Here is a 57,671-nt window from a genome sequence, read left to right as displayed (position 1 = left end):
GCCAGACCATGGCACATCGCCTTGTGGGGCAATGCTCCAGGTGCGGTTTAAGGCCAGCTCACCATTCTTTTTAATCAGCACACGGCAGAGGTTCGGCTCTAATATATACAGACAAAATATATGATGGTCATCGACCAGTAATTCCACATGGTCAGGGTATTGATTTATTAACTGCCAGTTTTTTAATGTTTTCATCACAGCTCATCTTGTTTCTGGCAACAGCGCAGTTGCGCCGTTACCGGGTTAATAGCATCAGGCAGCCGGTTGTGTTTTATTGCGGCGCTCAGCAAACAGAGCAACCAGGAACACAGCACCAATCAAATCGAAGAAGCCCATGGCAATAAACAGCGGGTTAAAACCGATCGTGTCGGATACGGCCCCAATCAATAAAGTAAACAGGAAGCTGGCAATCCAAGCGGAAGAACCGCGCAGGCCATTAACGGTGGCTACTTGGTTTTTATCAAATGAATCAACGACTAATGCACTGAGCATGCAAGAGATAACCTGATGACCGAAGCCACCAATAGAGATTAAAGCAATAGCCAGATAAGGGTCTTTGGTGATGGCAACAAAGGCCAGTGAAACCATCATAAAGGCACCGGTTACGGAGCTGGCAACTACTGAGTTGATACGACTGCAACCGAACCATTTTTGGTAGAGTTTGGTTAAATAGCCACTGGCAACACTGCCGATATCTGCCGCCAGGAAGGGTAGCCAGGCGAACATGGCAATCTGTTTTAGGTCCATGCCCCGCTCGGTAGCCAAATAAAGTGGAACCCAGAAGCTAAATACCGCCCATGCGGGTTCCGCTAAAAATGCCGGGATAGCGATACCGTAAAATTTCTTATTTTTGCTCAGAATGGCTAATGACTTAAGAAAAGGCAGCCGAGGGAGTACCGGTTCATTGTCTTGGTGAATCAGTTCAAACTCTTCTTTACTCAAATTTGGATGGGTGTCGGGTGAATGATAAAAACGCCACCACAGCAGAACCCAAACCATGGCTAAAGCACCGGAGAATAAGAATGCACCTTGCCAACCGAGAGCGACATGAGCCAGTACGATAATCGGTGGTGCTAACATCGCACCGATAGAGAACCCCACCCCTGCCCAACCCGCGGCAATGGGGCGTTCCTTTTTCGGAAACCAGTCAGAAATCGCTTTGGCATTTGCCGGTGTTGCCGCAGCTTCGGCACTGCCCATAAAGAAGCGCAGCACCGCCAATTGAAACCAGGTTCCTGCCCCAGCGTGCATCATGCATACCACCGCCCAGACACTAGCGCAAATCAGGAACCCCATTTTTAAACCGATGACGTCAATCAGCCAACCACAGAGTGGCTGGAAAACGGTGTAAGCCAACTGAAAAGATGCCACAATCCATGAATATTGTTCAGTGGTCATATTCAGGCTGGTTTTTAACTCAGGGGCGAGGATACCCAGAGAGTTACGGGTAATATAGTTAACGGTGACCCCGAGTAGAAATAGCGCCAGCATCCACCAGCGTAATGATTTTATTTTTCGCCGCCCGACAACCTTAGCGGATTGATTAATCTCAACACTCATCCCAGCCTCCTGATGTTAGTCGGTAGTAAATTAACCGGACCAACTTATTGTTTTGGTATGATCTATATTCGGTTATTAAGATTATGCTGAGTTTTAATGTGACTCCGTTCACATTAAGCTCGTCTGGTAAAATTTAATCGATTGATAATATTAGTTTTTTGTATAATTAATCATAATTAACCGGACTGATAAGTTTTTAAAATTGGTTTACCAAAACAAGGTAACTAGCTTAAATTGGCTTTAATACGCATTTTTTTGAAAGAATTTTCATAAGCTGGATAATATTTCAGCATTTATATCGAATAGTGGCCTGAATAAGCCATTCACCGGCTATGAAAATTTTTTCATTTGCTAATTTGAGAGAGATCACAAAATGAATGGAAAGCTAAAAATACAAGAAATTGCTAATCAGACTGGCCTTTCAATTAGCACGGTATCGAGAGTATTAGCCGGTAAAGCCAATACCAGTGCGAAAGCAAAACAGCAGGTAATGGCGTATGCGCAATCGCAGGGGATATTGCAGAATTTGTCCAGCGGGCGGTTGATGCTAAATAACATTATGGTATTTGCCCCTCATCGTGCCTTTGATGTGCGTACCGATATTTTTTACTACAAAGTTATTCAGGGGATTACTGAGGCGGTTAGTCAACATGAAGTCATGATTCGCTACTGTGGGCTATCTGAAACTCACAGTGATATTGCGCTATTTTTGGAGAAAATGACCAATCCTCAAACCGAAGCGGCAATCATTATTGGTATCGACGATCCGCGGATTCATACATTAGCGGCTGGGGTGCATAAGCCGTCGGTGTTAATTAATTGCCGTGACAAAGAAATGTCATTGGATAGTGTGTCGCCAGACCACCAACTGATTGGTGAGTTTTCTGCCAATTACCTGATACAGCAAGGGCATAGGCGCATTCTGACTCTGCAATGTTTACGTCGCAACACGATGGAACTGCGCTTAGTGGGGATAAAAGAGGCTTTCGCTAATAATAATATGCGCTTTGATGATGGCCAACATCTGATTACCACGCATGGCTTTGGCGCGGAAGAGGCTGAGCAGGCGCTAACCGCTTTTATCACTGGTTGTGAAGATAAGAGCCAGCTGCCGACGGCCATTTTAGCCGGGGGGGACTATATGGCATTTGGTGCCGTTAATGCGTTGAATAAACTGAACATGAGCGTGCCTGATAACGTATCTGTTATGAGTATGGATGGTTTTAACCTGGCAGACATTCATGATGTCACACTGACCGCGGTGCACGTTCCCCGAGATGAGTTGGGGGCCGAAGCCATCCAGTTACTGCAACGGCGCTTATTACGCCCAGATGCGCCCTTCAGTAATACCTTACTGCAAGGGAAATTAGTGGCCTGTTCTTCGGTCAAACAGATCAATCAGAAAAGGGCGATGCCTGCGGCCAATAAACCATCGGATCAGTTATATGATTTGTAAGGCTTAGTATGGAAAATAATGAACCTATGCCTCATAAAAAAGTAATTACCGCTATAGTTTACAGTTAGTTTTGTACTGTTTACGGTGGGTAACGAGAGAAATATGTATAAATGAGTTTTATATAAGTCAGATGGGGATATCTTATATCTTACCCGTCATCTTTCAGAATGCAGGTGTGTTGGCTGGTCCCGTTACTTGGCCTATTTATGGGTCTTGCCTCAGTGAGGCCGCTACAAGCAGCATTCAACTCACTGACTTGCCGTTAATTTGTCTTATCGGGGTTCATTAGCATGATTGAGGCACACCCTGCGGGCTAGCATAAATGCTGTTCAAATCGGGTTACATTCGATTTGTCTCTTTTTTGCCACCTTCCTGCACCTTGAAATCTATTGGGTATAGCACATTGAATTTAAGGATATTGCCGCATGGAATTTAAAGACTATTATGCCGTGATGGGAGTAGAACCAACTGCTTCCCAGAAAGATATTAAAACAGCCTATCGCAAGCTGGCGCGCAAATATCACCCAGATGTCAGCGCGGAAGCCGATGCTGAAAGTAAGTTCAAAGAAGTTGCCGAGGCCTATGAAGTATTAAAAGATACTGAACGGCGTGCTGAATATGACGAGTTAAGATTGCATCGGAATGACCCTCGTTTTGCCCAACAACAAGCCGCCTATAATTCAGGTCATCAACAAAGGTACAGCAGTGCGGGGGCCGGTTCCCAAGACTTCTCTGATTTTTTTGAATCTTTCTTTGCTAACCGTGGGGCTTCAGCTCATCACACCTCTCAGCGACCACCTCGCGGTGTTCGCGGCCAAGATCTTGAGATGGAATTGCCCATCTTCTTAGAAGAAACCTTGGCAGAACAGACGCGTTCTATTTCTTACAAAATACCGACTGTTGATGCTTCGGGGTATCCGGGGGCGGAGACATCCAAAACGCTAAAAGTGAAAATTCCGGCTGGGGTGGGGGATGGCGAGCGTATCCGTCTTAAAGGGCAGGGGGCACCGGGTTTTGCCGGTGGAGCTAATGGCGATTTATTCCTGATTATTCGCATTGCACCGCATCCAATGTTTGATGTTGATGGACAAAATTTACAAATAGTGGTGCCGTTAGCCCCATGGGAAGCGGCATTAGGTGCCAATGTAGAGATGCCGACACTGACGGGCAAAATCACTTTAACGGTCCCGGCAGGTAGCCAAAGTGGTCAGAGATTGCGTATCAAAGGCAAAGGGCTAGTTAGCAAAAAGGGAACTGGCGATCTGTACGCGATCCTCAAGGTAGTGATGCCGCCAAAACCGGACGAGAAAATGCGCGCGCTGTGGCAACAACTGTCAGATCAGGCGTCATTTAATCCTCGCACTGGCTGGGAGTAACAGATTATGGCTGAAATAGAAATCACCTATACCGTGACTGAATTATGCCAGTCAACGGGAATAATGCAGGATGAATTGGTCGAGGTAGTCGGATTGGGTATGATTGTGCCACTTGAGCCTGCCGACACCGTCTGGATTTTTGACGCTGATGCACTGAGTTGCCTTCAACGCGCCCAGCGGCTACAAAATGAGTTGGATCTGGACTGGTCTGGTGTGGCAATGACCCTAACCCTGCTGGAAAGGGTTGAGCAGTTAAAGAAAGAAAATGACCAACTGCGCAGGCAGCTCGATCGTTTTTTGCAGATATCTTAATGCGATAGAACGGGTTGCGCCCATTTCGGCCAACCCGTATTTTGCTCTCTATCTCAGATGCTATCCAATGGATAACACGGAGCGGATATCACTATTTTTATTGATATCCCAGATTGCCGTGACATCATCCAGTAGATGAAGTTGAGTCTCAATGGCTAGCTTTTGTTGTGCCGCCAGACCGAAAATATCTGAAAAAATTCGTTTTAATTCAGGGATCGGTGGGAAATTACCTGTACCACTACCCAGTAAGTGACTAATTTTCTTGTTAGATAAGGTAGTTAAAGGCTGCTGACACCCCCGTCTACCCGTAATTCTGTTCCAACGACAAAACTGGATTCATCTGAGGCGAGAAAGACCGCAGCATGGGCAATCTCACTAGATGTTCCCATTCTTTTAATTGGTACCAGTTGGCGGATTTGTTCCGCCAGATGCTCTTGTTCGCTGCCGGATAATCCCAGTTTTTGCAGGGCTGGTGTTTGTGTCGGCCCTGGACTCAAGCCATTGACTCGGATTCCTCTGCTTGCCCATTCACCAGACAAGGTGCGCGCAAGAGAAAGTAACCCTGCCTTGCTGGCGGCATAAACGCTGCTTTGCGGTAAACCAATATGAACACTGGCGGAGCCACAAAGGATCACTGAGGCAGGATTAGCCAGCAGCGGCAACAGTGCTTGCAACAAAAAGAAAGGGCCTTTTAGGTTAGTTGATAATACTCGCTCAAAACTTTCTTCATCCCACTCTCCTATTGAACGATGAGTAACATCGCCTGCGTTGATATAGACGATATCAAGGCGTGGCCAAACGTGGGTGAGTTTTGCCGCTAGCTGATATTGATCGGCAATATCGCTGGCATCACTGTTTAACAGCAAAACTTGGCCTCCAAGTTCCTTATGTGCAGCTTGCAGGGCAGCATCGCTCCTACCGGTGATCGCCACCCTTGCACCCTCAGCAATAAATTGACGAGCAGTTTCCAGCCCGATACCACTGGTTCCACCTGTAATTAGTGCATATTTGTCATTTAAACGATTCATGGTAAGTCTTCTCATTGATAGCAGTGGAAGACCATTTTTAATACAAAAGTATCTAAAGTATAGTAGGTACCAATTAGATACTAATGATGCAATAGGAAAGCAATGACAGCCTATCAGCCGCTAACAGCAAAAAATAAATTAGAACCAGACCACTCAATTGTGAAAGAGAAGTGTCCGATGGTGCAATTTGTCGAACTTATTGCAGGGAAATGGGCTATTCCAATTCTCTATCGTTTAATCGTAACTGCTGTACCAATTCGATTTGGCGAGTTGCAACGGGCCATTGCACCCATTACCCAAAAAGAGCTTACCCGGCAATTACGTGCTTTCGAACAGCGCGGTTTGGTCTACCGCAAGGTCTATGCCGAAGTCCCTCCACGCGTTGAATATCAAATTACGGCATTGGGCAAAACATTGCAGCCAACATTGGATTCGTTAGCCCAATGGATGAGAGATCACCATAAGGCTCTCGCGGGCAACTCGTAACCTGAATGACTACCGCCCTGAGAATAGCCAGATATACCGCAATTTCGCTATTGGCAGTCGCGTAATGCGAACACTATGTACTACATTTAATTGACTGCTCACTAATCCAGCAGTAACAACAATGGCAACAATAGTTTCAAGGAGAGAGTATGAGTAAGATACCAGGTTGTTGTTCAGAAGATAGCCCTCCTAATAGCCGACGGAATATGCTAAAAGCCGCATTAGGCATCACTGCTGCGGGTGTCATCGGTGGGATTGGATTGGGGTTACCTCAAATATCGTATGCTGCGGCTTTGACCAAAGAAGAACGTGATAAGTTAACCCCAGATCAAATAGTTGAAAGTTTAAAGCAGGGCAATAAGCGGTTTGTTTCCGGTAAAATGCAACAACATGATTATCTTGCACAAAAACGCAGTAGTGCAGAAGGGCAGTTCCCTGCGGTGGTCATTTTGAGCTGTATTGATTCTCGAGCGCCAGCGGAAATTATTCTGGATACGGGTATCGGTGAAACCTTCAATGCCAGAATTGCCGGTAACATCTCTAATGATGATTTATTAGGTAGTCTGGAGTTTGCTTGTGCCGCTGCGGGAGCTAAAGTCATTTTAGTTATGGGGCACACAGCTTGTGGTGCAATCAAAGGGGCTATTGATAACGTTGAACTTGGCAATCTTACTGGCCTGCTCAATAAGATCAAGCCAGCCATTGCGGCCACCCAATTTGATGGTGAGAAAAGCAGTAAAAATGAGAAATACGTCGATGCTGTAGCGACGAATAATGTGAAACACACCATGGATGAAATACGCAAAAACAGCGAAATAATTAGAAACCTAGAACAAGAAGGGAAAGTAAAAATTGTCGGCAGTATGTACAACTTAAATGGTGGTGTTGTCGAATTCCTTAAGTAATACATTTGGTCTAACTCCTCCCTATTCCCTTTGCGAAAATTCAAGGGGAATAATAATGATACTCATGAGTTATTGCTAAATTAGATACCCTCTTCTTTTTTTTATTATCCATTCCTGCTTGGCGATAAATAGTATTTATGCTTATATGAATGAGGCGGTATCATCATCAAAGTCTGGTCGCGAACTGTATAGTGATGATGGGGTGTTTTAAATAAAATACATATGAATGTTATAATTTTGTTTTTTAGTAAACAAATTGAATATATATTGTTAAATGGTATTTATTTCTTGAACTTTTCCATCTTTATTGTATTTTAACCTCTGTGATTACCTGTTACTTTATTGGGTGAATAAAACGAGTTGTAAACATTCTTAATAATAATGATATCATCATGAATCTGTATTATTTCATTGTCATTAAATAATGAATTCACATGATTGATATATTTTATTTGATTATTATCCTGATCAATTATTATCAGGTGAGTTTGTTTTATACATATATATATGTATAAATTTATCACTTAACATGAAATATAATGATAATATATAATTTAATTTGTTTTATTCATTAAGCGAAAGTAATAATTATCACTTGTTTTCTTATCACACCAAAGTTGTATGTGATTGGCCTTTATTAACTGAGTGAATGTATTCAAGGGGTTATTTATGTATGTTGATACAGTCTCTGTTGTCTCTGGCAGTAAATTTATTGATGTCAATGGTAAAGGAGTGATTGATTATGAGAAAGAGATATCACTGGATTGCTGTATGAATAAGATCCATTTTCATACTAAAAAATTAACAATTGATATTAATGAAAAACAAAAGAGATTGGTCATGTGTTTGTTTAATGATGTTAACCGCAAGCAAGATATCATAAAAGTAGTATGGTATGAAAATCATAAAAGCATCTCTGATAATAATTATCATCAATTAATACATAAGTTTAGAGCACATTTAAAAAATGCGGGAATACCTGACGGAATTATTAAGACTATAAATAGATATGGTCTTAGGTTAGATTCTGGGATATTAAAAAATATGGTATCGAACAAAATGAATGACAGGTTTGTTGGTTACTAAAATAGACTTGTTCTCTGTATATTCTCCATTATAAAGGAGAGGTTAGGGTGTTATCATTTTTAAATAGGATAGTAATAACACCCTGCCAAATGCTTTTTAGTTATAAACAACATATCCTTGAAGTGTTGTTAACATTACTTATATTATATTATCTCAGTATATTTTTTAACGCTATATCAAGTAAAGAAGAACGGCCAATCCCTATATTATATAAAGGTCACGGCGTAGAGAGTAGTAAAATAAAAAATAGAGAGGGAATGATAAAGGAAATTATAAAACTAAAGCTATTTAGTAAGAGTGAAAAAAACAGTAAAAAGAATGAAAAAATCAATAGTATTGGAGAAATTGATAATGCTCCTTTGTACTATGGTGACTTGAAACTGGTTGGCGTGCTCAAACATACAGATGAGTCAAAGTCTATTGCAATAATAGATACTGGTATGGAGCAAAAAACTTATTTTATTGGTGATGTAATAGAAAATATAAATATTTTTCTTGTAAAGATATTTATCGATAAGATCACTATTAGTGATGGCACCACTTATTATTCATTAATTCTACTGGAGTAGGTACATTCCTGGGTTTCATGTAAGGGAAATATAAATGCATATCAAACATGTCCATCTGATATATGGCGATATATTTAATAATTTTATTAACTTTATGTTAGTGAAACTATCAAAAATAATAATAGTACTAATTTTATTACCGTTATCCGCGAATAGTGAAGGTTTTTCGGTGCATTTCAAAGATGCAGATATAAAAGAGTTTATTAATACAGTAAGTAAAAATATCAATAAAACTATAATAATAGATCCTAAAGTTAAAGGATTGATTAGTGTCCGTAGTTATGAGCTATTAGATCAAGAAAAATATTATCAATTTTTTCTTAATGTACTCGATGTCTATGGATATACCGTGGTGGAAATGCCTAATAATATATTAAAGGTGATCCCCTCAAAACGCGCTAAAGGTTCCGTCGTACCTATACTAAGAGAATCAGAGGAAACTCATGGCGATGAACTTATTAATAGAGTATTTCCCCTTAAGCATATATCAGCCAAGAGTATTTCACCTTTATTACGTCAGTTAAATGATAACTCCGAATCTGGTAGTATTATGCACTATGAACCATCCAATACTATATTAATTACGGGGCGAGCTGCGGTAGTAAACCGTTTGTACGCTATAATCAACACATTCGATCATGCAGGAGATACAGATATTGAACATTATAAACTAAACCATGCTAATGCCGCTGAAGTGACTAAACTGGTAAATGAAGTAATAAATCAAACAAATTCCAACAAGAAAGAATCATTCAGTGTAGGCAGAATGATTGCGGATGATAGGACTAACTCTGTATTAGTCAGCGGTGATAGCCATATCAGAAAAAGAGCCATTAAAATGATAAAAGAGCTTGACCATCAACAGGAGAGTTATGGAAATACAAAAGTTATATATATGAAATATGCTCAAGCATCAAAACTTTTAGAGGTGCTCACCGGTATCAGCCAAGATTTTCATAGTAACAAAAAAACAAACTCGGTAAGTAAAAATCACAATAAAAATATTGCCATTAAAGCCTATGATCAGACAAATGCTTTGGTTATTACAGCCGACGCTAAAATGATGAAAGAATTAGATTTGGTTATCGAAAAACTGGATGTAAGACGAGCGCAAGTATTGGTTGAGGCCATCATAGTTGAGACGCAAAATGGAGAAGGGCTAAATCTTGGTATTCAATGGGAAAATAAATTTTCTGGCGGAGTCAATTTTATTCCTAACTCAGGTAATACAAGAAACAATAGTGAACGTATGCCGCCGATGGCGATCGCAGGACTAACCGCGGGGTTTTATAAAGGCAACTGGAGTGGTTTATTTACTGCTCTGGCAACTAATTCAAATAATAATATTCTGGCAACACCAAGCATTGTTACATTAGATAATATGGAAGCTGAGTTCAATGTAGGCCAAGAGGTTCCTGTACTGACATCGACGCAAACAACATCAACAGATAGAGTATATAACTCAATTTCAAGGAAGAATGTAGGTGTCATGCTGAAAGTGAAACCACAGATAAACAAAGGTGATTCGGTTCTGCTTGAAATACGGCAGGAGGTATCAAGTATTGCTGATAGCTCTGACGCGAATGCTAATAATTTAGGCTCTATTTTTAACAAAAGAGTCGTTAATAATGCAGTTTTGGTAAAAAGTGGTGAGACGGTTGTTGTTGGCGGGTTATTAGATAAGAAGATATATAAAATAGTAAATAAAATCCCTATATTGGGTGATATTCCTTTTATTGGCGGGTTGTTTAGACAGAAAAAAGAAAAGGTAGAGAAGAGTAACCTTATCTTATTCATTAAACCTACCATACTCAGAGAAACAAGTGACTATAATCTGGTAACAGCAGAAAAGTACACTGAATATAATAATGGAAATATAAATGAAAAATTTATCAATGCGCCACTAAAACTATCCAAGAAGATGTCAGAATACACAAAAAAACATGATGACTTCAATATACTTAAAAGAGATATAAGGCGCTTTTACAGTGCGGTAGGAATAGAGCCATGAGCGACGATGAAAAGGAATTAGTACCATTAACATTTAATTGGTCTAAAGATAATGGTGTCATTTCAATTCCGGTAGATAAGGGCTGTCAACTTATTTGTCGTCATTCAGCTTCACTTGAGTCAATACTTGAAGGTAATAGAATCGCTAATCAACCAGTGGGGATTGATTTTGTTACTGACGATGAATTTAACAACATGTTAGCGACTGTGTATCAGCATGATTCAATGCAATCACATAAAACAATGAATGCGATAAGTGATGAGTTAGATACCTATTCGTTCGCCAGCGAGTTATCAGATAATGAAGAATTACTAGGCTCAGATAATGAAGCTCCAATAATAAGATTAATTAATACAATTTTAACCGAGGCAATTAAAAATTCAGCTTCAGATATTCATGTGGAATCTTTCGAAAAAAAATTGATAATAAGATTTCGTATTGATGGAGTGTTAAGAAATATATTGGAACTGAAACGGGGCGTGGCGCTATTACTGGTTTCTCGGATTAAAGTCATGGCGAAGCTGGATATTGCTGAGAAACGTATTCCTCAAGATGGGCGTATTGCATTGAACTTGGCCGGGCGAGTTTTAGATGTGCGCGTATCAGTTTTACCATCAAATCATGGTGAGCGTGTCGTCCTACGATTACTGGATAAAAGCAGTATTAAACTGGACTTACAATCTTTAGATATGTCAGCAGCCAACTATAGTTTAATGAAAAAGCTCGTACTCAAACCTCATGGCATTGTATTGATTGTTGGTCCCACCGGTGCGGGTAAAAGTACCACCCTCTACGCGGCGCTAATGGGAATAGACTCAGGTGAAAGAAATATTATGACTGTCGAAGATCCTATAGAGTTTGATATTGAAGGTATTTCCCAGACACAGGTCCATTCAAAAATTGGTATGACTTTTTCTCGCAGCCTAAGAGCAATACTGCGGCAAGACCCCGATGTCATCCTTATTGGTGAAATACGAGATGTGGAAACTGCACAAATAGCGGTACAAGCCTCTTTAACCGGTCATTTGGTTTTATCAACACTACATGCTAACAGCGCTGTTGGTGCGGTAACCAGGCTGAAAGACATGGGGATAGAGCCATTTATGCTATCAAGCTCATTATTGGCTGTTTTATCTCAACGACTGGTCCGTAGATTATGCATTGAGTGCCGGCAGGAATACGCATTTATATCGGATAAGCTTAAAGGTTTGGGTATCAATTATCAGATAAGTATTGAGGGAAATGCATATCGCGCGATAGGTTGCCAAAAATGCAATGCAGCAGGTTATCGCGGGCGCATAGCGCTACATGAACTCTTGGTGGTAGATAATCATCTGCGGGAAGGCATTTATAAAGGCTATAGTGAACATGAGCTTATTCAGTTGGCGCAGCAGAGCATACGCAGCATCGAACAAGATGGGGTGGATAAAGTTATGGCTGGTCTAACAACAATTGAAGAAGTTATCAGGATAAGCTTAGAGGACAAGCATGCCTGTATTTAAATATATCGCTATCAATAATAATGGCGTGAGAATAAAAGGTAATATTGAGGCCGATAACATTCTTATTGCCAGGGGAATTATCTACCAGAGAGAGTGGTGTTTATTAAAAATTAAAATAAGGAAAGTAGGTCATTTTCCCAATGTGATAAGATATTTCAAAAGTATTAATAACGATGACCTGGTATTGATTACTCGGCAAATGTCGACATTAGTAAATGCAGCAATACCTTTAGATGAAGTGTTGGAGGTTATTGAGAAGCAAAATAAAAAGAATATAATGAATGGTATAATACGTGATATAAGAAAGAAAGTTGTTGAAGGTTATTCACTTTCTGACTCACTCTCCCATCATTCAAATGTGTTCAATCCATTATATAGGTCAATGATCACTGCAGGTGAAGTATCAGGGCATTTGGGAATGATTCTATCTAGACTTTCTGACCATATTGAGCAAACGCAGAAAGTAAAAAGGAAACTTGGGCAAACACTCATATATCCTGCGATTCTAATTATTGTATCACTAGGTGTGATAATCATCCTATTATCTGTAGTAGTACCCAGTATAATAGAACAGTTCTCTTTCGAGAATAATGAATTACCTTTTTCGACTCAGACTCTCATGGCAATGAGTAATGGGGTTAAAAATAACATTTCATCTATATTAGCGTTGACTATCATTGTTGTAATCTCAATTAATAGAGCCTTAAAGGTAAGGAGGTTAAGCGAACTCTTTGAATATTATTGTTTAAAAATTCCTTTGGTGGGTGGATATATTATTAGATTGAATATATCACGCTATTTAAGAACGTTGACTATATTAAACTCCAATAGTGTTAATTTAATGCAGGCAATCAAAATAAGTAATTCTGTATTAACTAATGGATATATTAAAAAACAGCTGCTTAACTCAGCTAAATTAGTTAGTGAAGGGGCCAGCCTATCTTCTTCATTAGCCGTTAGTCGAGTATTTTCTCCTATGATTATACATATGATTGCATCAGGTGAACGTACGGGGGAGTTAGATCTCATGTTGGAGAAAGTGACTGATGTTCAAGAAAATGAATTGATGGATAAAATAAATATATTTGTCACATTACTAGAGCCAGCAATAATGATTTTTATGGCGGCATTTATTCTTTTTATCGTTTTGTCCATATTTCAACCGATATTAAAAATTAACAATTTGATTGCATAATATTTATCTAAGAGGGATTATGAAGGATACTAAATCGTATGGGTTTACATTACTCGAAATTATGGTTGTCATCATGATTTTGGGGATTTTAGCGAGTTTAACAATACCCAGTCTGATGTCCAATAAAAACCGTGCTGATCGGCAAAAGACATTAAGTGACATTGTTGCTTTAGAAAATGCCTTGGATATGTATAAGCTAGATAATGGCCGCTATCCAACAGAGTTACAGGGTATTAACTCATTGGTTGTCAAACCAACTGAGTTACCAATCCCTAGAGTCTATCCTCATAATGGTTATATTCGGCGGTTACCACAGGATCCGTGGGGAAGTGCTTACCAAATGAATAATCCAGGTAAGAATGGTGATATAGATATATTCTCTGCGGGGCCAGATAGAGAAATAGGCAATGACGATGATATTGGTAACTGGACTATATCTTCATAGTTATAAAATTGATAATACATTGTTATTTGAGTAAACATCAAAATAAATAGGTGATGACCTGCGACATTATACGGGGTTTACTTTATTAGAAGTTATGGTGTCACTGGCTATTTTTGCTATTGCTGGCGTCAGCATTATGAAAAATATTAGTTCACAACTAATCTGGACCAGATCCCTGCAAGATAAAATGGCATCTGCTTGGGTTGCAGAGAACGTTTTAGCAGAACTCAAAATAACTGGAGCTATGCAAACTGAGAATTGGTTGAAGGGAAGTGATTTTATGTTTGATCAGTTTTGGTATTGGCAAGTGAAAGAAATATATCATCAAAGTAAAGGCATTCGGGAAGTTATCGTTGAAATTCGTAGTCAGGAAAATAACGAGCATCCTGATTATGTACTGGAAAGATACCGGGCTATCAATGAGTGAAAATTTATCTCATGGTTTTACTCTGTTAGAGATATTACTTGCCGTCACTATTTTTACTATGATGAGTTTAACAATTTATCATGCTGCTATCGTTGTCGTGAAAGGAAGTGCTACAGTGACTACTAGAGTAAAGAAAATAAATGAAATTCAGCAAGTAATAAAAATGCTTGAGTTCGATATATCTCATGCAACAATATACCCACGAGTATTTTTAAATAATAATAAAAATATTTTTTTCCAGGTGGGAAGCGGTGTATTAGAAAGTGATGACTTCGGTATTTATTTCTTACTAAGTAACATACCAAAGTTAAACAATGGTTTTGATTACCATTCAGCAAGTATTGGCTATAGGTTAAAAAATAAGATACTAGAAAAATTATCTTATACTAAATTGGGTTGCATTGCCGATCAGGAATACCAGGTTTTACACGTCATTGAGGGGGTCATTGCATTTCGCATACGGTTATATCATGAAAAAAAATGGTTAACTGAATGGCAGCACAACCTTGCCTTACCACATGCCGTTGAAGTAACTATCGAATTGGAAGATATAGGTATAGTAAGGCGAACTATTATTTTATTGAATAGTGGGGGTTTATCATTGTGAATTATTTAGAGGCGCAGTATGGTATTGCACTGCTGCTCGTATTATCAATTATACTTTTAATGAGCGGGATGGCTTTCACATCCAATTATTATTGGTCAGATATGTATGCCTTGTTTGATATAAATGAAAGGAGAAGATCACAGCAATGGATATTGCTGGAGAATGAAAATGAAATGTCAAAAAAAATAATAAGTGAGGTGTTGAATTCTAAGGAGCGAAGTAATGATCTAGCGTGGATTTTTTCGTATCCTCGATCTATTAAAATAAATGAGAGTCATGTCTATTATAGAATGGTTGATAAAACTAACTGCTTCAATATTTACTCTTTTAACAATAATCTCTGTAAGAATAAAACTCAACCATATTCCTGGCGAGTGTTTAAAAGCTTGTTGATAGGCGCTGGGGGGGCCACGTCAGATGTAAATAATATCCTGAACGATATCACTTCCTTTCTTAAGAAAAATTGTTGTGAAGAGCTAAATGCTAATATAAAAGCCACATCAGTATCCTCTATAAAATTTGATGGTTTTAAAAATAATTTGGCTAATTATCTATCCAGTCATGATTATGAGTTGCTTTTAAAAATAGTCCCATTGATCTGCACTAGAAATGATAACGCATTATTAATTAATGTAAATGCACTTGAAGTACAACAAAGTAAATTTATTCAGGCAATGTTCATGAATATTATTAGCGAGGAAGATATCATCAATACTATATTAGCTAAACCAGTCAATGGCTGGGGTAGCAAAGAGTCTTTCTTTGCATCGATATTAAGTAACTCAATGATAGCTATAGATGATATACAGAAGGTAAAAGAAGTTGTCATGTCAAGTTTTTCAACAGATGAATATTTTATTACACTAGACTTTTGGTTGGATGACAAAAATGAGTATTACCATTTGACTAATTACCTCCATGTTAAAGATGAAGAGATTACAGTATTGCAGCGTAGATATGGTATTGGTGAACCATATGATGAATAGAGTTGGTTCCTCACCTATACTTATTATTAGGCTAGGGGTCTATGCAAGCGATCCGGTCTACTGGTATATGAAAATGCATGACGGACAAAAAAATAAGTATGGTAAGTTAAATAGTTATGCTGAGATTAAAAATATTAAATTACAGTCTGGTTGCCGCGTTAAAGTATTGGTTTCAGCCAGTTGCATAATATTCAGACGAATTAATTTAAAAAATTTAATGATAAATAAAAACATGAAAGCGATTAGCTTCTTGCTTGAAAGAATAATTGTCGGTGATATAGATAAATTTCACACTATTAATTTAAAATGGGATAATGATTTCTGTTATGTAGCAGCCGTTGAGCATAAGTTAATGAATCAATGGTTGGGGTGGTTAAAAGAGGCAAATATATCGGCAAAAATTATAATGCCTGATGTATTGGCATTGCCATTTAGTCTTGGGAAGTTTTCCGCCGTCAAGCTGAGTAATGAATGGTTGATAAGAAATAGCCAATTATCGGGTTTTTCAATTAGTAGTGAAATATTAGCAAAGATACTAGATTCAAAATTTTCGTCAGCTCATATAAATACATTTTCATCTTCGGAGAATAAAGCTATAAATTGGCAATCCACACAATATTGCGATGTGCTTCGAATTATGGCTGAAAATATTTATTATTGTAATGCTAATTTCCTTTGCGGCAAGTATAATCATTTTCCTAGCATTGAAATGAACGGGTTAACTATTTTTAGAACTGTTTTATTATGTTTAATTCTATCTGCGGTTGTATGTTTGAATTACTGGTTTGATAGATATAAGATTGCGAGAGATATTGATGTCTTGAATATGGTATCACAAGATTTTTATGCTAATATTTTTCCAGTTGATAATGAAAATAGAAATAATACAGGGCACTTTAACGATTACATTGAACATTATAGGGACATAGAATCAAATGCTAATTTCATTGATCTTTTTTATATGACCAGCCCAGTTATAGATAGTATTGATTCGAATGTAAATAGTGTTAGTTTTAATAAGGATGCGGGAGTAATGTCTTACAATATTTCAGCGGACGAATCAAATACTGTTGAACTTAAATTAAAGGAAATAAATAATAAACTTAGTGGCGTTGTTTTAAATCAAGTGTCTAATGATAGTGATAGCCACGATATTATTTTTAAATATGCACCGTGAAAATAAGCATGCATTATATCCTTTATTATTTTGGTAAGCTAAAAACTATCCTGATGCTTTTGTTGCTAGTTATTGTTTCATCTTATGCTATTAAATTAGCATCGGAGTGTAATATTCTACGGAAGAAGTACTCTTTATTAAATGAGGAACTGCTCTATTATTCTTTTGCAGCTGAACGTCTAAATATTAGTTGGCAGAGTAATTCATGGCATAGTTACTCTTCAGGGGAGCTTTTTGATAAGAAAATTGCGAGTTTTATTAATGATTCAAATAGTGATTTAAATATATCCAGATCAGCAGATGGCATTATCTCTATAAGTTTTGACCATATTGAATTTTCCCTGGCGTTAGATATTATTCACTTTATTTATCATTATCATAATATTTATGTAAATAGTGTTGAAATATTTAGTAATGCCGACGGTGGGTATGTTATGGGAAATATTACTATTGTAAAAAGAGACTTTAAAGGAACGTGAGCTAATCATGATTGATATTTATAGTTTAGGCGGTTTTTTATTTTATACTGTTGCTGGGCTATGCGTCGGGAGTTTTTTAAATGTTATTATCTACCGGTTGCCAATTATGCTTTTCGCCACTGCAAACAAAAATAAAGTAACTAATATCTGGGATAAAGATAGCCGGTGTAAAGGTAACATTAATTTATGTTTACCAAAATCATTTTGCCCAAGTTGCAATAGTTCTCTACGGATAATGGACAATATTCCCGTTGTGAGTTGGCTATTATTACGCGGCAGGTCACGATGTTGTCATCAGAGAATTAGCTTCCGTTATTTAATTGTAGAACTACTAACTGCTATTTTAACCTTACTTATAGCTTTTTGGGCGAAAAGTGATTATTTAACCATGATTGGGTTACTGTTAATATGGGTGCTGATTACGTTGTCTTTTATCGATCTGGATTGTTACCTTCTCCCCGACTGTATTACATTACCATTATTATGGATGGGGCTTATTTTGAATATAGATAATGTTTTTTGCTCTTTATCATCTGCTGTTCTAGGTGCTGTGGTCGGTTATATTTTTTTGTGGTTACCCTATTGGCTATTCAAACTATTCAAGGGTATTGACGGGATGGGGTACGGTGATTTTAAGTTAATGGCAGCCATGGGCGCTTGGTTTGGTGTATCGACGATACCGATGTTGGTATTGTTATCATCTAGTTTAGGTATTATTGTTTCCATTGTAATTTCTTACCTTTCCAAAAAGAAAGGAGGGTACATTGCCTTTGGCCCCTATATTTGTCTGGCTGGAGGGATTAATCTATTTCTAGGGGATGCTATTGGTCTATTTTAATAATGAAGTTATTTAAAATTTCGCTCAACTCTTTACACTTGTAATTGTGATCTACACCATCATTTTTTAGTTTTTCATATCTTATGTCTGTTAGTTCTGACAGTGGACGACTACTCTGCTGCGAACTGAGGGGGTTATCAGATTTCATCATAGTTGTAGCACTATTTACTACCTTATCTTCACTTGGTAACCTTTCCATACCACAAACTTCTTTTAGATAACGAATTCCAGAAACTAATGCAGTTAATTGTTCTATCTTTCCCTTTTGAATTAAACTTTCATTTTTATGTGTCTGACATCCAAAAAAAATTGGTGTGAAAAATAAGACCACCTTGAGTTTCATTATTACTATATTCCTTATTTGTTTTTTATTGTCACTAAATAATATCTCAAAAAGGAATTGTAGTGGCGAATGTTTTTTGTTAGTTGTCAATATTTATTGATAGATTCCACTTCGACACAGCAATCCCTGCTTACTATCGTTTTTCTTTCAAAACTAACGAATTTAATTTTATTAAGGTTTGATGGTGACTGCCAAGTTGCACTATCTCTGATATTTTATACAGTAATAATTATCAGGTGGAAAAGAAAATGGATAAAATAATTATTGGAGATATTATCTTTACTCCACAAAAGAGAGTAATCAACAAAGGAGGTTCTACTATTAAGATAAGGAATAAAGAATCTGAAGTGTTAGCTTTATTATGCCACAATTATCCCATTTCTCTTTCACGCGAAGATATTGAGAAGGAAATATGGGGAGGAAGCTATGTAACAGATAACACATTAACACAAACAATTAGTAACTTGCGTAATGCACTGGACGATAAAGAACATGAATTAGTAACCACAATTCCCAAAAAAGGATACTGCATTGGTATCAAACCGACTTTTATTTCGGGTAAGGATACTGGTGGGGAAAAATTTTCTGAAACAGATTGTTTTAATGTTGTTAGAAATAGGTATGATATCTTATCTGGTATCGGTATTCGTTGCAAAATAGTTATTTTGTCGGTTTTTGTGTTTTTTTTCTTGCTTCATTTTATATCACATCGAGCTACTATAAAATTAAAGTTGTGCATCCTACCACCATGCCTATATTAATAGGTTTAGATAATACGCGGGATGAAACCTTCTTGTCTACTTATGGTAAAACGCCTTATGTTTATTTAAAGAAAACTAAACATGGTGAATATATTGCTTGTAAATATCATAATGGTGAATTGACATGCGAAAAAAAATAATACTTCTTATTGGATTTTGCATTTTTATATCAATAGGACTAGGGTATGGTTCGGGGCGTATATACACTTATATTCACCCAATGAAAGAAATTGAAGGCTATTGGGAGGTTAATTATTGTTTTAATTATTCTCCTAACACTTATCATGTTTATTCCAGAGTTAATGTTATGGGGAGAGAGATAAATTCATCTGCCGATGTGTATGGTGAAAACCATGTTCTTAAAGCGCGGCGTAATATTGTCTTTCGTATGATTGATGTGAGTAAAGGCATTTTTAGCGGTGAGGTGTCATCTCTCTCAATAACTAATAATAACGACCACTGTTTACATGATTTCCTTTATACTCCCTATTCAATAAGTTATCCTGTTTTCTATAAAATAGATAACAATACTATTTTGATGGAACAATCTCAGGGCCATCCTATTCATAATTTTAGGTTATTAACGCGCAGTGATACATGATGTGATTTCCTGAAATATATTTGTAATATTTGGCGAGTAATGTTGGTATATTACTTATTGAGAAGTGTAAAAATAATGTTATCTAATATTGGATTTCTTGTTGTGAAACTCACCTCTTATGTCAGAAGGTTAGGTTCAATATCTGATGGTAAATTCGGTATACTGTTTGGCCTGATATTAGTTATTAGCCTTTTCTCCTTATTACAGTTATTTTCCATAGGATATTTATCTCATATATTGGATAGTACCAAAGTTAATGTTGAGAAAACACACTATAGTCATCAGCAAGAAGTGTTGATGGATCGTGCCAGAATGGAATTATTAATTGCCAGTGATAAACTCAATCGTGCTGGCATCTATTATATGGAAGATAAAGAAATGGGCTCTGAGGGGAGTTGGCATAGCCTTTTGAATGAAGCATTGCAATCTATGCAGCAGTCGCAGCAAAATTATCGCGAGCTTTTGCTCCTTTCTGCCCACGATAACCGCCCAGAGTTTGTCGCATTAAAGGAAAGTTACCAGCAGTTATACCAAGGTTTAACTGAATTGGGGCAAGGGCTGTCAAAAAACAACAATATCGATCTGTTTTTTGAAGTTCCGATACAAGGCTTTCAAAGTGACTTTACCGAAAAGTATTACCACTATTTACAGCAAAGTGAGGATAATCGGGCTGTAATGGATACGCAGCTATTATCGTCCTTATCATCAGCAAAACAGGGCGTTATTACGGCATTGGCGATATTACTGTGCCTCGCTTTTTCGGTTTGGCTCGGCGTTACACGTTTAATTATCCGGCCACTTAATGACCTTATTTCCCATATTAACGTTATTGCCGCCGGTGATTTATCACGCCAGATGGCATATTCATCGTTTACCAGCCGGGAGGCTCGTCAATTGGCTGATAGCATATGCCGAATGCAACAAGGCTTAATTGCATTGGTGGGTCAGGTTCGCGTGGGCGCGGAAGTCATCTTGACGGGTGTTAATCAAATCGCCGCAGATAGTCATCGTCTTGCTGAGCAAACACAGTCGCAAGCTGAGTCGCTGGCTGCGACAACACAAAGCATGCATCAACTCACTAGCCGGGTAAAACAGAACTCGATGAGTGCAGATCAGGCCAATCTTTTGGCTAACGAAACCAGCGCTATCGCCAGTGAAGGGGGAGAGATGATGTCTAGCGTCGTGGTATCGATGGCGGATATCTCTGCTGGCTCGCAGGAAATAACGGCAATTATCACGTTGATCGAGTCGGTAGCTTTTCAAACCAATATTTTAGCGTTAAATGCTGCTATTGAAGCCGCGCATGCCGGTGAACACGGGCGCGGTTTCTCCGTTGTGGCACGAGAGGTTGGCTTATTGGCACATCAAAGTGGCAACTCTGCACTGAATATTAAGCGGCTTATTCATAATTCATCCAGCTCTATCTCCACGGGGCGCGGTTTGGTGGCACGGTCAGGTGATAACTTACGGGCTATTATTGATGCAGTTAAAAAAGTGACTGATTTGATGGCGGAAATATCTGCGGCATCACACGATCAGAGCCAAGGTATCGAGGGGATAACCACACAAGTGGGAATGATTAATGACGTGACAAAATTGAATGCTGAGTTAGCCCAGCAGTCCACATGTGCATCGGAAGTATTACAAAAACAAGCATCCCAGCTCAACGAATCTGTTGCCCGCTTTTGTTTGCCTACTACTGGGCGGCCGGCTCAGGGTTGTTATGAGGCGGCCTCTGCCAATTTCTAGTGGGCCAGCATGCTTTTTAGCATCTCAGCCCAACCAATTGGGTCACCGTAGTACTGACTTGTAGGTAGTGTGGTTGTTTTACCCTGTCTATCTTGTAGCACAAAGGTGGGGAAGCCGTGCCCATGTACTTTTGCCAGTAAGGCGCGGCTATCAGCAATATGTTGAGCCGATGCTACCTGGGCTAAGTTTAATGCGTTGATAAATGCTGTACGGCTTAATCCCATATCAGTGGCAAGTTCAGTTAACACCGAGGTGTCGGCGATACGGCGGCCCTCTACATAGTGAGCTTGCTGGATATGATGGAGCATATCCGCGCCTTGTCCGGCCAATTGTTCAGCCGCTAAAATGGCGGCAATAGGTGGAGTGGAATCCATAATTGCTGAAGTATCATTCAGCAAGTGATTAAAATAAGCCTCACCAAACGTTTGTCCGGTGAGTTCGGCAATACGTTTGTCATGAGGCATCACATAACCACGCCATTGGCTATCTATCTGGCGACGATTAGGCCCAGACATCATCCCACCACCGTGTAGTACCAGTGCCAGATCAGGAATGCTTTGTGCGGCGTGCAGCAGTGGCGCTGCGCCGTAGCACCAACCGCATAAGGGATCGAAAATGTAATGCAATGTTAGCGTGGTCATTATGTTTTCCTCTTGGTCCCGTCACCATCCAAGTTACCGCCTTCTGGTACTTTGGTTGATGACAGGGTAATGCTGTATTCATTAATTTTAGCGGCGCTTATTGCGGCCATTTCATTTCGTTTTTCAGTACCTTGGCGCTTAGCTCCAGGCTGGATTCATCTTTCAACTCTGGGTAGTGTTTTTTCATCGCCGCAATCAGTTCTGCTGAATCTTTTGCTTTAGGAATCTCTGTGTTCAGGGTCGTTAGATAGTTTTGAGTAAAGGTCACTGATGCTAATGTCTGTGGCGCGTTATCGAGATAATGCCCAGGAACCACGGTTACTGGTTTGAGTGCTTTAATCTTTTCCAATGTTGTTAACCAGTGCTGGCGTGATTCTGCGGTTTGAGTATCCGCGACCCATAAATGGATATTACCGGAGACGGCGACACCGCCAACAACCGCTTTCAAGGATGGGATCCAGACAAATGTCTTTTCTGGTGATGGGCCATCTAGCCCCTCAACATCAATTTGTTGCCCATCAATGGTGAAACTTTTGCCTTGTAGTGCTTGTGGAACAATGACTTTGCCAGGGGCATTTTCTTTTAGAATCGGTCCCCAATAGGCCATTTTGCCGTCTTTGGTTGCTTCGATTTCTTCAATGGTCTGCGGTGTGGCGAGTACCTTGGCTTGTGGGAATGCTTTAGTGATGACATCCAGACCGAAATAGAAATCAGGATCGGCCTGACTGATATATATGGTGGTCAGTTTTTTGCCGCTTTGCTTTATTTTCTTTACCAGTGCTTCGGCGTCATTGCGCTGAAATTGCGCATCAATTAGAGCAACTTCAGTTTTACCGCTGATAATCTCAGAAGAGACTGGGAAGATGCTCTTTTCGCCTGGATTATAGACTTCCATTTTAAGTTGTTCGGCAGCACTGGCGTTTGCTACGGCTGCGAAAGTTGCCAGACCGGCAAAGGTCATTTGTAATAGCGTTTTGTTAAACATATCGGTTTTCCTGAGGATGACTGGGGTATGGGTTAGATAATAGATTGCATCTTTCGATAGAAAAACCTGATAATGAGCAATTGTTTGTTGCTTAAATCGAGCTAATCATGGATAGGATCACTGCTGCTGAGGTTTTTGTCGCGATTGTAGAGCGCGGCAGTATGATTGCCGCCGCCGAAGCATTAGAGATGTCACGGGCGATGGTGACACGCTATCTGGCTGAGATGGAGCAGTGGGCTGGTGCGCGATTGTTGCATCGAACAACACGAAAACTAAGCCTGACGCATGCTGGCGAAACCACCCTTGAACGTTGTCGACGTATGCTTGAGTTTGCTCAGGATATGGATGTGATTGAAGGGCAAGGTAGTGATGAACTGCGCGGTTTATTGCGTATTAGTTGCTCTCAGTCTCTTGGGCAGAGCGCTTTGGTGATTGCTGTTACTGATTATTTGCGCCGTTATCCCCAGGTAGCGGTTGATTTACAGATCAATAATCGGGCAGTTAATCTGGTAGAAGAACGCATTGATTTGGCATTGCGTATTACCAATGAGCTAGACCCGAATTTGATTGCACGCCCACTTTCCACGTGCCATTCCGTCGTTTGCGCCTCACCGGCCTACTTGTCAGCCAAAGGAATACCTAAAACACCCTATGATCTGGCGGTACATAACTGTCTGACATACTCTTATTTTGGCAAAAGTTTGTGGCATTTTGATTTGCAGGGAGAGAAATCGGCAGTTGCGGTAAGTGGCAATCTAAGTGCCAATGAGTCGGTGGTTTTGCTAAGTGGCGCGCTGGAAGGGGCAGGTATTACTCTGCAACCCAGCTATTCTGCCGCCCCTTATATCGCCCGAGGTGATCTGGTCAGCTTATTACCGGGTTATCAACCACAGGCGATGGGCATTTATGGTATTTATACTTCGCGGCGGCAAATGCCAGCAACCTTAAGGACAATGTTAGATTTTCTTGTGGAGTGGTTTGCAACCAATCCCCATTGGCTTAACCCTACTTTCTTGGCGCTGTAGCGGCAGCTACTGTGCCTGTTTACCTTTTTCCGTGCGCGTGCCGGTAAGGTGAAGGATGCTTAGTCCAGTTGCGAAAACTTAATATTGTTGGGTGATCACCTGGGTTAGGCGCTGCTGGAAAGTGATGGCCTGCTGCTTTAAATGCTCGATAAACGTATCTACCAAGGTGGATGATGGGCGGTGTTTCGGTTGTATCAGGCTGATCGTAAAAGGGATGTCGACGCTGAATGGCCGCACACAAACACCTTCAGCACTTCCTTTGCTAATATAGTCTAGTGCCGTGAGCGGATTGACAATCGATACGCCCACCCCTTCCCGTACCATGGCACAGACCGATGCTGCACTGTGGGTTTCCAGCACTAACCTTCTGCTAATACCTTGTTCAATAAATAGTTTATCCAATAATTGGCGATAACTGTCGGTAACGGACAAGCTGATAAAGTTTTCACCTTGGAAGTCTTGTGGTGTCAGTACCGATTTATCCCGCAACGGATGATCGCTGGGCAATACGCAAATCTCATTAACAGTCATGAGGGGATGGCGCAACGTACCGGCAGGAGTCTGGGTGTTTTCTGTCAGGCCAAGGTCATGGCGCTGAGCTGAAAGCCACTCTTCCAGTAGGGGCGATTCCTGCGGGATAATATTCAGGCTGACTTCCGGGTAGCGGTCAATAAAGGGTTTGCACACGGCGGGTAGCAGCGATTGAGAAAAGACTGGTAAGCAGGCAATTGAAAGCTGTGCCTGTTGGAATTGACGAATTCCCTCAGCAGCTTGTCGGATGCGATCAAGACCGTAATAAGAGCGTTGCACCTCTTCAAATAGCCGCAAGCCTTGTACTGTGGGGTAAAGGCGGCCACGCACGCGATCAAAGAGCGTTAATTGGACTAATTGCTCAAAGCGGGCCAGTTCACGGCTGACGGTGGGTTGGGATGTCTGAAGTAATAAGGCGGCTTCAGTCAGGTTACCGGTAGTCATGACACCATGAAAAATCTCGATTTGTCGTAGGGAAATGGTGGGCATCACAACACTCCTGAAGTGGCGATTGTTTAATCTAAGCCATATCATAAATGAATAGACTCACGGTAAATAGATATTTTCCTAACAGGTATTCAGTTGCTAATAATGAGGTATCAGCGAAATCATTTTTTTCGCCCAACATATTGATGATCAATTATTAGGAAAGACCTATGCCGCGCACACTTTATGACACCACTTCGGCGCTGACTGCCCAAAACCTGATGGCTTTACCTGAGCGATTTGGCTGCCCGGTGTGGGCATATGATGGTGAGATCATTGCTCAACGAATCAATCAATTACGGAACTTTGATGTTATTCGTTTTGCCCAGAAAGCCTGTTCGAATATTCATATTCTCCGCTTGATGCGTGAGCAGGGGGTCAAAGTCGATTCAGTATCGTTGGGTGAGATAGAACGCGCGATACATGCTGGCTTCCAGCCGGGGCAGGAACCGGCAGAGATCGTATTTACCGCAGATCTGCTGGATCAGGCCACGTTATTACGGGTGACGGAATTAAATATACCGGTCAATGCCGGTTCAATCGACATGCTGGATCAATTGGGGCAACACGCCCCAGGGCACCCCGTTTGGTTGCGGATAAATCCAGGTTTTGGTCATGGTCATAGCCAAAAAACCAATACTGGCGGTGAGAACAGCAAACACGGCATCTGGCATCAAGATTTACCACAAGCTATTGATAAAGTTAAAAAATATGGTTTAACGCTGGTGGGTGTTCATATGCACATTGGCTCTGGTGTTGACTATCAGCATCTGGAGCAAGTTTGTGATGCTATGGTTCAGCAGGTGATTGCACTGGGGCAGGATATCAGCGCTATTTCTGCCGGTGGTGGGCTATCGATCCCATACCAATTTGGTGATGATGAGATTGATACCGAACATTATTATGGCTTATGGAATAAAGCCAGAGAGCAAATTGCCGCCCATCTCGGCCATCCGGTCAGTCTGGAAATTGAACCGGGCCGTTTCTTGGTGGCCGAGTCTGGTGTTCTGGTGGCGCAGGTGCGGGCTGTTAAAGATATGGGCCGTCGCCACTATGTATTGGTGGATGCCGGTTTTAACGATTTGATGCGGCCAGCAATGTACGGCAGTTATCACCATATTTCGTTACTGCCTGCTGATGGGCGCGACCTCACATCGGCACCGTTGATTGATACGGTGGTTGGCGGCCCGCTGTGCGAGTCAGGTGATGTATTCACCCAGGAAGCGGGTGGCGGATTGGAAACCCGCACATTGCCTGCCGCTAAAATTGGTGATTATTTGGTATTTCACGATACCGGGGCTTATGGTGCGTCGATGTCTTCGAACTACAACAGCCGCCCATTATTGCCGGAAGTGCTGTTTGAGCAGGGGCAGCCACGCTTAATTCGCCGTCGGCAAACCATTGAAGAACTTATTGCACTAGAGCAGATTTAACGATTTTGTTATCAAAAGGATAGGCTGAATTAGCTTATCCAAAAAAGTCCTCAGCCGATAGCCAGAGACATAACTCAAGGCTATCGGTTACTTGCATTTGATACTGCCCGCAATCAGCTTCAGCGCCTGACATCCTTGATAGCCATCAGGTACGCCACTGTCACCATGGATAATCAGATCTTCATTCAGCGCGATTCTGTGCGTTGCCAGCGCTTGCTGATAACCCGCAAGGCGGGATTGTGCCGTGGAGGTGGTGGGGCAGTTTTTGTGGCATAACTGCCGGATATCGCGGCAGTTATGCATAGCGCAGGCGGGTTGCAGCTCTTGGTTAGCGACAGTTCTCAGTCATCTGCGGGCGTTTGCGGGCTGGCAACAGAATGGCGGCGGACCAGCGTTGGGCTGAACATATTGGTGATTTCTGGCAACGGGGTATGATTGGCCAGCGCCAGCGCCAATTCTGCGGCCTGTGTCGCCATCGCAACGACCGGATAGCGGATGGTGGTTAGGCGGGGGCGCAGATAACGAGAAATTAATACATCATCAAAACCAATCAGTGAGATCTCTTGCGGCACTTCGATGCTGTTGTCGCTAAGAACAGACAGTGCGCCAGCGGCCATAGAGTCGTTATAACAGGTGACTGCCGTGAAGTGTCTACCACGCCCGAGTAGGTCGGTCATGGCCTGTTCGCCACCAATCTCATCTGGTGTACCGTAGGAGATTAAGCGGTCATCAACTGTAATATCAAACTCTTTTAGTGCGTCCAGATAGCCTTGTAGGCGATCAATGGCATCGGAAATTTGGTGATTGGAGCAAATAATGGCGATACGTTTATGCCCTTGCTGAATCAGATGGCGGGTTGCCAACCAGGCACCATAACGGTCATCTAATGCGACACAGCGGGTTTCGAAACCCGGTAGTGTGCGGTTAATCAACACCATGCCGGGGATCTGCTCCATTAATGATGTCAATTCTTCATCGGACAGTTTTTTGGCATGGACTACCAGAGCGGCACAACGGTGGCGAATTAGTTGTTCGATGGCCTGACGCTCTTTCTCTTCGTCATGGTAACCGTTACCAATCAGCAAGAAATTTCCGGTGGCATAGGCCACTTGTTCGACAGCTTTGACCATCGAACCAAAAAACGGATCTGACACATCAGAAACAATCATGCCGACTGTTTCAGTGGATTGCTGGGCCAGCGCCCGCGCATTGGCATTTGGGTGATATTGCAGTTGCTCCATGGCGTTACAGACCGCCATGCGTGATGTCTCACTGGCCTTGGGAGAATTATTGATAACACGAGATACCGTCGCGACGGAAACACCCGCCAGCTTGGCAACATCCTTAATAGTGGCCATTTTTCTTCCAGAGATTTTCAGGGTAATCGCTTACATCCCTCAGTTTTGCGGAAAACAGTGTTGCCCGCAAGGGGGGAAGATCGCAACTTGGTGAGAAAAAATTAGAGAAACAACAATTAGCACGATTACCTGTGGTTTTCGCAAGCCACAGGTTCCGATTAGGCCTGCCTTGGTTAGCCCCGCGGCATTAGATGAAACGGTTAGCACGAATCGATTATATTTAGTCTAAATTGTGCTTTGGTTTTACTGCCTGCTGAATGTTATTTTTATGATCTATTTAATTGTCTGAGATAGCCATGTCCATCATCCGTTACCCCCAGCTTGCCCACTGGGGCGCTTTTACCGCTGTTGTTGAAGATGGCAAACTGATCCGTTGTGAACCATTTGCCAATGACCCCAACCCTTCTCCGTTGTTGGAATCCATCACCCCCATGGTTTATTCCGATAAACGTATTCGCAAACCGGCGATACGCCGCTCGTGGTTACAACAGCGAGAGAAAAGTGATCGAACTTTGCGTGGTCGGGAAGACTTTGTTGAAGTGGAATGGGATGTCGCGCTGGATTTAGTGGCGCAAGAGAACCGCCGAGTCAGGGATCGTTACGGCCCTTCCGGGTTATTCACCGGTTCCTATGGTTGGTCTTCTGCCGGGCGTTTACATCACGCGCGTTCATTAGTCCGGCGTTTCTATTTCAGCGGGGGCGGGGGGGTTGATCAACTGGGCAATTACAGTTGGGGCTCGGCACAGTTTTTTCTGCCTTATGTGATTGGTACTTTTAGCCCGCTGACCGGCAGGGTGACATCATGGCCGAGTGTGGTTGAGCATTGTGAATTGTTTATTGCGTTCGGTGGGTTGGCGCTGAAAAACGCCCAGGTCTCTTCCGGTGGATCGGCGGAGCATTCATTAAAATCCTGGTTGGAGAAACTGGCACAAAAAGGCACGCCAGTGATTAACATCAGCCCGATGCGGGATGATTGCCCGGCATTTGTTAATGCTGAATGGATACCGATTCGGCCCAATACTGATGTTGCGCTAATGCTGGCGCTGGCTTATGAAATCCAACGTGTTGACGGGCAGGACCAGGCTTTCCTGGCTACCCATTGTGTGGGCTATGAGCAATTAGCTGATTACATTCGTGGGGTGAATGACGGTATTGCTAAAACCCCGGAGTGGGCCAGCGAGATTACCGGTATTCCTGCGCCAAGAATTAGCCAGTTAGCACAGCAACTTATCGGTGTTCGCAGCTTTATGACCTGCTCCTATTCAGTACAGCGCGCACACCGTGGTGAGCAACCTTACTGGATGGTGATTGCCTTATCAGCCATGTTGGGGCAAGTGGGGCTGCCCGGTGGCGGCTTCTCATTTGGTCATGGCTCCATGAACGGTGTGGGTAACCCACGGATAGACACGCCGGGGCCAAGTATGCCGGTGGGTAAAAATCCTGCTGGGTTGGCTATTCCAGTGGCACGCATTTGTGACATGCTGCTGCAACCGGGGCAACCGTATCAGTTCCAAGGGGAAACCCATACCTATCCCGATATTCATTTAGTGCATTGGGCTGGCGGCAATCCATTCCACCATCACCAGCAATTGAATCGGCTGGTGGAGGGGTGGCAAAAACCGGACACCGTGATTGTGCAGGATATCTGGTGGACACCTGCGGCTAAAATGGCCGATATCGTGCTGCCAGTGACCAGTTCGCTGGAACGTAATGATATCGGTGGCTCGTCACGGGATCGCTATGTATTGGCGATGCATCAGGCGATTGCGCCGCAACATCAGGCTCGTAACGATTTTGATATTTTCGCTGATCTGGCCGAACGGCTGGGTTATCGCAGCCAATTTACCGAAAATAGAGATGAAATGGCCTGGATCAGGCATATCTATCAGGAGTGCGGTGTGGCACAACAGCCGCATGGAGTGGCGTGGCCTGATTTTGAATCTTTCTGGCAACGGGGCCATGTTGATTTACCTGCTCCGCCAAAGGAGTTCGTGTTTTTTGATGCTTTCCGCGAAAATCCACAGGCGAATCCGCTGCAAACGCCAAGTGGCAAAATTGAGCTGTTCAGTGAGAAAATTGCCAGCTATCACTATGAGGATTTTGCGCCTCACGCTGAGTGGCAACCACCGGTTGAGTGGTTAGGGGCACCACAAGCTGAGCAGTGGCCGCTGCATCTGATCTCTATTCAACCTGAGGATCGTCTGCATAGCCAACTTGATCCGGCACCATTGGCTCAGGGGAATAAAACCGCCGGTCGTGAAACACTGTATATGCACCCACAGGACGCAGCCAAACGTGACATTACTGAGGGCAGTCAGGTTCAGGTTAGCAACGTACGGGGTCATTGTCTGGCGGGTGTGCGTATCACTGATGGCGTTACTCGTGGGGTGGTGTTGATGGCTACGGGGGCCTGGTTTGATCCCGGTTTCGGTGGCAAACAGCATAAGGTTGAGCAATCAGGTAACCCCAATGTTCTGACGCTGGATATTGGCACCTCACGTTTAACTCAAGGCCCGAATGCAATGAGTTGTCTGGTTGAGGTGGCGCTGTATTAATTTTATCTTAGCGGGACTTATGGTGTTGCCGGTGGGCTAGCGGCAACACCCATGATTTTTGCAATACACCTCAATGAATTACAAACCTATTTCGCCTTTCTGACAATGTTCACTACTGGTTACACTTTGCACGTAAATGTTGCGATTGCTTGCTGGCTGTGGCTTCACTGAAACGGATACAGTGTTCATCCCAGAGGTATTAATTGGTGAGTAATCAACATACGCTGTGTGTTAAAGCCAGTTTTTTATTTGCACCGACCTACGCAGATGCGTAGGTTTTTTTTTATTTCTTCTTGCCCCTGCAATATCAGCCTCCTGTTAGCGATATCTTAGCCACTATTATAGTATTCTCTTTCTTTCATATTCACCGTCTTATAGGGAAATAAACATGGGTTATCGCTTATTGCGTGCTCTTTTTCGTCGATTATTTCGTGTCACCATTGATGGTGTGGATGACCAGTTTACTCATCAAAAACTGATAATTACGCCGAATCATGTCTCTTTCCTTGATGGGGCTTTGCTCGCATTATTTCTGCCGATCAAGCCGGTTTTTGCGGTTTATACCAGTGTCTCTGAGAGCTGGTATATGCGCTGGCTAAAACCTTATATCGATTTTGTCGCACTTGATCCTACCAAGCCAATGGCTATCAAACATTTGGTCAGGATGGTGGAACAAGGCAGGCCAGTCGTGGTGTTCCCTGAAGGGCGTATTACCGTGACCGGCTCATTGATGAAAATCTATGATGGTGCTGCATTTATTGCCGCCAAATCCGGCGCTACGGTAGTCCCGATCCGTTTGGAAGGGCCAGAATTTACCCATTTTGGGCGTTTGGGTGATGTGCTCAAACTCCGCTGGTTCCCGAAAATTAGCATTCATGTTTTGCCTGCGACCACGTTATCCATGCCGCAAGCGCCGCGTGCCCGTGACCGCCGAGTGCTGGCGGGTGAACACTTACATACTATTATGATGGCCGCGCGTATGGCTATCGTGCCACGGGAAACGTTGTTTGAAGCGCTGTTATCGGCACAAACTCGTTATGGGCGTTTTAAACCCTGTATTGAGGATGTTTCATTTAAAGAAGACAGTTATCAAACGCTACTGAAGAAAATCCTCGGTGTCAGCCGTATTCTGCAACGCTTCACCGCGCAGGGCGAGCATGTTGGGATGTTATTACCGAATGCGACGATTACCGCAGCGGCGATCTTTGGTGCTTCTCTGCGTGGCCGTATTCCGGCAATGCTTAATTACACTTCGGGTGCCAAAGGGCTGAAAAGTGCAATTATTGCGGCATCGTTGAAAACCATCGTCACCTCGCGCCAGTTTTTGGAAAAGGGCAAACTGACGCATCTGCCTGAACAGGTTACTGAGGCAAATTGGGTCTATCTGGAAGATTTAAAAGACACGGTTACGCTGGCAGACAAATTGTGGATTCTATTCCATTTATGTTGTCCGCGCCGAGCGATGTTGCCACAGCAGGCGGGCGATAGCGCACTGATTTTGTTCACTTCTGGCTCGGAGGGGAACCCGAAAGGCGTGGTACATTCTCACGCAAGTATATTGGCTAACGTTGAGCAGATCCGCACCATTGCCGATTTCACCCCGCGTGATCGTTTTATGTCTTCGCTGCCGCTGTTCCATGCTTTCGGCCTGACGGTGGGGTTATTCACTCCGCTGATGACAGGTAGCCGAGTATTTCTTTATCCCAGCCCGCTGCATTATCGGGTGGTGCCAGAATTGGTGTATGACCGTAACTGCACGGTGCTGTTTGGCACGTCAACTTTCTTGGGCAATTATGCCCGCTTTGCTCATCCTTATGACTTTGCGCGGTTGCGTTATGTGGTGGCAGGGGCGGAAAAACTGGCTGATAGTACCAAACAGATTTGGCAGGACAAATTCGGCATTCGTATTCTGGAAGGGTATGGCGTCACCGAATGTGCGCCGGTAGTAGCGATTAACGTACCGATGGCAGCGAAAGTGAATACCGTTGGGCGCATTCTTCCGGGTATGGAGGCGCGCTTGATAACCGTGCCGGGAATCGAGCAAGGTGGGCGTTTGCAATTGCGCGGCCCCAATATTATGCGCGGTTACCTGCGCGTAGAGCATCCGGGGGTATTGGAACAACCGGCGGCGGAGAATGCTCAGGGTGAGCGTGAGGAGGGGTGGTACGATACCGGTGATATCGTCACCCTCGATGAGCGGGGGTTCTGCGCCATTCGTGGGCGAGTGAAGCGTTTTGCCAAATTAGCCGGTGAAATGGTGTCACTGGAGAGTGTCGAACAACTGGCATTGCGTATCTCACCTGAGGGGCAACATGCCGCAGCAGCTAAAACCGACAGCGCCAAAGGGGAAGCACTGGTGCTCTTCACCACTGACAGTGAAATGACTCGCGAACGGCTGATTAAAGCTGCTCGTGAGGGTGGTGTGCCAGAACTGACCGTTCCCCGTGATATCAGAGTAGTGAAAGCATTGCCCCTATTGGGGAGTGGTAAACCTGACTTTGTTACGTTAACTAAAATGGCACAAGATGCGGAGATGAGCGAATGAGTCAGCAAGCATTGTCAGATAAGCCTTTGCTCTCCAGAGGAATGATCGCCGTACTTTGCGCTCAGTTTTTCTCCGCTTTCGGTGATAACGCACTGCTTTTTGCCACATTGGCATTAATTAAGCAGCAGTTATATCCCGACTGGAGCCAGCCTATCTTGCAAATGGCCTTTGTGGCCACTTATATCATCCTGGCTCCGTTTGTCGGGCAAGTGGCTGATAGCTTTGCCAAAGGGCGTGTGATGATGGTTGCGAACGGCTTGAAGCTGGCTGGCGCATTAGTTATCTGTTTTGGTCTGAATCCATTTCTTGGCTACAGCCTGGTTGGCGTCGGCGCGGCGGCTTATTCACCGGCTAAATACGGCATTCTGGGGGAAATCACCTCCGGTGAGCAGTTGGTTAAGGCCAACGGCATGATGGAGGCATCAACCATTGCGGCTATTTTACTCGGTTCAGTCGCCGGTGGGGTGCTGGCTGATTGGCATCTGATCGCGGCATTAAGTGTCTGTGCCCTGGTATATGCCATTGCGGTGGTGGCTAACCTATTTATTCCACATCTGGCTGCTGCCCGTTCCGGCAGCTCATGGCGGCCACGGGCCATGACCGGTAGTTTTTTTGCTGCATGCCGCATTCTGTGGCGGGATGGCGAAACGCGCTTCTCACTGGCGGGGACCAGCTTGTTCTGGGGGGCGGGGGTCACGTTGCGCTTCCTGCTGGTGCTATGGGTGCCGGTAGCATTAGGCATTGCCGATAACGCCACGCCGACGCTGTTAAACGCCATGGTGGCGATTGGTATTGTGATTGGCGCGGGTGCTGCGGCACGCTTCGTGACACTTAAAACAGTAAAACGCTGTTTACCGGCGGGGGTATTAATTGGTGTGGTGGTGGCGGCATTCTCACTGCAACACAGCATGCCAATGGCCTATTTACTGTTGATTATTATCGGGATTTTAGGCGGTTTCTTTGTCGTGCCGCTTAATGCCTTATTGCAAGAGCGCGGCAAACAAAGTGTGGGCGCTGGGAATGCGATTGCAGTGCAAAATTTGGGTGAGAATACCGCAATGTTGTTGATGCTGGGGCTCTACTCGGTGGTTGTCAAACTGGGTGTGCCAGTCGTCGTGGTTGGTGTTGGTTTCGGTGTGATCTTCGCGCTGGCGATTGCATTGCTATGGGGCTGGCAGTGGCAACAACTGCGCCGTAAAGCGGCTAAATGATGTGGTAATCGTCATACCAATGCCGCCGAGTGCGGCATTATTCATTATCAGTATTCTAAGGCCGCATTAGCGGCCTTTTTACTATTTGAACTCAAGTGAATTTAAGGTGCAGGGAAGGTAAAGCGGGTGTGGATCTCTTCCAATGCATTAAGCACTTCCTGGTCCAGAACTAGATTCTGGCTATCAATATTACTTTTCAGTTGTTCCAGTGTGGTTGCACCTAACAGTGTACTGGCAACAAACGGTTGCTGGCGTACAAAAGCCAGCGCCATCTGTGCTGGATCCAACCCATGACGTTTTGCCAGTGCCACATATTCCGCTACCGCTAACTGGGATTGTGGCCCGGTATAACGGGTGAAACGGCTGAATAATGTATTACGTGCGGCGGCAGGTTTTGCGCCATTGAGGTATTTGCCGCTCAGGGTGCCGAAGGCCAGGCTGGAATAAGCTAATAGCTCAACGCCTTCGTGTTGGCTTATCTCGGCCAAACCAACTTCGAAGCTGCGGTTAAGCAGGCTGTAGGGGTTCTGTATTGAGACAATGCGCGGTAAATCATGTTTTTCTGCCAATTGCAGATAGCGCATCACGCCCCATGGGGTCTCATTTGATACACCGATATAACGGATTTTCCCTGCTCGTACCTGCTCGTTCAGCGCTTCCAGCGTTTCAAGCAAGGTGACCACAGCAGTATGTTCGCTATAGCGATAATTCAATTTACCAAAACAGTTAGTTTCACGTTGTGGCCAATGTAATTGATAAATATCGATATAATCAGTATTGAGCCGTCTAAGACTATCTTCCAACGCGATGCGGATATTTTTCCGGTCTAGCGCCATATTGGGGCGAATCGGTTGATCGCTGCCGCGTGATGGCCCAGAGACTTTACTGGCTAAAATGATTTTATCACGCTCACCGCGCGCTTTTATCCAGTTACCAATGTATTGCTCAGTTAACCCTTGGGTTTCTGGCCTTGGAGGCACTGGGTACATTTCTGCGGTATCGATCAAGTTAATACCGGCAGCAACGGCGTAATCCAGTTGCGCATGGGCATCGGCTTCACTATTTTGTTCACCAAATGTCATGGTGCCCAGACCCAGCAGGCTGACTTCTAATGAACTGTGGGGGATACGATGATATTGCATTGCCGACCTTCCTTAATGTCTGAAATTATCAGGCCATACCCTTGGTAGTTGGTATTGCAGCGTCGTTAGCTACGCCCACTCACCTGAATTTTCTATTTGAATAACTGCTTCAGGATGTGTTTGTTTGGCCTTACTGAAACACCAATTATTTGGGTACAAGTAAAACTCGCCTTATTCGACTATAACGAAGCACCGCAGTTGGGGGAAGTGTACAAGGGAAAAGTACATAAAAAAGTGGTAAACGGGGCCAGTGAACTGCGCCCAGAGGGTGATATGCTCGCTAACGTGCAAATTGCAGGGGGTTGCTTACGGCTTAATATTCGGCCCATCCTTGGGCCTCTTGATTGCAGCCGCCTTCCGGCATCTTTAAATCTATTGGGTTGATGTTTTTTTATCAGCCGGTTTACTCTTTTTCCCACGCATCAAATTCAGGGTTTCAACACCCATGGAGAAGAACATGGCGAAGTAAATGTAGCCTTTTGGAATGTGGATCTGGAAACTTTCCAACATCAGGGTGAAGCCGACCAGTATCAGGAAAGAGAGCGCCAGCATTTTGACTGATGGATGGCGATTAACAAACTCCCCAATCGGTCTGGCAGCAAACATCATCACGCCGACAGAAATAACCACGGCGGCCATCATAATAAACAGATGATCTGACAGCCCAACGGCTGTTATCACTGAGTCCAGACTAAAGATGATATCCAACAGCATAATTTGCACGATAGCCGCAAAGAAAGAGCTGACATTACTGGTGTGCTCAGTATCGCTCCCCTCAATGGTTTCATGAATTTCCTTACTGGCTTTCCAGATAAGGAATAGTCCCCCTAGCAGCAGGATCAAGTCCCGCATAGAAACACCGTGGCCTGCCACTGTAAACAGCGGCTCAGTCAGGCGGATAACCCAGGCAATAGAAGCAAGTAACGCCAGACGCATTAACATTGCTCCGGCCAAGCCAATACGGCGGGCTTTGTTTTGCTGAGCTTTGGGTAATTTTGCGACCACTAAAGAAAGGAAAATAATATTGTCTATCCCGAGAACAATCTCAAGGATAGTCAGCGTGCCTAGCGCCAACCAGGCATTTGGATCGGCAATCCATTCAAACATTGCGCCTATACACCTTACGGAAACACAAAATACAATTATATACCCTTCTTACTTGAAGTTGCAGGGGTGTTAGCTACGTTTACTCACCCGAATCACTTACTTGAGTAAGCTCATCGGGATTCATGCACTTGCTGCCTACCTGCAACTCCACGTTCTTTGGGTATTCTCATTTATTTATTAATCGGAATAATCAGATTCGTCCGTTAAAGCAAGAAGTGACGGGCCAGCATCGGGCCAGTAAAGGTCTTTTTCAGATAAAAACCACGGGGTAGTGTCATGATCGGTTGCCCTTTTTCACCAATGGCTTCAGTTAACGCACGGCTATTGGCGGCCTTCGGGCGCAATTGGAGTACCTCACCGTGGCGAGCGGTGATGGTTTCTACTTTGCCAAGAACGATAAGGTCCATTAACTCTTCCCAGTCACGCCGCAGCAGTTCTTCTTCTTGCGCATTCGGGCTCCATAATAGAGGCGCGCCGACTCTGCGTTCCGCGAGCGGGATCTGCCGCTCACCCTCAACAGGTACCCACAATACGCGGGCCAGTTTATGCCGTACATGGCTGCTTTCCCAAGTGATACCACTGTTGCCGGTCAGGGGGGCGACACAAACAAAAGTGGTTTCGAGAGGTTTGCCCTGAGCGCTGATCGGGATTGTTTTTAGCTCAATGCCGATGTCGGCAAAGTCCTGTTCTGGTTTACTGCCAGCACTGGCCCCCAAATAAAACTCCAGCAACATACCAACCCAGCCTTTTACTCGCTTTAAGTCTGCCGGAATAACCCATTGAGCACGCGCCGCCAGTTCGCCAAGAGTAAAACCTGACAAAGCTTGAGCACGTTGAAAAAGTTGATGTTCATCAGTCGGTGGTGCCGGTGGCAGTGAATAAACAGACATGGGTAGAAACCTGCTAAAGTCGGTTAAAAAACAAGCTGAATTAAAAGTGGCGGTAGATGTATTGTTATGCACTGTGGATGAAATGAATAATAGCATGATTTAACGGAAGTTTTCTTTCCTTCCAAGGATGAAATATTTTTATTCTGGTTATCTTGTGCACCTACTGACAGCGATAATGAACAGGATCTTACACCTATTTATCCACAGATTTATTGGATAACCCCAGTAAATCACGATCACTGGTTCAATTTACAGCCTTGACGACGGCTTTTTTTGCGAGTTTTACTCTTTTTTGCATAACTTTGACGCATTATCTGTGGATAAAAACCACATTGATGGATCTTTAGCCAGCGACAGATCCAAAACGGATATAGATCACATTTCACTACCGTTTAAACCTGTGGGAAACCTGTTATTTTGTTGAAATTAATCATTTATTTTTTTAGATATTTTTGTCGTATTATTCCGTTAAAATGAGTTGTACCTACTTTTCCCTAGAGTTCTACACACCTATATCCACAGAAAAAGTGAATAAAATGTCGTGTGTAGCCCTTGGGGTGTTCATAACTTTGCTTATATCTGTGAGTTATCCCAGAGTTATCAGGTTTAGCTGGCAGATAAGCAGTGGTTTACCGCCTGTTGCTAGTGTGAAACAATCAGAGCATCTTTGAGTTTTAAGCTTATCGAGGTAGTCCGGTGATCGATGATGATGGCTACCGCCCGAACGTGGGTATCGTAATTTGTAATCGGCAAGGCGAAGTGTTGTGGGCCAGGCGTTACGGTCAGCACTCTTGGCAGTTTCCTCAAGGGGGGATAAACCCCGGTGAAACACCAGAGCAGGCAATGTATCGCGAACTTTTTGAAGAGGTAGGACTTAACAAAAAGGATGTCCGTATTCTGGCTTCAACCCGTAACTGGTTACGTTACAAATTACCAAAACGTTTGGTGCGTTGGGATACAAAGCCGGTGTGCATCGGCCAAAAACAACGATGGTTTCTACTACAGTTAATGTGTAATGAAGCCGATATCAACATGCAACGCAGCAGTACCCCGGAGTTTGATGGCTGGCGCTGGGTCAGTTATTGGTACCCGGTGCGTCAGGTGGTCTCTTTTAAACGTGATGTTTATCGTCGTGTGATGAAAGAATTTGCTGCAACCGTCATGCCCGTGCAGGAGGTTGTTCCACCACGGGTTCCGCCCGCTTATCGCCGTAAAAGAGGTTAAGTTAAGCCGATCATGCTCATGCGTTTGCGAGAAATAGTTGAGAAAGTGGCGATGGCAACCAGCCTGGCGGATGCGTTAGAGCTGTTGGTCAATGAAACCTGTCTGGCGATGGACACGGAAGTCTGCTCGATATATCTGGCAGACAATGACCGCCGTTGTTACTACCTGATGGCGACTCGGGGTTTGAAAAAGCCCCGTGGTCGCACCATTACGCTGGCTTTTGACGAAGGTATCGTCGGGCTGGTGGGGCGGTTGGCCGAACCCATTAACTTGGCCGATGCTCAGAGTCATCCCAGTTTTAAATATGTACCACAAGTTAAAGAGGATCGCTTCCGGGCGTTTCTCGGGGTACCTATTATTTATCGTCGGCAGTTGCTTGGCGTGTTGGTGGTGCAGCAGCGCGAGCATCGCCAGTTTGATGAGAGCGAAGAGTCGTTCATGGTCACGCTGGCCACGCAACTGGCGGGGATCCTATCTCAATCGCAACTGAATGCGATTTTTGGCCAATATCGTCAAACACGAATTCGCGCGCTGGCGGCGGCTCCAGGCGTGGCAGTAGCAGAAGGTTGGCAGGATACCTCGCAACCATCCCTTGATTTGGTTTATGAAGCCTCAACGCTCGATACTGTTCAGGAGCGTGAACGCCTGACTCAGGCGTTGGAAGAGGCTGCGGCAGAATTCCGCCGCTTTAGTAAGCGTTTTGCTGCCAGCTCACAAAAAGAGAGTGCGGCAATTTTCGATCTCTATTCGCACTTGTTAAATGATGCCCGCCTAAAGCGTGAGCTTTTCGCGCAAATTGACGCCGGTTCAGTGGCTGAATGGGCCGTGAAACAAGTGGTTGAACAATTCGCAGCCCAATTTGCCAGCCTGCAAGACACCTATATGCGTGAGCGAGCCAGTGACCTGCGGGCATTAGGTCAGCGCTTGTTGTTCCATCTTGACGATAGCACCTCTGGGGCCAGCCAATGGCCTGAGCGTTTCATCCTGGTTGCCGATGAGTTAACCGCCACTCTATTAGCCGAGGTGCCACAAGATCGTCTGGCGGGGGTAGTGGTGCGTGATGGTGCTGCTAACTCGCATGCTGCGATTTTAGTGCGCGCCATGGGTATTCCAACGGTGATGGGTGCAGATATCCAGCCTGCGTTGCTGAATCAGCGGCTATTAATTGTTGATGGCTACCGCGGCGAGGTGCTGGTTGATCCCGAACCGGTACTGGTCAAAGAGTATCAGCGGCTGGTCACTGAAGAGATTGAGCTCAGCAAACTGGCTGAAGACGATGTCGAACAGCCTGCGGCCCTGAAAAGTGGTGAGCGGATTCAGGTGATGCTGAATGCGGGTCTTAGCCCAGAACATGAACAATTGCTGGGGGGGCGGGTTGATGGTGTTGGTCTATATCGCACTGAAATCCCTTTTATGTTGCAAAGCGGCTTTCCGTCGGAAGAGGAACAAGTTGCGCAATATCAAGGCATGTTACAGCTTTATCCTAACAAACCCGTCACATTACGCACCTTGGATATCGGTGCCGATAAACAGTTGCCCTACATGCCCATCAGCGAAGAAAACCCGTGTCTGGGTTGGCGTGGGATCCGTGTAACGCTCGATCAGCCAGAGATCTTCTTGATCCAGGTTAGAGCGATGCTGCGTGCCAACGCTGGAACCGGTAATCTGGGTATTCTATTGCCAATGATCACCAGCCTGGAAGAGGTCGATGAAGCTAAACGCCTGATTGATCGTGCTGGGCGTGAGGTTCAGGAAGTTTTGGGCTATGAATTGCCACAGCCTAAATTGGGGGTAATGATTGAAGTCCCCGCCATGATCTTTATGCTGCCCTACCTCAAATCGCGGGTAGATTTTATCTCAGTTGGCACCAACGATCTGACCCAATATTTACTGGCAGTAGATCGCAATAATACTCGCGTTGCATCGCTGTATGACAGCCTGCATCCGGCGATGCTACAGGTACTCAGCCATATTTTGACGCAGGCGACACTATCGGGTTTGCAGGTGAGCCTTTGTGGTGAAATGGCAGGTGACCCGATGGGCGCGTTGTTGCTGGTCGGGTTGGGTTATCGCAATCTCAGTATGAACGGTCGTAGTGTGGCGCGAATTAAATACCTGCTGCGCAATATCGATTTAGCGGATGCGACAGCATTGGCCGAACGAGTATTGAGCGCCCAAATGACCACGGATGTGCGTCATTTAACAGCAGCATTTATGGAACGCAGGGGCTTAGGTGGATTGATCCGCGGCGGGAAGTAAGCTTATCCCGTTGGTCCTGGGTGCTATAGCGTTGTTAGTGCCAGTCACTGGCGACTATTCCAATGTGTTTTGGTTTTTTGTGAGTAATATTCACTGTCTGGGGTTGCGCTGTTTACAGAACTTTTCTGTTTGGCGCTGCCCAGACAGGCCTAACCCTATGCTATTATGCGCAACCTGTAGCCCTAACCGGGCAAGAACATTAATTTTCTCAAAATATGAGACATTTCGTGGTGATAGATGAGCAATAGCTATCTGGCGTTTCCTAAATTTGATCCGGTCATTTTTTCCATTGGCCCAGTTTCCCTTCATTGGTACGGCCTGATGTATCTGGTGGGCTTTGTCTTCGCCATGTGGCTGGCGGTTCGTCGGGCAAATAAACCGGGTAGTGGCTGGACCAAAGAAGAAGTCGAAAACCTGCTGTATGCGGGTTTCCTCGGGGTGTTTGTCGGTGGCCGTGTCGGTTATGTGCTGTTTTATAACCTGCCGATGTTCCTCGATAACCCACTGTATCTGTTTAAAGTATGGGATGGCGGTATGTCATTCCATGGCGGTTTGATTGGTGTCATCTGCGTCATGTTGTGGTTTGCCCGCCGTACTAAACGCCATTTCTTCCAGGTCGCTGACTTTATTGCTCCTCTTATTCCATTTGGTTTAGGTGCTGGCCGGCTTGGTAATTTTATCAATGGTGAGCTGTGGGGCCGTGTGACTACCGATACCCCGTGGGCGATGTTATTCCCAACCTCCCGTGGTGAAGATATCGCCATTGTTGCTGCCGATCCGGCGAAATGGCAGGCGATATTCAATCAATACGGTGTACTGCCGCGTCATCCTTCGCAACTGTATGAAATGATTCTTGAAGGGGTGGTGTTATTTATCATCCTGAACCTGTTTATCCGTAAGCCGCGTCCGATGGGCAGTGTATCTGGTCTGTTCCTGATTGGTTATGGTGCGTTCCGTATTATTGTGGAGTGTTTCCGCCAGCCAGATGCCCAACTTGGCTTGTTCGATGGCGTGATCAGCATGGGGCAGATACTCTCTGTACCTATGATTCTGGCCGGTATCATTATGATGATTTGGGCGTATCGTCGTCCTGCGCAACAACTTTCGTGAGGTAACATGAAACAGTATCTGGATTTGATGAAAAAAGTGCTGGAAGAAGGCACTCCTAAAGCTGACCGTACCGGTACCGGGACTGTGTCGATTTTCGGGCATCAGATGCGTTTCAATTTACAAGACGGTTTTCCACTGGTAACCACTAAGCGTTGCCATTTGCGCTCCATCATCCATGAGCTGTTATGGTTCCTCAATGGCGATACTAACATTGGCTATCTGAAGGAAAATAATGTCTCCATCTGGGATGAGTGGGCTGACGAAAACGGCGACCTTGGTCCGGTTTACGGCAAGCAATGGCGGGCTTGGGGGGCTGCGGATGGTCGTAAGATTGACCAACTTAGCAACGTGGTAAAACAGCTTAAGCAGGATCCAGATTCGCGCCGTATCATCGTTTCAGCATGGAATGTGGGTGAACTGGAACAAATGGCACTGGCACCGTGCCATGCTTTCTTCCAGTTCTACGTGGCAGATGGCAAGCTTTCTTGTCAACTGTATCAGCGTTCTTGTGATGTATTCCTCGGCTTGCCATTTAACATTGCCAGCTATGCTCTACTGGTGCATATGATGGCGCAGCAATGTGAGTTAGACGTCGGTGATTTTGTCTGGACAGGGGGCGATACACACTTGTATAGCAACCATATTGAGCAGACAAATCTGCAATTAAGCCGTGAGCCACGGGCATTGCCGAAACTGATTATCAAGCGGAAACCGGCATCTTTGTTTGATTACCGTTTTGAGGATTTTGACATTGAGGGGTACGATCCTCACCCAGGGATTAAAGCACCGATTGCTATCTAATCTTTAGGCCGGAGCCGCAATGGCTCCGGTTTTATACCCGTCACCTTTCAAGTTTTAGGGGCGCTGCTCTTGTTATCTGTTCCATCCCTGAAACTCGCTTCTACGAGCCGATTTATCATCTTAATCAACTAATTGTGTTGTCTCTTCGGGGGTAATTAGCCTTATCCTGAGGCCCTTCTACGGCTAGCATCACTGCTGATCAAATCGGTTCCCAACTAACTTGTCTCTCCTTTGCCACCTTCCCGCATCTGGAAATCTATTGAGGATATTTTGCCAAATCCTTTTCTTTACTACATGCATCTTCCCTGCAATAAAAATGCGAGCAGTGCCGCATCGAATTTTGCATTTATGTATCCGCAAATAAAGTTTTGCGTACTTCTTCCAGCTCTTGTCACTAACCTATCGACCCCAATCTACAGATACGTAAACTTGCTGCATGGACACCAATATAAGATTAAAGAGAACCGCCTTTATACGTAATTATTCTCTTAAAAAACAAAAAGGTATCAGCCTTATCGAGTTGCTACTGGTGATTGTGTTAGTCGGTATAACATCACTTTGGGGGGCGCAAAATTGGCACCATTACCGGCAACGGGAAAGGCTCGCAGACAGTGCCCGTCAGTTACTTGCTTTCTTAACACACTTACAGGCACAGGCTAATCGCCGCAACAACACAGAATTGTTGTGGATACAGCAGAACGGGCAGGGCTGTCTGGGACGTGGTGATAAACCTACGATCCCCTGTTCAGCACTCACCGACAGCGTGTTTATTCCACCTTACCCTGATGTCGCTATCGCGACTTCATTGCAAAAAGAAATGGGGTTTTTTGGTGTGAGGAATACGGCACAAGCAGGAAATATCATGCTCAGTAACCCGGCAGGGTCTATCAGGTTAGTTATTTCCAGTAGAGGGCGCTTAAGGCTATGCAGTGAGGGCCAGCCAATATCAGGCATTCATATATGCCAATAATGCTCAGAAATACACCAGTGTCAGCTCGCTGGGGGCTGAAATGTATAACAGGTTTTACGTTACCGGAAATGATGCTGGCATTGAGTATTGGTAGTTTGATTATGCTTGGTGCCACAGAGGTTTTCCCCAAGCTACGCAAACAAATATCAATCTTGCAACAGCACTATTATCTGGAGCTAGCGCTTAGTCAGGTTATGGCTGTGCTGGAAAAAGATCTGCGGCGTGCGGGATTTTGCCATGGCGAGTGCCAGGGAACAGCGGTTACAACCCATCATTATCCCGCAGAAGCGACAAATTCGTGTCTGATAGTTGCTTACGATCTTAATCGAAATGGCCGATGGGAAGGGGAGAAACACCAGGAATCCGAATACTTTGGTTACCGCCTGCGTAATAAAGCATTAGAGGGCCAACGTGGTGAACTGAATTGCTCTGGCAGAGGGTGGGAAAAGCTGCTTGACCCACGAGAGATCACGATAACCCATTTCTCTATTAGCCAATTACCTCAGCAAACATCAAATCAGGTTTATCGGGTGCAACTAGCGGGGCAAAAAACAGGTAACCCGGTCATTCATCATCAGCTTACTTATACGATACGCAGGAATAATCTATGAAGCTGAATCATTTAACGCTGAATCATCAACGGGGGGCCAGCACATTGGCAGCCGTTGCTACACTTTTCGCTCTTGGTTTATTTCTGCTGTCAGCACTACATCGTCAATTGGATAATATTCAACAAATTACATCTGAAGAACAGCACTATTTACGTGCTTTTAATCAGGCAACGTCATCACTGAACTGGGGGATAAGTCAGAATTGGTCATTCAGTTTGCCATGGCGGGCAGGTTCGACATGGTATTGCATTCAGCAGCAGCAATATGGCTTAAAAGCCTGTGTTAAACCGGCATCACTAAGTGGTTTTTTTATTCTCAGAGGAGAGAGCGATCCCCTCGGTGCTCGACCTCCCTTGATACTTTATCAACGCGTCATGCTGAATACTGGCAAAGGGTATTTGGGTCACTATCAACTGGTTAAGGCCGCTCGTGGCTGGTTGGATTTCTGTCCTGATAAGGATGTACAGTTTTGCAATTACTAAAATACGGCAATAGGCACCTGTTGATGAAACGGGGCGACCAATGCCATCCTCGCAACCAACAAGGGTTTAGCCTGCCTGAAGCCTTAATTGCGGCACTGTTTTTCTCCGTTTCGTTATTGGGTGTGTTGCAATACCATCAGGCTCTTTTACAGGGTTTCTCTTCTTTATGGCAACAGCGTCAGGCTTGGTCTGTGCTTCATCAACACATCGACAGCGCAGGGGAAGATAGACCTGATAGGCCATTTATATCAGGAATGAAACCGAACTGGTTATATCGTCAGTCCATTGGCCGAACTGAAGGGGAGTGTGCCGAGCTTCGTTTCACCCTCGCGGTACGGGAAAACCAACCTGCAAAGTTAGCCCGTTGGTTTTGCTCTACGAATGGAAGCGGGTAACAGTATAATTATCCCCATAAATTCGACACTGCTGAGGCTGTAAACAAGAGGATCTTGATTGATGTACAGCCGAGGGATACGGATGAGCAGCTATATCGGTCTTATAATAGAGATAACCTATTGCGCTCACTCATTATCAAGTTAGAGTATTAAGCCTCAGGATTTACCCACAAGTGATAATAAGTTGGTTTAATCATTTATGGCTATTTTCCATAGTGCCTTAAGGGAGTCATCATGTTCACGGTTTATCATTCTAATCAATTAGATTTACTCAAAGCGCTAACGACTGCGCTGATAGAACGAGAGCCGTTGGATAACCCTTTCCAGCAAGAAGTTGTGTTAGTTCAAAGCCCTGGGATGGCACAATGGTTACAAATGCAATTGGCACAACAATTTAGCATTGCCGCAAATATTGAGTTTCCGCTACCCGCAACCTTTATCTGGGACATGTTTACCCGCGTTTTACCCGGGATCCCAAAAGAAAGCGCGTTCAGCAAAGATGCCATGACATGGAAACTTATGTGGTTGCTGCCAGATTTACTGGAAAGCCCGGTATTTTCTCCCATGAAACGCTATTTAAGTGACGATAATGATAAGCGCAAAATCCATCAGCTTGCAGCTCGGGTTGCTGACCTTTTCGACCAGTATTTAGTGTATCGACCTGAATGGCTTGCCAGTTGGGAGCGAGGCCAACCCATTGACAATCTGGACGATGCTCAGCAGTGGCAAGCCAAGTTGTGGGTGGAACTGACGAACTATACCCGCCAATTGGAACAACCCGAATGGCACCGTGCCAATCTCTATCAGCGGTTTATCCGCACACTACTTGAATCGGATTCCTGTCCCGCAGGCTTGCCCAAGCGGGTATTTATTTGCGGCATATCGGCATTACCCCCTATCTATTTACAAGCCCTGCAAGCGCTGGGTAAACATATTGATATTCATCTGATGTTTACGAATCCTTGCCGCTATTTTTGGGGCGACATTCAGGATTATGCTTTTTTGGCTAAATTACAAAGCCGCAAACGTAGACATTATCGCGAATCAATAGAAGTAAATTTGTTCCGCCACCCAGAGCAGGCTAAACAGCTCTTTAATGCGAATGGTGAACAAGAACTCAGTAACCCGCTATTAGCCTCGTGGGGGCGGCTCGGGCGGGATCATATGTATTTATTATCTCAGGTTGATGATATTCAAGAGGTCCATGCTTTTGTCGATATTGACCCTGATAATCTATTACATGGTATTCAGCACGATATGTTGGAGCTGGAGGACCACGCAATTATTGGTACCACTGCGGAATCCTTAGCTCATAGCGACCAAAAGCGTCGATTAGATATCAGGGATAGATCTCTCAGCCTGCATGTTTGCCATAGTCCTCAACGGGAAGTTGAGGTTTTGCAAGATAACCTATTGAATTTATTCTCAACCAATCCTGAACTTACTCCACGCGATGTCATTGTGATGGTTGCCGATATTGACAGTTACACCCCTTATATTCAGGCCACATTTGGTAATGCGACTGGGGAGCGCTATCTGCCGTTTGCTATTTCTGACCGTAAAGCCAGTCAAGCCCATCCGGCGCTACAGGCTTTTATCACTTTACTTGATTTACCCCAGAGCCGTTTCACCTCTGAACAAGTATTGGCCCTGTTGGAGGTCCCTGCTTTAGCCAGCAAGTTTGGTATTACTGAAGATGGATTGCGCCGCTTACGGCAATGGGTGGGGGAATCAGGTATTCGCTGGGGGTTGGATGATGACAATGTGCGGGAGCTATCTTTACCCGCAACGGGTCAGCATACCTGGCACTTTGGCATAACCCGCATGTTGCTGGGTTATGCCATGGATAGCACCGCCGGCGATTGGCGGGGGGTGCTACCGTATGATGAGTCGAGTGGTTTAGCAGCGGAACTCGCTGGGCAATTGGCCGATATGTTGATGCAACTAAGCCAATGGCGGCAGCAATTAAGTGAACCAAGAGCACTCAGCGAATGGTTACCCTTGTGCCGCCAATTATTGGATACCTTCTTCGAACCCGATAATGACACTGAAGCGGTGTTGGTGCTGATTGAACAACAGTGGCAGAAGGTTATCAGCTACGGTATTGCAGCCCAATACCCCGATGTGGTGCCACTTAATCTGTTACGGGATGAACTGGCTTCGCGCTTGGATAATGAGCGCATCAGTCAGCGTTTCCTTGCCGGGCCAATCAACTTTTGTACTCTAATGCCTATGCGCTCTATCCCATTTAAAGTTGTTTGCTTATTGGGGATGAACGATGGTGTTTACCCACGAACACTGCCGCCGTTGGGATTTGATTTGATGGCAAAACAGGTTCGCCGTGGCGACCGCAGCCGCCGTGACGATGACCGCTATCTGTTCCTCGAAGCGCTACTTTCGGCTCAGCAACAGCTCTATATCAGCTATATCGGGCGCTCTATCCAGGATAACAGTAAGCGTTATCCATCAGTGCTGGTCAGTGAACTGATTGAATATATCTCACAAAGCTATCACTTACCGGGTGATGAAATGCTCAATGCTGATGAGAGCGCCCAGCGGGTGATTCAGCACTTACTCTGCTGGCATGCGCGGATGCCATTTGCGGCTGAAAATTTTATTCAACATAGCGAGTTACAAAGTTACGCTGCTGAATGGCTACCCTCTGCTGAGTCCAAAGGGCGACCGCATCCAGAGTTTAATCAGCCATTATCGCCTGAACCCTTATCTGAAATTACACTGGATGAGTTAATTCGTTTCTACCGTCATCCAGTGAGAGCATTCTTCCAGCTCCGGCTAGGAGTGAATTTTGTTATTGAAGAAACAGAATTACCTGATGAAGAGCCATTTACTTTAGATAACCTCAATCGCTATCAGTTTAATACTCAGTTACTAAATGCATTGATAGATGAGGGTGATATCAATAGCGTGTTCGCCCGAGCCCGAGCGGCCGGCACCCTGCCTTATGGATCCTTCGGTGAGCTGTATTGGGAAAGCCAGCAAGAGGAAATGGTGCCATTAGCTGAACAGATTCGTAGCGAGCGCCTTGAGTATCATAGCATTGAGCTAAATATCGAATTGGGTGACATCACCCTTACGGGGTGGATTCATCAGGTTCAGGAAGATGGATTAATTCGTTGGCGTCCTGCGGCATTGACGGCGGTAGACGGGCTTTTATTATGGATTGAACATTTGGTCTATTGTGCTGGCGGAGGTAAGGGGCAAAGCCGGATGTATGGCCGCAAAGGAACAGCATGGCGCTATGATTCTTTGGGTCGTGATGAGGCTCATCACTATTTACAACAGTTAGTCAGTGGGTATCAGCAAGGAATGTGTGAACCGCTGCTACTGCTAAGTAAAAGCGGTTGGGCATGGCTGAGTAACTGCTTTGAACGCGAGTCAGGTCAGATTTTGTGGGATGAAGAAACACAAACTAAAGCCCGAATGAAACTTTTACAAGTTTGGCAAGGTGATCAGCGAGTTGCTGGTGAAGGTGAGGATAGCTATGTGCAAAGGGTGTTCCGCCTGATGGATAATCCACATCTCGACAAGATAATACATGAAACGGAATGTTATTTATTACCGATTGCCCGCCATAATAAGGCGTGAGAACTGCTAATGGCTCGCCAGGCTTGTCAATACCAGAAAGTTGGCTGCGGCTTTGAGCGGTAATTTTGAAGGGGTTAGGGGAGAAAAGGAATGCATAAACAGTTTGCCCGCATCATGGGTATATTTTTCTTATTAGGTTTACTGGCACCTCTGAGTTGGGCCGCAGCGCCTGCATGGCAACCACTGGCAGAAGCTATTCACAAAAGTGAACATGATCTGCGTAAATATCAGGCAATAAAGCTGCCTAATGGTATGACCGTGTTGCTAGTTTCTGATGCGCAAGCACCTAAATCCTTGGCGGCATTGGCGTTGCCTGTCGGGTCATTGGAAGATCCTAATAACCAGTTGGGTTTAGCTCATTATCTGGAACACATGTTATTGATGGGTTCTAAACGTTTCCCAGAACCAGGCAGTTTTTCTGAGTTTCTGAAAAAGCATGGCGGTAGTCATAATGCTAGCACTGCTTCTTATCGAACCGCCTTTTATCTTGAAATTGAAAATGATGCATTGGTACCGGCCGTTGAGCGTTTAGCCGATGCTATTGCAGAACCTTTATTAGACCCTATCAATGCTGATCGTGAACGTAATGCGGTCAATGCTGAATTGACGATGGCCCGCTCGCGTGATGGGATGCGCATGGCGCAAGTTAATGCCGAAACGCTTAATCCTGCTCACCCTAGTGCGCGGTTCTCGGGCGGTAATCTTGATACGCTCAAAGACAAGCCTGATGGCAAATTACATGATGAGCTACTGAGCTTTTATCATCGTTACTACTCAGCCAATTTGATGGTGGGGGTGCTGTATAGTAATCAGCCTCTGGATCAATTAGCACAGTTAGCGGCTGATACCTTTGGCCGGATTCCGAATCGGGAGGCAAAAGTTCCTCCAATTACGGTACCTGCTGTAACACCGGACCAAACCGGTATTATTATTCATTATGTTCCAGCCCAACCCCGTAAACAGTTAAAAATAGACTTCCGTATTGAGAATAATAGTGCGGAATTTCGCAGCAAAACAGATACCTATGTTAGCTATTTGATGGGTAATCGCAGTAAAGATACGTTGTCCGACTGGCTACAAAAACAGGGGCTGGCAGATGCTATTAATGCCGGTGCCGATCCAATGGTAGATCGCAATGGAGGGGTATTCTCTATTTCGGTATCACTCACGGATAAAGGTCTGGCCAAACGTGATGTGGTGGTAGCCGCTATCTTTGATTACATCAAAATGTTGCAAAAAGATGGCATTAAACAGAGTTATTTCGACGAGATAGCCCATGTTTTGAATCTGGATTTCCGTTATCCCTCAATCACGCGGGATATGGATTACATCGAGTGGCTGGTGGATATGATGTTGCGAGTACCTGTCGCACATGTACTTGATGCGCCCTATCTGGCGGATCATTATGATCCCAAGGCTATTGCTGCCCGGTTGGCTGAAATGACACCAGAGAATGCGCGGATCTGGTTTGTCAGCCCTGAAGAGCCTCACAATAAAGTAGCCTATTTTGTTGATGCTCCTTATCAGGTCAATAAAATTAGCCCACAAGAGATGAAAGACTGGCAACAACTTGGGGAGAATATCACCCTGAATCTACCGGCACTTAACCCCTACATCCCAGATAACTTTACTCTGATCAAAGCTGATAAAAATATCATCCGGCCACAGAATGTCGCGGAACAACCGGGGTTACGGGTGTTTTACATGCCAAGTCAGTATTTTGCTGATGAACCGAAAGCCGATATCACGCTTGCTTTTCGCAATCCACATGCGTTGGATACCGCCCGCCATCAGGTGCTCTTTGCTCTGACTGATTATCTGGCAGGTCTTTCACTTGATGAGCTGAGTTACCAAGCCTCGATCGGCGGGATCAGTTTCTCAACCGCGCCTAACAACGGCTTGTATGTCAGTGCTAATGGTTTCACACAGCGGATGCCGCAATTGCTAACCACGCTGGTTGAAGGTTACTCCAGCTTCACACCAACAGAAGATCAATTAGTGCAGGCTAAATCTTGGTATCGCGAGCAGTTGGACGTGGCCGAGAAAGGCAAAGCTTATGAACTGGCAATTCAGCCAGCTAAACTGTTGTCTCAGGTTCCTTATTCCGAACGCAATGAACGGCGCAAATTGCTTGATACTATCAACGTGCAAGATGTGCTGACTTATCGTGATAGCTTGCTGAAACAATCCGCGCTGGAAGTATTGGCGGTGGGTAATATGACGGCTCAGCAAGTTACCGAACTGGCAGAATCGTTGAAAAAACAGTTGGCTTCAACGGGTACCACTTGGTGGACCGGCGAAGATGTTGTTGTTGAGAAGGCTCAACTGGCCAATATGGAACGGCTTGGCAGCAGTTCTGATGCTGCACTGGCAGCAGTCTATGTTCCCACCGGCTATACAGAAATTGACGGTATGGCGCACAGTGCTTTGCTGGGGCAAATTGTTCAACCGTGGTTCTATGATCAGCTACGAACCGAAGAACAACTCGGTTATGCGGTATTTGCCTTCCCGATGTCGGTTGGTCGCCAGTGGGGGCTGGGGTTCTTGTTGCAAAGTAACAGCAAACAACCTGATTACCTGTATCAACGCTATCTTGCTTTCTATCCGCAGGCTGAAAAACGTCTGCGTGAAATGAAACCTGCTGATTTTGAACAATATAAACAAGGGTTAATTAACCAGTTACTGCAACGACCACAGACCTTGGAGGAAGAGACTAGCCGTTACAGTAATGATTTCAATCGTAATAATTTTGCGTTTGATAGCCGCGAGAAAATGATTGCTCATGTGAAGCAACTTAACAGCACTGCATTAGCTGATTTCTTCCAGCAAGCAGTGATTAAACCGCAAGGTCTGGCTCTGCTTTCTCAAGTTAAAGGTCAGGGGCAAACGGCGGGTGGGTATGCGGTGCCTAAAGGATGGACGACCTATCCGACAACATCTGCCTTGCAGGCGACCCTGCCGCAGAAGGTACTGGTTCCATGACATCAATGACTCCCCAGCGGCTAGAGCCGCTGACGCTCCCTTTATACGGTGAGAGGCTGATCGAAGCCTCTGCCGGTACTGGTAAGACATTTACCATTGGGGTTCTTTATCTGCGATTGCTGCTTGGTTTAGGCGCGCGCGCCGCGTTTAGTCGCCCGCTAATGGTAGACGAAATCCTGGTGGTGACCTTTACTGAGGCTGCAACTGAAGAGTTGAGAGGGCGAATTCGCGACAATATCCATGGGTTGCGTATTGCTTGCGTGCGGGGAGTCAGCGATGACCTAATGCATAAGGCTTTATTAGCCGAAATTGGTGATCTGAACGAGGCCGCAGCACAGCTACTTGCTGCTGAGCGTCAGATGGATGAAGCTGCAATTTATACCATTCACGGCTTTTGTCAGAGAATGCTGTCTAATAATGCTTTTGAATCTGGCATTTTGTTTGAACAAACATTGCTTCAGGATGAACAGCCCTTACGCAGACAGGCCTGTGCCGATTTTTGGCGGCGTCACTGCTATCCGCTCCCGTTGGCTGTGGCACGCGCAGTCAGCCAGGAATGGAGTGGGCCTGAGGCATTGCTCAAAGACCTTTCCACTTATTTGCAGGGGGAAACACCAAAATTTCGGCAAGCGCCTGGTGATGATGAAACGATACTCAGTCGGCATCAGCAAATAGTTGTGCAAATTGATGCTGTCAAAGCGCAGTGGCGTGCGGTGGCTCATGAGTTAGAAGCGTTGATTAGCGCATCAGGCGTTGATAAGCGTAGCTACAGCAGCCGATATTTACCTAACTGGCTAGAAAAGGTTGGGATATGGGCAGTGCAGGAGACCGGCGATTATCAGTTGCCTAAAGAGTTGGAAAAGTTTCGCCAATCGATACTATTTGAGAAAACCAAAAAAGGTGCGGCCCCACAACACTCGGTGTTCAGTGCAATAGACAGTATCTTCGAACAACCTTTGACGCTAAGAGATCTGATTTTAGCTCGCGCAATTAGCGAAATACGAACATCTGTCCAGCAGGAGAAACGGCAGCGGGCGGAATTGGGCTTTGATGACTTGCTCAGTAAATTGGATGCAGCATTACAGCAGCCAGGTGGCGAGTTGTTAGCTCAATCTATTCGCACCCGTTATCCAGTAGCAATGATTGATGAGTTTCAGGATACCGATCCCCAGCAATACCGTATTTTCCACACGCTTTATGGTAACCAAAGTGAGTGTGGTTTATTACTGATTGGTGACCCTAAACAGGCTATTTATGCCTTCCGTGGCGCAGATATTTTTACCTATATTCGCGCTCGCTCAGAAGTAAGTGCCCACTATACGCTAGAGACTAATTGGCGCTCCTCTTTCCCGATGGTTCAATCAGTAAACAGGCTTTTTAGTTCGGTTGAAGTTCCTTTTCTGTTTGAACAAATCCCCTTTATCAAGGTGGCGGCTGCTGAAAAAAATAGCCGTCTATCTTTTGAAATTAAAGGGAAAAAGCAGCCAGCTATCTCTTTTTGGCTGCAACCGGGGGAGGGGGTTGGGGTTAGTGAATACCAACAATTGATGGCCCGGCAGTGCGCCAGTCAAATCCGTGACTGGCTGGTGGATGGGCAGAAGGGGTTGGCGCAGTTAGTGACAACGGCAGGCTCCAGACCGGTTCAGGCATCTGATATTACTATTTTGGTTCGTAGCCGGGCAGAAGCTGCTTTGGTCCGCGATGCACTGAGTGCTCTGGCTATCCCATCGGTTTACTTGTCCAATCGCGACAGTGTGTTTGATACGGCGGAAGCCAAAGATCTATTGTGGTTATTGCAGGCCGTGTTGGCCCCAGAGCAGGAGAGAGCCTTACGCAGTGCGATGGCAACTGGGATGCTGGGATTGGATGCACAGATGTTGGATGCATTGAATCACGATGAGCGCGCCTGGGATACGCTGGTCGATGAATTCGATGGTTATCGTCAACATTGGCAGCGCCGTGGTGTGCTTCCTATGCTGCGGGAAATTATGGCACAGCGCCATTTAGCTGAAAACTTGCTGGCGACCCCTGGTGGAGAACGTCGGTTAACAGATTTGCTGCATTTGGGGGAGCTACTACAAGAGGCTGCATCACAACTTGATAGTGAGCACGCACTAATCCGTTGGCTGGCACAACAAATAGCGCAACCAAATCATCAGTCGGATAACCAGCAATTGCGTTTGGAAAGTGATCGTCATTTGGTTCAGGTGATTACAATTCATAAATCAAAAGGGTTGGAATATCCGTTGGTTTGGCTCCCTTTTGTCGGTAATTTCCGTCAGCAGCAGGACGTGCTATATCACGATCGTCATAGCTTTGAGGCTCTGCTTGATCTGAATGCTGATGAAGAGAGCCAGTCTTTGGCGGAAGAAGAGCGGTTGGCAGAAGACTTACGGTTACTCTACGTTGCTCTAACCCGTGCGGTTTATCATTGCAGTATCGGTATTGCACCACTGATTAAAGGCGGGCGGAAAAAACAGGGCGAAAGCGACATGCACCTTAGCGCTTTAGGTTATTTGGTTCAACATGGACAAGCTGGCGACGCGCAATATTTGGCTGATAAGTTGGCCGAGCTAACCGCTTCTTCTGGCGGTGACATTGCGGTCTTACTGGCGGAACGTCCTGATGCTACAGCTTGGCAGCCTCGGCCTGAAATTTTGCCAGAACTCGCCGCACGTCAGTTTAACCGACAAATGCATGACTTTTGGCGGGTTACCAGTTATTCCGGCCTACAGCAGCATGGTTCTAAATCGCAGGCTCTGAATATCCCTTTACAGGAGCTATTACCACGGTTAGATAGTGATGCCGTCGGTGAACAAGCACTCATCACCGCAGCCGATTTAACGCCCCATACCTTCCCCAGAGGGGCCGCACCGGGGACTTTTCTACATGATTTACTTGAGCCATTAGATTTTAGCCAACCTATTGAACCGAACTGGCTAGCGGAGCAATTGCAGCAACAGGGTTTTGGCGAGCAATGGTCGCCAATGTTGTATCAATGGCTAAGTGACATTATGCATGTCCCCCTTAATGATACGGGCGTAACCTTGGCGGGATTGACGCCGGATAGCAAGCAGGCGGAACTACAGTTTTATTTGCCAATCGATACCTTGCTACGCGCTAATCAATTAGATGCCTTAATCAAGCATTATGACCCGCTCTCACGCCAGTGCCCGGTGCTAGATTTTCAGCAAGTCAGAGGGATGCTTAAGGGCTTTATTGACTTGGTATTCTGCTGGCAGGGTAAATATTACTTACTAGATTACAAATCTAATTGGCTAGGGGAAGACAGCAGCGCTTATACCGCACAATTGATGGCTCAAGCGATGGCTGAGCATCGTTATGATCTGCAATATCAGCTATATACCTTGGCTTTACATCGCTATTTACGTCATCGTTTAGGCAATTATGACTATCAACGTGACTTCGGTGGTGTCATTTATCTCTTCTTGCGTGGTGTCGATAAACAACATCCAGGTAACGGCATATTTAGTTGTCGTCCTCAACAGGGGCTGATTGAAGGAATGGATTGTTTATTCAGTGGCAATGAGGTTGTTCTACTTTCAGGTCACGAAAGTGGTACTGCTCAGGCAGATGAGGATTCATCAATATGATGGCTCTACTGGACCAAGCGGTTCGTGACCACTTACTACGCCCTCTGGATGTTCAATTTTCTCGCATGATTGCAGGGGATGATGGCCCCATGCTGCAATTGGCAGCGGCTATTCTCAGTGCCGAAGCGGGAGCCGGGCATGTGTGTCTGCCATTGAGCTATCTGCAACCAGAACAACTGTTTGGTGGGCGGCAGGCTGGATTATCTCAAACATTATGGCAGGCTGCTGGTGCTCCAGATCTGTCGCGTTGGATACAAGTATTAAATAATTCTCCGGCGGTCAGTGATGGCTCATTGCCAACGCCGTTGGTTTTGCAAAATGAACGATTGTATCTTCAACGGATGTGGCAGTACGAGGGGGATGTGGTGCGGTTTATTGCCAGTGACAATACCGCTTTATTCGTTAATGAAGCCAGGGACGTTAACGAAAACCTGTTAACAGAGACACTGGACCGCCTATTTGGTCGGTCAGGCACTGAGATTGACTGGCAGAAAGTGGCCGCCGCAGTTGCTGCTACTCGCCGTATCTCGGTGATTTCCGGTGGGCCGGGAACAGGGAAAACCACCACAGTAGCCAAGCTATTAACTGCGCTGATACAGCTTAGCCCAGGGCAACGTTTACGTATCCAGCTTGCCGCCCCAACCGGTAAAGCTGCTGCGCGGCTGACTGAGTCATTGGGGAATGCCATCCGCCAGCTCACACTTACAGACGCCGAGCGCAAGTTATTGCCCGATCAAGCATCCACTCTGCATCGTTTGTTAGGCGCTCAACCAAACAGTCAACGTTTGCGTTATCACCGAGGTAATCCATTAAATCTTGATGTGCTGGTGGTAGATGAAGCGTCGATGGTGGATTTACCCATGATGGCGCGGCTAATTGCCGCTTTGCCCGCTAAAGCTCAAGTCATTTTCCTCGGGGACCGAGATCAATTGGCCTCGGTTGAGGCCGGGGCGGTATTGGGGGATATATGCCGCTTTGCTGAGTTGGGTTATAGCAAGGCCCGTGCAGAACAGTTAGCGCGGCTGACAGGATGCACATTGGCCGGAAATATACCGATTGGAGCAGTACCGACGGATACGGTCAATGTACGTGACAGCCTGTGTTTATTGCGTAAGAGCTATCGGTTTGATGAGAAATCGGGCATCGGTCAGCTCGCTTTAGCGGTTAATGCAGGTAAGTATCGGGATGCATTATCAGTATTTAAGGGTGCATATTCAGATGTTGAACATTTTTCTCTAACTGATTCGGATGACTACCAACGGTTGCTGGAGGATTGCGTTGCGGGCTATCAGCATTATCTCCAATTGGCAGCCACAGGTGCCCATGCTGCGGATGTGCTGGCAGCATTTGGTCGTTATCAATTGTTATGTGCATTGCGAAGTGGGCCATTTGGTGTCAGTGGTTTGAATGAGCGGATTGAACAATTGTTGCATCACAAGAGGTTAATTGAGCGAGCCCCAGGCCCAACTGGGCGTTGGTATGCCGGTCGGCCAGTGATGATCGGGCTTAATGACAGTGCGTTAGGCCTCTTCAATGGTGATATTGGCATTGCTTTATATGACGGCGAGGGAGAACTACGGGTGCATTTCCAGTTACCGGATGGCAACATAAAATCGGTACAACCCAGCCGTCTTCCCAGTCATGAAACGGCTTATGCCATGACTGTTCATAAGTCTCAAGGATCAGAGTTTGAACATACCGCACTGGTATTACCAAATACCTTTATGCCGGTATTAACGCGTGAATTGGTTTATACCGCGATAACCCGCGCCCGCCAGCGTTTAACACTGTATTGCAGCGATACGGTGT

At 44.8% G+C, this 57,671-nt stretch carries 48 protein-coding genes and 1 pseudogene (2 of these 49 cut by a window edge); 37 read left to right on the top strand and 12 right to left on the bottom strand.

Going from position 1 to position 57,671, the window contains the following annotated elements; translation table 11 throughout:
- A protein-coding gene (locus A6J67_RS21850) for a glycoside hydrolase family 31 protein (RefSeq protein ID WP_050073604.1) crosses the window boundary here: on the bottom strand, nt 1-195 show its beginning. 2,196 nt of this gene lie to the left of the window's left edge; the window shows 195 of its 2,391 coding nt (coding positions 1-195); it begins with the start codon at nt 193-195; the stop codon falls past the left edge of the window.
- Nucleotides 196-252: 57 nt separating this feature from the next.
- A complete protein-coding gene (locus A6J67_RS21845; RefSeq protein WP_005185936.1) occupies nt 253-1,560 on the bottom strand; it encodes an MFS transporter in 1,308 nt (435 codons plus the stop codon).
- 373 nt (nt 1,561-1,933) lie between these two features.
- On the opposite strand from A6J67_RS21845, the gene A6J67_RS21840 reads away from it, so the two are divergent.
- The 3 genes from A6J67_RS21840 to cbpM all read left to right on the top strand — a co-directional run bounded on the left by A6J67_RS21840 (nt 1,934) and on the right by cbpM (nt 4,704).
- Nucleotides 1,934-3,016: a LacI family DNA-binding transcriptional regulator gene (locus A6J67_RS21840; RefSeq protein ID WP_005185935.1), complete on the top strand. Its 1,083-nt coding sequence runs from the start codon at nt 1,934-1,936 to the stop codon at nt 3,014-3,016.
- A gap of 425 nt (nt 3,017-3,441) precedes the next feature.
- Nucleotides 3,442-4,392: a curved DNA-binding protein gene (gene cbpA / locus A6J67_RS21835; RefSeq protein ID WP_005185934.1), complete on the top strand. Its 951-nt coding sequence runs from the start codon at nt 3,442-3,444 to the stop codon at nt 4,390-4,392.
- Between the two features lie 6 nt (nt 4,393-4,398).
- Complete coding sequence (cbpM, locus tag A6J67_RS21830) at nt 4,399-4,704, top strand: chaperone modulator CbpM (protein WP_005185931.1); 306 nt, start codon at nt 4,399-4,401, stop codon at nt 4,702-4,704.
- Nucleotides 4,705-4,982: 278 nt separating this feature from the next.
- Here cbpM and A6J67_RS21820 read toward each other — a convergent pair whose 3' ends face one another.
- Nucleotides 4,983-5,732, bottom strand: coding sequence for an SDR family oxidoreductase (locus A6J67_RS21820; protein ID WP_050297303.1), 750 nt, complete (start codon nt 5,730-5,732; stop codon nt 4,983-4,985).
- Between the two features lie 102 nt (nt 5,733-5,834).
- On the opposite strand from A6J67_RS21820, the gene A6J67_RS21815 reads away from it, so the two are divergent.
- The 14 genes from A6J67_RS21815 (at nt 5,835) to A6J67_RS21750 (ending at nt 18,445) form a co-directional block, all read left to right on the top strand.
- Nucleotides 5,835-6,218, top strand: a complete 384-nt coding sequence (locus A6J67_RS21815) for a winged helix-turn-helix transcriptional regulator (protein ID WP_080608430.1) — start codon at nt 5,835-5,837, stop codon at nt 6,216-6,218.
- Between the two features lie 149 nt (nt 6,219-6,367).
- A complete protein-coding gene (locus A6J67_RS21810; protein ID WP_032906544.1) occupies nt 6,368-7,123 on the top strand; it encodes a carbonic anhydrase in 756 nt (251 codons plus the stop codon).
- A gap of 669 nt (nt 7,124-7,792) precedes the next feature.
- A complete protein-coding gene (locus A6J67_RS21805; RefSeq protein ID WP_032906543.1) occupies nt 7,793-8,209 on the top strand; it encodes a winged helix-turn-helix domain-containing protein in 417 nt (138 codons plus the stop codon).
- Nucleotides 8,210-8,256: 47 nt separating this feature from the next.
- Nucleotides 8,257-8,778, top strand: a complete 522-nt coding sequence (locus A6J67_RS21800; protein ID WP_050297304.1) for a type II secretion system protein N — start codon at nt 8,257-8,259, stop codon at nt 8,776-8,778.
- Nucleotides 8,779-8,812: 34 nt separating this feature from the next.
- On the top strand, nt 8,813-10,789 hold the full coding sequence (gspD, locus tag A6J67_RS21795; RefSeq protein WP_080608429.1) for a type II secretion system secretin GspD: 1,977 nt from the start codon (nt 8,813-8,815) through the stop codon (nt 10,787-10,789).
- The gene (locus A6J67_RS21790) at nt 10,786-12,291 is read left to right on the top strand and encodes a GspE/PulE family protein (RefSeq protein ID WP_042569206.1); all 1,506 of its coding nucleotides are present in this window, start codon (nt 10,786-10,788) and stop codon (nt 12,289-12,291) included. Before gspD ends, A6J67_RS21790 begins: the two co-directional genes overlap by 4 nt.
- Complete coding sequence (locus A6J67_RS21785) at nt 12,278-13,486, top strand: type II secretion system F family protein (RefSeq protein WP_192945350.1); 1,209 nt, start codon at nt 12,278-12,280, stop codon at nt 13,484-13,486. The genes A6J67_RS21790 and A6J67_RS21785 overlap by 14 nt, the downstream gene beginning before the upstream one ends.
- A gap of 19 nt (nt 13,487-13,505) precedes the next feature.
- Nucleotides 13,506-13,931 (top strand): type II secretion system major pseudopilin GspG, encoded by a 426-nt coding sequence (gene gspG, locus A6J67_RS21780; protein ID WP_032906540.1) that lies wholly within the window; start codon nt 13,506-13,508, stop codon nt 13,929-13,931.
- 94 nt (nt 13,932-14,025) lie between these two features.
- Nucleotides 14,026-14,358 carry a type II secretion system protein GspI gene (locus tag A6J67_RS21775; RefSeq protein WP_074010400.1) on the top strand — a complete coding sequence of 111 codons (333 nt, stop codon included), beginning with the start codon at nt 14,026-14,028 and terminating at the stop codon, nt 14,356-14,358.
- On the top strand, nt 14,351-14,965 hold the full coding sequence (gene gspJ, locus A6J67_RS21770; RefSeq protein WP_050297306.1) for a type II secretion system minor pseudopilin GspJ: 615 nt from the start codon (nt 14,351-14,353) through the stop codon (nt 14,963-14,965). The genes A6J67_RS21775 and gspJ overlap by 8 nt, the downstream gene beginning before the upstream one ends.
- The gene (locus A6J67_RS21765; protein ID WP_080608427.1) at nt 14,962-15,951 is read left to right on the top strand and encodes a type II secretion system protein GspK; all 990 of its coding nucleotides are present in this window, start codon (nt 14,962-14,964) and stop codon (nt 15,949-15,951) included. Before gspJ ends, A6J67_RS21765 begins: the two co-directional genes overlap by 4 nt.
- 73 nt (nt 15,952-16,024) lie before the next feature.
- Nucleotides 16,025-17,128, top strand: coding sequence for a type II secretion system protein GspL (gspL, locus tag A6J67_RS21760; protein WP_264291094.1), 1,104 nt, complete (start codon nt 16,025-16,027; stop codon nt 17,126-17,128).
- An 8-nt stretch (nt 17,129-17,136) separates the two neighbouring features.
- Nucleotides 17,137-17,607 (top strand): hypothetical protein, encoded by a 471-nt coding sequence (locus A6J67_RS21755; RefSeq protein WP_080608425.1) that lies wholly within the window; start codon nt 17,137-17,139, stop codon nt 17,605-17,607.
- 7 nt (nt 17,608-17,614) lie between these two features.
- Nucleotides 17,615-18,445 carry a prepilin peptidase gene (locus tag A6J67_RS21750; RefSeq protein WP_005185888.1) on the top strand — a complete coding sequence of 277 codons (831 nt, stop codon included), beginning with the start codon at nt 17,615-17,617 and terminating at the stop codon, nt 18,443-18,445.
- Here the strand turns inward: A6J67_RS21750 and gspS are convergent.
- Nucleotides 18,429-18,788, bottom strand: coding sequence for a type II secretion system pilot lipoprotein GspS (gene gspS, locus A6J67_RS21745; protein ID WP_050297310.1), 360 nt, complete (start codon nt 18,786-18,788; stop codon nt 18,429-18,431). The two genes, A6J67_RS21750 and gspS, sit on opposite strands and share 17 nt — an antisense overlap.
- Nucleotides 18,789-19,036: 248 nt before the next feature.
- On the opposite strand from gspS, the pseudogene A6J67_RS21740 reads away from it, so the two are divergent.
- The 3 genes and pseudogenes from A6J67_RS21740 to A6J67_RS21730 all read left to right on the top strand — a co-directional run bounded on the left by A6J67_RS21740 (nt 19,037) and on the right by A6J67_RS21730 (nt 21,899).
- Nucleotides 19,037-19,689, top strand: a pseudogene (locus A6J67_RS21740) (winged helix-turn-helix domain-containing protein).
- Entirely contained in the window at nt 19,674-20,150 is a 477-nt protein-coding gene (locus tag A6J67_RS21735) for a hypothetical protein (RefSeq protein ID WP_080608424.1), read from the top strand. Before A6J67_RS21740 ends, A6J67_RS21735 begins: the two are co-directional and overlap by 16 nt.
- A 75-nt stretch (nt 20,151-20,225) precedes the next feature.
- Nucleotides 20,226-21,899: a methyl-accepting chemotaxis protein gene (locus tag A6J67_RS21730; RefSeq protein WP_080608423.1), complete on the top strand. Its 1,674-nt coding sequence runs from the start codon at nt 20,226-20,228 to the stop codon at nt 21,897-21,899.
- On the opposite strand, the gene A6J67_RS21725 is transcribed toward A6J67_RS21730, so the two are convergent.
- Together A6J67_RS21725 and A6J67_RS21720 are read right to left on the bottom strand one after the other, a co-directional pair.
- Complete coding sequence (locus tag A6J67_RS21725; RefSeq protein ID WP_050073616.1) at nt 21,896-22,540, bottom strand: DsbA family protein; 645 nt, start codon at nt 22,538-22,540, stop codon at nt 21,896-21,898. The two genes, A6J67_RS21730 and A6J67_RS21725, sit on opposite strands and share 4 nt — an antisense overlap.
- A gap of 97 nt (nt 22,541-22,637) precedes the next feature.
- A complete protein-coding gene (locus A6J67_RS21720) occupies nt 22,638-23,525 on the bottom strand; it encodes an MBL fold metallo-hydrolase (protein WP_005185875.1) in 888 nt (295 codons plus the stop codon).
- 107 nt (nt 23,526-23,632) lie between these two features.
- Between A6J67_RS21720 and A6J67_RS21715 the strand changes: the two genes are divergently transcribed.
- Nucleotides 23,633-24,550: a LysR family transcriptional regulator gene (locus tag A6J67_RS21715; RefSeq protein WP_050288544.1), complete on the top strand. Its 918-nt coding sequence runs from the start codon at nt 23,633-23,635 to the stop codon at nt 24,548-24,550.
- A 78-nt stretch (nt 24,551-24,628) separates the two neighbouring features.
- Here the strand turns inward: A6J67_RS21715 and A6J67_RS21710 are convergent, their stop codons facing one another.
- Nucleotides 24,629-25,570 (bottom strand): LysR family transcriptional regulator, encoded by a 942-nt coding sequence (locus A6J67_RS21710; protein ID WP_032906534.1) that lies wholly within the window; start codon nt 25,568-25,570, stop codon nt 24,629-24,631.
- A 167-nt stretch (nt 25,571-25,737) separates the two neighbouring features.
- Here A6J67_RS21710 and lysA point away from each other — a divergent pair, with 167 nt between their 5' ends.
- The gene (lysA, locus tag A6J67_RS21705; protein WP_050073618.1) at nt 25,738-27,000 is read left to right on the top strand and encodes a diaminopimelate decarboxylase; all 1,263 of its coding nucleotides are present in this window, start codon (nt 25,738-25,740) and stop codon (nt 26,998-27,000) included.
- 87 nt (nt 27,001-27,087) lie between these two features.
- Here lysA and A6J67_RS23590 read toward each other — a convergent pair whose 3' ends face one another.
- Nucleotides 27,088-27,303, bottom strand: a complete 216-nt coding sequence (locus A6J67_RS23590) for a hypothetical protein (RefSeq protein ID WP_050073619.1) — start codon at nt 27,301-27,303, stop codon at nt 27,088-27,090.
- A 38-nt stretch (nt 27,304-27,341) separates the two neighbouring features.
- On the bottom strand, nt 27,342-28,358 hold the full coding sequence (galR, locus tag A6J67_RS21695; protein ID WP_050297314.1) for an HTH-type transcriptional regulator GalR: 1,017 nt from the start codon (nt 28,356-28,358) through the stop codon (nt 27,342-27,344).
- A 296-nt stretch (nt 28,359-28,654) separates the two neighbouring features.
- On the opposite strand from galR, the gene A6J67_RS21690 reads away from it, so the two are divergent.
- The 3 genes from A6J67_RS21690 (at nt 28,655) to lplT (ending at nt 34,669) form a co-directional block, all read left to right on the top strand.
- Nucleotides 28,655-30,913 carry a molybdopterin guanine dinucleotide-containing S/N-oxide reductase gene (locus A6J67_RS21690; RefSeq protein ID WP_105165862.1) on the top strand — a complete coding sequence of 753 codons (2,259 nt, stop codon included), beginning with the start codon at nt 28,655-28,657 and terminating at the stop codon, nt 30,911-30,913.
- Nucleotides 30,914-31,301: 388 nt separating this feature from the next.
- Nucleotides 31,302-33,458 carry a bifunctional acyl-ACP--phospholipid O-acyltransferase/long-chain-fatty-acid--ACP ligase gene (gene aas, locus A6J67_RS21685; RefSeq protein ID WP_050073623.1) on the top strand — a complete coding sequence of 719 codons (2,157 nt, stop codon included), beginning with the start codon at nt 31,302-31,304 and terminating at the stop codon, nt 33,456-33,458.
- On the top strand, nt 33,455-34,669 hold the full coding sequence (lplT, locus tag A6J67_RS21680) for a lysophospholipid transporter LplT (protein WP_050073624.1): 1,215 nt from the start codon (nt 33,455-33,457) through the stop codon (nt 34,667-34,669). Before aas ends, lplT begins: the two co-directional genes overlap by 4 nt.
- A gap of 101 nt (nt 34,670-34,770) precedes the next feature.
- Here lplT and A6J67_RS21675 read toward each other — a convergent pair whose 3' ends face one another.
- The 3 genes from A6J67_RS21675 to mutH all read right to left on the bottom strand — a co-directional run bounded on the left by A6J67_RS21675 (nt 34,771) and on the right by mutH (nt 37,808).
- Nucleotides 34,771-35,811, bottom strand: a complete 1,041-nt coding sequence (locus A6J67_RS21675) for an NADP(H)-dependent aldo-keto reductase (RefSeq protein WP_005185838.1) — start codon at nt 35,809-35,811, stop codon at nt 34,771-34,773.
- Nucleotides 35,812-36,183: 372 nt separating this feature from the next.
- On the bottom strand, nt 36,184-36,918 hold the full coding sequence (locus tag A6J67_RS21665; RefSeq protein WP_005185835.1) for a TerC family protein: 735 nt from the start codon (nt 36,916-36,918) through the stop codon (nt 36,184-36,186).
- Between the two features lie 203 nt (nt 36,919-37,121).
- A complete protein-coding gene (gene mutH / locus A6J67_RS21660) occupies nt 37,122-37,808 on the bottom strand; it encodes a DNA mismatch repair endonuclease MutH (protein WP_050073625.1) in 687 nt (228 codons plus the stop codon).
- Nucleotides 37,809-38,504: 696 nt separating this feature from the next.
- Between mutH and rppH the strand changes: the two genes are divergently transcribed.
- The 12 genes from rppH to recD all read left to right on the top strand — a co-directional run.
- Nucleotides 38,505-39,032: an RNA pyrophosphohydrolase gene (gene rppH, locus A6J67_RS21650; protein WP_005185831.1), complete on the top strand. Its 528-nt coding sequence runs from the start codon at nt 38,505-38,507 to the stop codon at nt 39,030-39,032.
- A gap of 12 nt (nt 39,033-39,044) precedes the next feature.
- The gene (gene ptsP, locus A6J67_RS21645) at nt 39,045-41,291 is read left to right on the top strand and encodes a phosphoenolpyruvate--protein phosphotransferase (protein ID WP_032906528.1); all 2,247 of its coding nucleotides are present in this window, start codon (nt 39,045-39,047) and stop codon (nt 41,289-41,291) included.
- A gap of 237 nt (nt 41,292-41,528) precedes the next feature.
- Nucleotides 41,529-42,401, top strand: coding sequence for a prolipoprotein diacylglyceryl transferase (gene lgt / locus A6J67_RS21640; protein ID WP_005185825.1), 873 nt, complete (start codon nt 41,529-41,531; stop codon nt 42,399-42,401).
- A gap of 6 nt (nt 42,402-42,407) precedes the next feature.
- Entirely contained in the window at nt 42,408-43,202 is a 795-nt protein-coding gene (thyA, locus tag A6J67_RS21635; protein ID WP_005185822.1) for a thymidylate synthase, read from the top strand.
- Nucleotides 43,203-43,638: 436 nt separating this feature from the next.
- Complete coding sequence (locus A6J67_RS21630) at nt 43,639-44,172, top strand: prepilin peptidase-dependent protein (protein WP_050297316.1); 534 nt, start codon at nt 43,639-43,641, stop codon at nt 44,170-44,172.
- Nucleotides 44,163-44,783 carry a prepilin peptidase-dependent protein gene (locus tag A6J67_RS21625; RefSeq protein WP_032906527.1) on the top strand — a complete coding sequence of 207 codons (621 nt, stop codon included), beginning with the start codon at nt 44,163-44,165 and terminating at the stop codon, nt 44,781-44,783. The genes A6J67_RS21630 and A6J67_RS21625 overlap by 10 nt, the downstream gene beginning before the upstream one ends.
- Nucleotides 44,780-45,265, top strand: a complete 486-nt coding sequence (locus A6J67_RS21620) for a YgdB family protein (RefSeq protein WP_050089055.1) — start codon at nt 44,780-44,782, stop codon at nt 45,263-45,265. Before A6J67_RS21625 ends, A6J67_RS21620 begins: the two co-directional genes overlap by 4 nt.
- Nucleotides 45,266-45,288: 23 nt before the next feature.
- A complete protein-coding gene (locus A6J67_RS21615; protein WP_005185811.1) occupies nt 45,289-45,660 on the top strand; it encodes a prepilin-type N-terminal cleavage/methylation domain-containing protein in 372 nt (123 codons plus the stop codon).
- Nucleotides 45,661-45,894: 234 nt separating this feature from the next.
- On the top strand, nt 45,895-49,266 hold the full coding sequence (gene recC / locus A6J67_RS21610; RefSeq protein WP_050297317.1) for an exodeoxyribonuclease V subunit gamma: 3,372 nt from the start codon (nt 45,895-45,897) through the stop codon (nt 49,264-49,266).
- Between the two features lie 90 nt (nt 49,267-49,356).
- Complete coding sequence (gene ptrA / locus A6J67_RS21605) at nt 49,357-52,248, top strand: pitrilysin (protein ID WP_050297318.1); 2,892 nt, start codon at nt 49,357-49,359, stop codon at nt 52,246-52,248.
- Nucleotides 52,245-55,862 (top strand): exodeoxyribonuclease V subunit beta, encoded by a 3,618-nt coding sequence (gene recB / locus A6J67_RS21600; RefSeq protein WP_042569226.1) that lies wholly within the window; start codon nt 52,245-52,247, stop codon nt 55,860-55,862. The genes ptrA and recB overlap by 4 nt, the downstream gene beginning before the upstream one ends.
- Nucleotides 55,859-57,671, top strand: the 5' portion of a protein-coding gene (gene recD, locus A6J67_RS21595; RefSeq protein WP_032906522.1) for an exodeoxyribonuclease V subunit alpha. 71 nt of this gene lie beyond the right edge of the window; 1,813 of the gene's 1,884 nt are visible here — the first part of the coding sequence; its start codon is at nt 55,859-55,861; its stop codon lies off the right edge, out of view. The genes recB and recD overlap by 4 nt, the downstream gene beginning before the upstream one ends.

Origin of the sequence: Yersinia sp. FDAARGOS_228 (assembly GCF_002073315.2) — a bacterium.
Lineage (GTDB): Bacteria > Pseudomonadota > Gammaproteobacteria > Enterobacterales > Enterobacteriaceae > Yersinia > Yersinia intermedia.
Note: the sequence above shows the minus strand (reverse complement) of the source record. Positions and strands in the feature narration are given on the sequence as shown.

Excerpts from the sequence above, each read along its gene's own strand:
- A6J67_RS21845 (WP_005185936.1), bottom strand. The coding sequence starts at position 1,560 with ATGAGTGTTGAGATTAATCAATCCGCTAAGGTTGTCGGGCGGCGAAAA.
- A6J67_RS21840 (WP_005185935.1), top strand. The coding sequence starts at position 1,934 with ATGAATGGAAAGCTAAAAATACAAGAAATTGCTAATCAGACTGGCCTT.
- cbpA (WP_005185934.1), top strand. The coding sequence starts at position 3,442 with ATGGAATTTAAAGACTATTATGCCGTGATGGGAGTAGAACCAACTGCT.
- cbpM (WP_005185931.1), top strand. The coding sequence starts at position 4,399 with ATGGCTGAAATAGAAATCACCTATACCGTGACTGAATTATGCCAGTCA.
- A6J67_RS21820 (WP_050297303.1), bottom strand. The coding sequence starts at position 5,732 with ATGAATCGTTTAAATGACAAATATGCACTAATTACAGGTGGAACCAGT.
- A6J67_RS21815 (WP_080608430.1), top strand. The coding sequence starts at position 5,835 with ATGACAGCCTATCAGCCGCTAACAGCAAAAAATAAATTAGAACCAGAC.
- A6J67_RS21810 (WP_032906544.1), top strand. The coding sequence starts at position 6,368 with ATGAGTAAGATACCAGGTTGTTGTTCAGAAGATAGCCCTCCTAATAGC.
- A6J67_RS21805 (WP_032906543.1), top strand. The coding sequence starts at position 7,793 with ATGTATGTTGATACAGTCTCTGTTGTCTCTGGCAGTAAATTTATTGAT.
- gspD (WP_080608429.1), top strand. The coding sequence starts at position 8,813 with ATGCATATCAAACATGTCCATCTGATATATGGCGATATATTTAATAAT.
- A6J67_RS21790 (WP_042569206.1), top strand. The coding sequence starts at position 10,786 with ATGAGCGACGATGAAAAGGAATTAGTACCATTAACATTTAATTGGTCT.
- A6J67_RS21785 (WP_192945350.1), top strand. The coding sequence starts at position 12,278 with ATGCCTGTATTTAAATATATCGCTATCAATAATAATGGCGTGAGAATA.
- gspG (WP_032906540.1), top strand. The coding sequence starts at position 13,506 with ATGAAGGATACTAAATCGTATGGGTTTACATTACTCGAAATTATGGTT.
- A6J67_RS21775 (WP_074010400.1), top strand. The coding sequence starts at position 14,026 with ATGGTGTCACTGGCTATTTTTGCTATTGCTGGCGTCAGCATTATGAAA.
- gspJ (WP_050297306.1), top strand. The coding sequence starts at position 14,351 with ATGAGTGAAAATTTATCTCATGGTTTTACTCTGTTAGAGATATTACTT.
- gspL (WP_264291094.1), top strand. The coding sequence starts at position 16,025 with ATGCATGACGGACAAAAAAATAAGTATGGTAAGTTAAATAGTTATGCT.
- A6J67_RS21755 (WP_080608425.1), top strand. The coding sequence starts at position 17,137 with ATGCATTATATCCTTTATTATTTTGGTAAGCTAAAAACTATCCTGATG.
- A6J67_RS21750 (WP_005185888.1), top strand. The coding sequence starts at position 17,615 with ATGATTGATATTTATAGTTTAGGCGGTTTTTTATTTTATACTGTTGCT.
- gspS (WP_050297310.1), bottom strand. The coding sequence starts at position 18,788 with ATGAAACTCAAGGTGGTCTTATTTTTCACACCAATTTTTTTTGGATGT.
- A6J67_RS21735 (WP_080608424.1), top strand. The coding sequence starts at position 19,674 with ATGCGAAAAAAAATAATACTTCTTATTGGATTTTGCATTTTTATATCA.
- A6J67_RS21730 (WP_080608423.1), top strand. The coding sequence starts at position 20,226 with ATGTTATCTAATATTGGATTTCTTGTTGTGAAACTCACCTCTTATGTC.
- A6J67_RS21725 (WP_050073616.1), bottom strand. The coding sequence starts at position 22,540 with ATGACCACGCTAACATTGCATTACATTTTCGATCCCTTATGCGGTTGG.
- A6J67_RS21720 (WP_005185875.1), bottom strand. The coding sequence starts at position 23,525 with ATGTTTAACAAAACGCTATTACAAATGACCTTTGCCGGTCTGGCAACT.
- A6J67_RS21715 (WP_050288544.1), top strand. The coding sequence starts at position 23,633 with ATGGATAGGATCACTGCTGCTGAGGTTTTTGTCGCGATTGTAGAGCGC.
- A6J67_RS21710 (WP_032906534.1), bottom strand. The coding sequence starts at position 25,570 with ATGCCCACCATTTCCCTACGACAAATCGAGATTTTTCATGGTGTCATG.
- lysA (WP_050073618.1), top strand. The coding sequence starts at position 25,738 with ATGCCGCGCACACTTTATGACACCACTTCGGCGCTGACTGCCCAAAAC.
- A6J67_RS23590 (WP_050073619.1), bottom strand. The coding sequence starts at position 27,303 with ATGCATAACTGCCGCGATATCCGGCAGTTATGCCACAAAAACTGCCCC.
- galR (WP_050297314.1), bottom strand. The coding sequence starts at position 28,358 with ATGGCCACTATTAAGGATGTTGCCAAGCTGGCGGGTGTTTCCGTCGCG.
- A6J67_RS21690 (WP_105165862.1), top strand. The coding sequence starts at position 28,655 with ATGTCCATCATCCGTTACCCCCAGCTTGCCCACTGGGGCGCTTTTACC.
- aas (WP_050073623.1), top strand. The coding sequence starts at position 31,302 with ATGGGTTATCGCTTATTGCGTGCTCTTTTTCGTCGATTATTTCGTGTC.
- lplT (WP_050073624.1), top strand. The coding sequence starts at position 33,455 with ATGAGTCAGCAAGCATTGTCAGATAAGCCTTTGCTCTCCAGAGGAATG.
- A6J67_RS21675 (WP_005185838.1), bottom strand. The coding sequence starts at position 35,811 with ATGCAATATCATCGTATCCCCCACAGTTCATTAGAAGTCAGCCTGCTG.
- A6J67_RS21665 (WP_005185835.1), bottom strand. The coding sequence starts at position 36,918 with ATGTTTGAATGGATTGCCGATCCAAATGCCTGGTTGGCGCTAGGCACG.
- mutH (WP_050073625.1), bottom strand. The coding sequence starts at position 37,808 with ATGTCTGTTTATTCACTGCCACCGGCACCACCGACTGATGAACATCAA.
- ptsP (WP_032906528.1), top strand. The coding sequence starts at position 39,045 with ATGCTCATGCGTTTGCGAGAAATAGTTGAGAAAGTGGCGATGGCAACC.
- lgt (WP_005185825.1), top strand. The coding sequence starts at position 41,529 with ATGAGCAATAGCTATCTGGCGTTTCCTAAATTTGATCCGGTCATTTTT.
- thyA (WP_005185822.1), top strand. The coding sequence starts at position 42,408 with ATGAAACAGTATCTGGATTTGATGAAAAAAGTGCTGGAAGAAGGCACT.
- A6J67_RS21630 (WP_050297316.1), top strand. The coding sequence starts at position 43,639 with ATGGACACCAATATAAGATTAAAGAGAACCGCCTTTATACGTAATTAT.
- A6J67_RS21625 (WP_032906527.1), top strand. The coding sequence starts at position 44,163 with ATGCCAATAATGCTCAGAAATACACCAGTGTCAGCTCGCTGGGGGCTG.
- A6J67_RS21620 (WP_050089055.1), top strand. The coding sequence starts at position 44,780 with ATGAAGCTGAATCATTTAACGCTGAATCATCAACGGGGGGCCAGCACA.
- A6J67_RS21615 (WP_005185811.1), top strand. The coding sequence starts at position 45,289 with ATGAAACGGGGCGACCAATGCCATCCTCGCAACCAACAAGGGTTTAGC.
- recC (WP_050297317.1), top strand. The coding sequence starts at position 45,895 with ATGTTCACGGTTTATCATTCTAATCAATTAGATTTACTCAAAGCGCTA.
- ptrA (WP_050297318.1), top strand. The coding sequence starts at position 49,357 with ATGCATAAACAGTTTGCCCGCATCATGGGTATATTTTTCTTATTAGGT.
- recB (WP_042569226.1), top strand. The coding sequence starts at position 52,245 with ATGACATCAATGACTCCCCAGCGGCTAGAGCCGCTGACGCTCCCTTTA.